Annotated in this window: 53 protein-coding genes and 8 pseudogenes (1 of these 61 running past the window's edge); 26 read left to right on the top strand and 35 right to left on the bottom strand. The window is 57.8% G+C overall.

The annotated features are described in order from the left end of the window. From MXB53_RS14950 to MXB53_RS14970, 5 genes are all read right to left on the bottom strand, one after another. Positions 1-370, bottom strand: a 370-nt coding sequence (locus tag MXB53_RS14950) for an MBL fold metallo-hydrolase (RefSeq protein ID WP_248898372.1), incomplete at its 3' end; no start/stop codon positions are given. Between the two features lie 92 nt (positions 371-462). Continuing rightward, complete coding sequence (locus MXB53_RS14955) at positions 463-996, bottom strand: hypothetical protein (RefSeq protein WP_248898373.1); 534 nt, start codon at positions 994-996, stop codon at positions 463-465. Then, positions 996-1,310, bottom strand: coding sequence for a hypothetical protein (locus MXB53_RS14960; RefSeq protein WP_248898374.1), 315 nt, complete (start codon positions 1,308-1,310; stop codon positions 996-998). The genes MXB53_RS14955 and MXB53_RS14960 overlap by 1 nt, the downstream gene beginning before the upstream one ends. A gap of 262 nt (positions 1,311-1,572) precedes the next feature. Beyond that, positions 1,573-3,351 carry a ribosome biogenesis/translation initiation ATPase RLI gene (locus MXB53_RS14965; RefSeq protein WP_248898375.1) on the bottom strand — a complete coding sequence of 593 codons (1,779 nt, stop codon included), beginning with the start codon at positions 3,349-3,351 and terminating at the stop codon, positions 1,573-1,575. Positions 3,352-3,441: 90 nt separating this feature from the next. Further along, positions 3,442-4,536: a hypothetical protein gene (locus MXB53_RS14970; RefSeq protein WP_248898376.1), complete on the bottom strand. Its 1,095-nt coding sequence runs from the start codon at positions 4,534-4,536 to the stop codon at positions 3,442-3,444. A 116-nt stretch (positions 4,537-4,652) separates the two neighbouring features. On the opposite strand from MXB53_RS14970, the pseudogene MXB53_RS14975 reads away from it, so the two are divergent. Further along, positions 4,653-5,291, top strand: a pseudogene (locus tag MXB53_RS14975) (IS6 family transposase). Positions 5,292-5,312: 21 nt separating this feature from the next. Next, positions 5,313-5,777, top strand: a complete 465-nt coding sequence (locus MXB53_RS14980; protein ID WP_345779744.1) for a class I SAM-dependent methyltransferase — start codon at positions 5,313-5,315, stop codon at positions 5,775-5,777. Here MXB53_RS14980 and MXB53_RS14985 read toward each other — a convergent pair. Both MXB53_RS14985 and MXB53_RS14990 read right to left on the bottom strand, forming a co-directional pair. Then, entirely contained in the window at positions 5,770-6,330 is a 561-nt protein-coding gene (locus MXB53_RS14985; RefSeq protein ID WP_248898377.1) for a class I SAM-dependent methyltransferase, read from the bottom strand. The genes MXB53_RS14980 and MXB53_RS14985 overlap by 8 nt on opposite strands. 1 nt (position 6,331) lies before the next feature. Next, positions 6,332-6,772, bottom strand: a complete 441-nt coding sequence (locus MXB53_RS14990) for a DUF302 domain-containing protein (protein WP_248898378.1) — start codon at positions 6,770-6,772, stop codon at positions 6,332-6,334. 167 nt (positions 6,773-6,939) lie between these two features. Here MXB53_RS14990 and MXB53_RS14995 point away from each other — a divergent pair, with 167 nt between their 5' ends. Together MXB53_RS14995 and MXB53_RS15000 are read left to right on the top strand one after the other, a co-directional pair. After that, entirely contained in the window at positions 6,940-7,278 is a 339-nt protein-coding gene (locus MXB53_RS14995; RefSeq protein WP_248898379.1) for a thioredoxin family protein, read from the top strand. A gap of 15 nt (positions 7,279-7,293) precedes the next feature. Further along, positions 7,294-8,035: pseudogene (locus MXB53_RS15000) on the top strand (aminotransferase class V-fold PLP-dependent enzyme); the annotation flags it as partial. On the opposite strand, the pseudogene MXB53_RS15005 reads toward MXB53_RS15000, so the two are convergent. After that, positions 7,996-8,508: pseudogene (locus MXB53_RS15005) on the bottom strand (hypothetical protein); the annotation flags it as partial. The pseudogenes MXB53_RS15000 and MXB53_RS15005 overlap by 40 nt on opposite strands. 99 nt (positions 8,509-8,607) lie before the next feature. Next, positions 8,608-9,546 carry an ArdC-like ssDNA-binding domain-containing protein gene (locus MXB53_RS15010; RefSeq protein WP_248898380.1) on the bottom strand — a complete coding sequence of 313 codons (939 nt, stop codon included), beginning with the start codon at positions 9,544-9,546 and terminating at the stop codon, positions 8,608-8,610. A gap of 384 nt (positions 9,547-9,930) precedes the next feature. Between MXB53_RS15010 and MXB53_RS15015 the strand changes: the two are divergent. Further along, positions 9,931-10,158 (top strand): annotated as a pseudogene (locus MXB53_RS15015) (ATP-binding protein); the annotation flags it as partial. Between the two features lie 5 nt (positions 10,159-10,163). Here the strand turns inward: MXB53_RS15015 and MXB53_RS15020 are convergent. After that, positions 10,164-10,803, bottom strand: a pseudogene (locus tag MXB53_RS15020) (IS6 family transposase). A gap of 105 nt (positions 10,804-10,908) precedes the next feature. Between MXB53_RS15020 and MXB53_RS15025 the strand changes: the two are divergent. Then, on the top strand, positions 10,909-12,888 hold the full coding sequence (locus MXB53_RS15025; protein ID WP_248898381.1) for a primary-amine oxidase: 1,980 nt from the start codon (positions 10,909-10,911) through the stop codon (positions 12,886-12,888). A 654-nt stretch (positions 12,889-13,542) separates the two neighbouring features. Here the strand turns inward: MXB53_RS15025 and MXB53_RS15030 are convergent. Continuing rightward, entirely contained in the window at positions 13,543-13,716 is a 174-nt protein-coding gene (locus tag MXB53_RS15030) for a hypothetical protein (RefSeq protein WP_248898382.1), read from the bottom strand. Positions 13,717-13,946: 230 nt separating this feature from the next. Here MXB53_RS15030 and MXB53_RS15035 point away from each other — a divergent pair, with 230 nt between their 5' ends. Together MXB53_RS15035 and MXB53_RS15040 are read left to right on the top strand one after the other, a co-directional pair. Beyond that, entirely contained in the window at positions 13,947-14,513 is a 567-nt protein-coding gene (locus tag MXB53_RS15035; protein WP_248898383.1) for a N,N-dimethylformamidase alpha subunit family protein, read from the top strand. Positions 14,514-14,531: 18 nt separating this feature from the next. Then, positions 14,532-16,844, top strand: a complete 2,313-nt coding sequence (locus MXB53_RS15040; RefSeq protein WP_248898384.1) for a N,N-dimethylformamidase beta subunit family domain-containing protein — start codon at positions 14,532-14,534, stop codon at positions 16,842-16,844. Positions 16,845-16,895: 51 nt separating this feature from the next. On the opposite strand, the gene MXB53_RS15045 is transcribed toward MXB53_RS15040, so the two are convergent. Then, positions 16,896-17,627: a hypothetical protein gene (locus tag MXB53_RS15045; protein ID WP_248898385.1), complete on the bottom strand. Its 732-nt coding sequence runs from the start codon at positions 17,625-17,627 to the stop codon at positions 16,896-16,898. A gap of 224 nt (positions 17,628-17,851) precedes the next feature. Here MXB53_RS15045 and MXB53_RS15050 point away from each other — a divergent pair. Beyond that, a pseudogene (locus tag MXB53_RS15050) lies at positions 17,852-17,989 on the top strand (ISH6 family transposase); the annotation flags it as partial. A gap of 518 nt (positions 17,990-18,507) precedes the next feature. On the opposite strand, the gene MXB53_RS15055 reads toward MXB53_RS15050, so the two are convergent. The 9 genes and pseudogenes from MXB53_RS15055 to MXB53_RS15095 form a co-directional block, all read right to left on the bottom strand. Then, a complete protein-coding gene (locus MXB53_RS15055; protein WP_248898386.1) occupies positions 18,508-19,830 on the bottom strand; it encodes an amidase in 1,323 nt (440 codons plus the stop codon). A gap of 38 nt (positions 19,831-19,868) precedes the next feature. Next, positions 19,869-20,360: pseudogene (locus tag MXB53_RS15060) on the bottom strand (IS6 family transposase); the annotation flags it as partial. Between the two features lie 250 nt (positions 20,361-20,610). After that, positions 20,611-20,958, bottom strand: a complete 348-nt coding sequence (locus MXB53_RS15065; RefSeq protein ID WP_248898387.1) for a DUF8013 domain-containing protein — start codon at positions 20,956-20,958, stop codon at positions 20,611-20,613. Between the two features lie 73 nt (positions 20,959-21,031). After that, positions 21,032-22,033 (bottom strand): DUF6610 family protein, encoded by a 1,002-nt coding sequence (locus MXB53_RS15070; protein ID WP_248898388.1) that lies wholly within the window; start codon positions 22,031-22,033, stop codon positions 21,032-21,034. Between the two features lie 269 nt (positions 22,034-22,302). Beyond that, positions 22,303-22,584 carry a DUF7521 family protein gene (locus tag MXB53_RS15075; RefSeq protein ID WP_248898389.1) on the bottom strand — a complete coding sequence of 94 codons (282 nt, stop codon included), beginning with the start codon at positions 22,582-22,584 and terminating at the stop codon, positions 22,303-22,305. Next, positions 22,581-22,958 carry a winged helix-turn-helix domain-containing protein gene (locus MXB53_RS15080; protein ID WP_248898390.1) on the bottom strand — a complete coding sequence of 126 codons (378 nt, stop codon included), beginning with the start codon at positions 22,956-22,958 and terminating at the stop codon, positions 22,581-22,583. The genes MXB53_RS15075 and MXB53_RS15080 overlap by 4 nt, the downstream gene beginning before the upstream one ends. Before the next feature lie 96 nt (positions 22,959-23,054). After that, positions 23,055-23,282 (bottom strand): transcriptional regulator, encoded by a 228-nt coding sequence (locus MXB53_RS15085; RefSeq protein WP_248898391.1) that lies wholly within the window; start codon positions 23,280-23,282, stop codon positions 23,055-23,057. After that, positions 23,275-24,318, bottom strand: a complete 1,044-nt coding sequence (locus tag MXB53_RS15090; protein WP_248898392.1) for a transcription initiation factor IIB — start codon at positions 24,316-24,318, stop codon at positions 23,275-23,277. The genes MXB53_RS15085 and MXB53_RS15090 overlap by 8 nt, the downstream gene beginning before the upstream one ends. A 206-nt stretch (positions 24,319-24,524) precedes the next feature. Further along, positions 24,525-25,064 (bottom strand): plastocyanin/azurin family copper-binding protein, encoded by a 540-nt coding sequence (locus MXB53_RS15095; RefSeq protein ID WP_248898393.1) that lies wholly within the window; start codon positions 25,062-25,064, stop codon positions 24,525-24,527. 105 nt (positions 25,065-25,169) lie between these two features. On the opposite strand from MXB53_RS15095, the gene MXB53_RS15100 reads away from it, so the two are divergent. From MXB53_RS15100 to ddh, 4 genes are all read left to right on the top strand, one after another. Then, complete coding sequence (locus tag MXB53_RS15100; protein ID WP_345779745.1) at positions 25,170-26,993, top strand: multicopper oxidase family protein; 1,824 nt, start codon at positions 25,170-25,172, stop codon at positions 26,991-26,993. A gap of 197 nt (positions 26,994-27,190) precedes the next feature. Next, entirely contained in the window at positions 27,191-28,273 is a 1,083-nt protein-coding gene (locus tag MXB53_RS15105; protein ID WP_248898395.1) for a hypothetical protein, read from the top strand. 147 nt (positions 28,274-28,420) lie between these two features. Further along, positions 28,421-28,816 (top strand): hypothetical protein, encoded by a 396-nt coding sequence (locus MXB53_RS15110; protein ID WP_248898396.1) that lies wholly within the window; start codon positions 28,421-28,423, stop codon positions 28,814-28,816. A 277-nt stretch (positions 28,817-29,093) separates the two neighbouring features. Then, positions 29,094-30,029 carry a D-2-hydroxyacid dehydrogenase gene (gene ddh / locus MXB53_RS15115; RefSeq protein WP_345779746.1) on the top strand — a complete coding sequence of 312 codons (936 nt, stop codon included), beginning with the start codon at positions 29,094-29,096 and terminating at the stop codon, positions 30,027-30,029. Between the two features lie 61 nt (positions 30,030-30,090). Here the strand turns inward: ddh and MXB53_RS15895 are convergent, their stop codons facing one another. After that, a complete protein-coding gene (locus MXB53_RS15895) occupies positions 30,091-30,525 on the bottom strand; it encodes a DUF488 domain-containing protein (RefSeq protein ID WP_248898398.1) in 435 nt (144 codons plus the stop codon). 290 nt (positions 30,526-30,815) lie between these two features. Here MXB53_RS15895 and MXB53_RS15125 point away from each other — a divergent pair, with 290 nt between their 5' ends. Then, positions 30,816-31,139 (top strand): DMT family transporter, encoded by a 324-nt coding sequence (locus MXB53_RS15125; protein ID WP_114579067.1) that lies wholly within the window; start codon positions 30,816-30,818, stop codon positions 31,137-31,139. A 28-nt stretch (positions 31,140-31,167) separates the two neighbouring features. On the opposite strand, the gene MXB53_RS15130 is transcribed toward MXB53_RS15125, so the two are convergent. Further along, positions 31,168-31,632 (bottom strand): nucleoside deaminase, encoded by a 465-nt coding sequence (locus MXB53_RS15130; RefSeq protein WP_248898399.1) that lies wholly within the window; start codon positions 31,630-31,632, stop codon positions 31,168-31,170. A 229-nt stretch (positions 31,633-31,861) separates the two neighbouring features. Here MXB53_RS15130 and MXB53_RS15135 point away from each other — a divergent pair, with 229 nt between their 5' ends. Both MXB53_RS15135 and MXB53_RS15140 read left to right on the top strand, forming a co-directional pair. After that, positions 31,862-32,800, top strand: a complete 939-nt coding sequence (locus MXB53_RS15135; protein ID WP_345779748.1) for an NADP-dependent oxidoreductase — start codon at positions 31,862-31,864, stop codon at positions 32,798-32,800. Positions 32,801-32,970: 170 nt separating this feature from the next. Continuing rightward, on the top strand, positions 32,971-34,137 hold the full coding sequence (locus MXB53_RS15140) for an MFS transporter (RefSeq protein ID WP_283102428.1): 1,167 nt from the start codon (positions 32,971-32,973) through the stop codon (positions 34,135-34,137). Positions 34,138-34,176: 39 nt separating this feature from the next. Here MXB53_RS15140 and MXB53_RS15145 read toward each other — a convergent pair whose 3' ends face one another. Continuing rightward, positions 34,177-34,914: a uroporphyrinogen-III synthase gene (locus MXB53_RS15145; RefSeq protein ID WP_248898402.1), complete on the bottom strand. Its 738-nt coding sequence runs from the start codon at positions 34,912-34,914 to the stop codon at positions 34,177-34,179. Positions 34,915-35,005: 91 nt separating this feature from the next. On the opposite strand from MXB53_RS15145, the gene MXB53_RS15150 reads away from it, so the two are divergent. Continuing rightward, entirely contained in the window at positions 35,006-35,980 is a 975-nt protein-coding gene (locus MXB53_RS15150; RefSeq protein ID WP_248898403.1) for a deoxyhypusine synthase, read from the top strand. A 32-nt stretch (positions 35,981-36,012) separates the two neighbouring features. Here MXB53_RS15150 and MXB53_RS15155 read toward each other — a convergent pair whose 3' ends face one another. From MXB53_RS15155 to MXB53_RS15175, 5 genes and pseudogenes are all read right to left on the bottom strand, one after another. Continuing rightward, on the bottom strand, positions 36,013-38,448 hold the full coding sequence (locus MXB53_RS15155) for a heavy metal translocating P-type ATPase (protein ID WP_248898404.1): 2,436 nt from the start codon (positions 38,446-38,448) through the stop codon (positions 36,013-36,015). A gap of 1 nt (position 38,449) precedes the next feature. Further along, positions 38,450-39,301: a sulfite exporter TauE/SafE family protein gene (locus MXB53_RS15160; protein WP_345779747.1), complete on the bottom strand. Its 852-nt coding sequence runs from the start codon at positions 39,299-39,301 to the stop codon at positions 38,450-38,452. Positions 39,302-39,401: 100 nt separating this feature from the next. Beyond that, on the bottom strand, positions 39,402-39,545 hold the full coding sequence (locus tag MXB53_RS15165; protein ID WP_248898406.1) for a rubrerythrin-like domain-containing protein: 144 nt from the start codon (positions 39,543-39,545) through the stop codon (positions 39,402-39,404). Between the two features lie 112 nt (positions 39,546-39,657). Further along, the gene (locus MXB53_RS15170) at positions 39,658-42,540 is read right to left on the bottom strand and encodes a bacterio-opsin activator domain-containing protein (protein ID WP_248898407.1); all 2,883 of its coding nucleotides are present in this window, start codon (positions 42,538-42,540) and stop codon (positions 39,658-39,660) included. A gap of 871 nt (positions 42,541-43,411) precedes the next feature. Continuing rightward, positions 43,412-44,311, bottom strand: a pseudogene (locus MXB53_RS15175) (SOSS complex subunit B family protein). 375 nt (positions 44,312-44,686) lie between these two features. Here MXB53_RS15175 and MXB53_RS15180 point away from each other — a divergent pair. After that, positions 44,687-45,502, top strand: coding sequence for a hypothetical protein (locus MXB53_RS15180; protein ID WP_248898408.1), 816 nt, complete (start codon positions 44,687-44,689; stop codon positions 45,500-45,502). Positions 45,503-45,634: 132 nt separating this feature from the next. Here the strand turns inward: MXB53_RS15180 and MXB53_RS15185 are convergent, their stop codons facing one another. From MXB53_RS15185 to MXB53_RS15195, 3 genes are all read right to left on the bottom strand, one after another. Then, on the bottom strand, positions 45,635-45,964 hold the full coding sequence (locus tag MXB53_RS15185) for a DUF8158 family protein (RefSeq protein ID WP_248898409.1): 330 nt from the start codon (positions 45,962-45,964) through the stop codon (positions 45,635-45,637). A gap of 5 nt (positions 45,965-45,969) precedes the next feature. After that, positions 45,970-46,356 (bottom strand): RagB/SusD family nutrient uptake outer membrane protein, encoded by a 387-nt coding sequence (locus MXB53_RS15190; protein ID WP_248898410.1) that lies wholly within the window; start codon positions 46,354-46,356, stop codon positions 45,970-45,972. A gap of 758 nt (positions 46,357-47,114) precedes the next feature. After that, a complete protein-coding gene (locus MXB53_RS15195; protein ID WP_248898411.1) occupies positions 47,115-47,930 on the bottom strand; it encodes a uracil-DNA glycosylase family protein in 816 nt (271 codons plus the stop codon). A 401-nt stretch (positions 47,931-48,331) separates the two neighbouring features. Here MXB53_RS15195 and MXB53_RS15200 point away from each other — a divergent pair, with 401 nt between their 5' ends. Further along, complete coding sequence (locus MXB53_RS15200; RefSeq protein WP_248898412.1) at positions 48,332-48,814, top strand: hypothetical protein; 483 nt, start codon at positions 48,332-48,334, stop codon at positions 48,812-48,814. Between the two features lie 45 nt (positions 48,815-48,859). Here the strand turns inward: MXB53_RS15200 and MXB53_RS15205 are convergent, their stop codons facing one another. Beyond that, positions 48,860-50,008 (bottom strand): DUF7964 domain-containing protein, encoded by a 1,149-nt coding sequence (locus MXB53_RS15205; protein WP_248898413.1) that lies wholly within the window; start codon positions 50,006-50,008, stop codon positions 48,860-48,862. Between the two features lie 204 nt (positions 50,009-50,212). On the opposite strand from MXB53_RS15205, the gene MXB53_RS15210 reads away from it, so the two are divergent. After that, a complete protein-coding gene (locus MXB53_RS15210; RefSeq protein ID WP_248898414.1) occupies positions 50,213-51,181 on the top strand; it encodes a hypothetical protein in 969 nt (322 codons plus the stop codon). 414 nt (positions 51,182-51,595) lie between these two features. Next, positions 51,596-51,997 (top strand): hypothetical protein, encoded by a 402-nt coding sequence (locus MXB53_RS15215; protein WP_248898415.1) that lies wholly within the window; start codon positions 51,596-51,598, stop codon positions 51,995-51,997. A gap of 16 nt (positions 51,998-52,013) precedes the next feature. Here MXB53_RS15215 and MXB53_RS15220 read toward each other — a convergent pair whose 3' ends face one another. Beyond that, a complete protein-coding gene (locus MXB53_RS15220; RefSeq protein ID WP_248898416.1) occupies positions 52,014-52,961 on the bottom strand; it encodes a phage NrS-1 polymerase family protein in 948 nt (315 codons plus the stop codon). A gap of 539 nt (positions 52,962-53,500) precedes the next feature. On the opposite strand from MXB53_RS15220, the gene MXB53_RS15225 reads away from it, so the two are divergent. Further along, on the top strand, positions 53,501-54,361 hold the full coding sequence (locus MXB53_RS15225) for a hypothetical protein (protein WP_248898417.1): 861 nt from the start codon (positions 53,501-53,503) through the stop codon (positions 54,359-54,361). A gap of 92 nt (positions 54,362-54,453) precedes the next feature. Here MXB53_RS15225 and MXB53_RS15230 read toward each other — a convergent pair whose 3' ends face one another. Further along, on the bottom strand, positions 54,454-54,786 hold the full coding sequence (locus tag MXB53_RS15230) for a winged helix-turn-helix domain-containing protein (RefSeq protein ID WP_248898418.1): 333 nt from the start codon (positions 54,784-54,786) through the stop codon (positions 54,454-54,456). 381 nt (positions 54,787-55,167) lie between these two features. Here MXB53_RS15230 and MXB53_RS15235 point away from each other — a divergent pair, with 381 nt between their 5' ends. From MXB53_RS15235 to MXB53_RS15250, 4 genes are all read left to right on the top strand, one after another. Further along, entirely contained in the window at positions 55,168-55,443 is a 276-nt protein-coding gene (locus MXB53_RS15235; RefSeq protein WP_248898419.1) for a hypothetical protein, read from the top strand. Positions 55,444-55,470: 27 nt separating this feature from the next. Next, a complete protein-coding gene (locus MXB53_RS15240) occupies positions 55,471-55,923 on the top strand; it encodes a hypothetical protein (RefSeq protein ID WP_248898420.1) in 453 nt (150 codons plus the stop codon). Positions 55,924-56,214: 291 nt separating this feature from the next. Beyond that, positions 56,215-57,111, top strand: coding sequence for a hypothetical protein (locus tag MXB53_RS15245; protein WP_248898421.1), 897 nt, complete (start codon positions 56,215-56,217; stop codon positions 57,109-57,111). Further along, on the top strand, positions 57,108-57,671 hold the start of the coding sequence (locus MXB53_RS15250; protein WP_248898422.1) for an MBL fold metallo-hydrolase. It continues 1,302 nt past the right edge of the window; 564 of the gene's 1,866 nt are visible here — the first part of the coding sequence; it begins with the start codon at positions 57,108-57,110; the stop codon falls past the right edge of the window. Before MXB53_RS15245 ends, MXB53_RS15250 begins: the two co-directional genes overlap by 4 nt.

Consider the following 57,671-nt stretch of genomic DNA (forward strand, 5'->3'; position numbering starts at 1 on the left):
CGATGTTCGAGATGCCATCAGTCGGATAGATGTCTTTGCGGTACTCGATATCCTCCGCGTAGACGTCGTACAGCGCGTCGACGAGCCGGTCGGTGCCGTCGGGTCCGTAGACGGTGAGCGATTCGCGGCCGCCCTCGGTCCAGCTCGTGAACGCGAAGTGGAAGAACGATGCGTTGTGATCTAGGTGGTGGTGAGTGAAGAACATCGTCTCGATCTCTCCAAATGGAATCTGCGCTTCCATGAGGCCGTAGACGGTGTTTGGCCCACAGTCAATCAGAACGCGTTCGTCTGCGATCTCGACGGCGATGCTCGTGCCACCACGCTCGGGAATTGGGATGGGACTTCCCGTACCGACGAGGGTGATTTCCATAGTCCTTCTACGGGACAAAGCCGTTTGTACGTTCGCACGGTCGCTCGGATCACAGGGTTCCTTTGACGGATAGGTACCACTGCTGTAGTGGGTCACGTTTCGCCGGGTCGGCCCCAGAGACTCGCAACCGGGCCCGAGATGACGAGACTGAGGAGTCCGAACGCAACGATGATGGTGAGCACGCCTGGATCGCGGAAACTCGTCGTGGCGATGAGCAACGCGATGGCAACGTTTCGCGCGGCGGTCGTCGTGGCGAGGACTTCTCGCGTGCCTTTACCTGGTCCGCCGAGGGCGTATCCGAGGAGTAACGCAGCGCCGACGACAGCGACCGAGATGAACAGTGTCCCGGTACCGACGAGTTGGCGCATTTCGCCGGCATAGACGAGCGTCAAGAGGATAATCAGGAGAACGAGCAAGACGGTCGAGAGTCGCTGGATCGGTGGATGCAATCGAGTTGCAACTGACTGAAAGCGCGCCTTGACGCCGAGGCCACCGATCAGGGGGATCAACTGCGTCACGACGACGATTCGGGCGATTCCGAGCGGCTCAGCTGAGACATCGCCGGGCATGAGGAGTGCCACCGTAATCGGTATTGTCGCGACGGAGACGACACCCAGTACAGCCATCAGCCCGCTCGCGAACGCGACGTCGCTGTTCGAGATCTCGGCGAGTTTCGGACAAAGGGTGCTCCCGGGGCCATGGCGATCAACAGGAGTCCGACGACGTGACCGGTCTCCATCGGAACAATAAGGACGAATACGAACGCCAGCAGCGGAACGAGGACGAGATTCACGAGCAGTGATTTCGCCAGCAGCCACCGTTGTCCGAGTGATATGAGGATCTCGTCGGTCGTCAACGCAAGCCCCATCGAAAGCATCGTCGCAAGCACGAAGACGCCCGTCACAAAATCGATGACTGCGGTGACTGTTATTGGCCCCATTCGCCTACCACCATATTTCGTGGGTTGGAGAGAAAAGTGGCCCGCACGTCGGTGGGCACAGCTTTTGCATCGATGAACTACGCGGTCGGTCGAGTTCCGAGGGTGTCTGACTCGCTTCTGCTTCGAGGTGGCTCCTCTCTTTCAGGTATAGGACCTTGCCAATCCGACCCAATTTGAAGGAGTTGAATCGATGGCGATCAAACACCCGGTGTTGCTGCTTATGATAAGGGATCGCAGGCGATATGACCGGCATGATGAGCAGTTAGCCGCTGTAGTAGTATTCCCCACTCGATTTCTGTTTACGGTCAAGTTGACTCCCCGGCTTGTTCACCCGTGGTCTACCGGTCCGCTCGTCTCGCCTGAACGTAATTTCGAGCGAGGCGAGGAACGCGTTCATTCCTGACCGCATTGCTTGTGGGGCACTTGCCCGCCCGTGACGACTCGGTTCTCCATCGAATACAATCAGTCGGTCTGCGACACGGTCGATGACGAAAAGGTCGTGATCGACGACTAGTACGGGGTGGTCAGTTTGCTTGCTGAACTGATGAATCTTATCGGCGAGGGACACACGTCGACTGACGTCCAGGAAGGCTGAGGGCTCGTCCAGGAGATAGAGATCTGCGTCGCGTGCAAGACAGAGTGCAATCCCAGTACGCTGTAACTCTCCCCCTGAGAGCGAACCGAGCGAACGATCGTACAACGGCTCGAGCTCGAACGGATCCTGGATTCGCCTCGTGAATGACTGTGAGTGAAGATCGGCGACCGCTGTGAACCGCTCACGAACCGTTTCGTCGCTATCTGGCGTGATGTACTGTGGCTTGTACGATACTGTTACCTCATCCAGAACCGTTCTCTCGTCGGCTTCAACACTCCCAGCAAGTAATTTCACGAATGTCGTTTTCCCGAGCGCGTTCTCCCCAACGATTCCGATTGACTCACCGGTATGTATCTGACCGGACTCGACTGTCAGCGAAAAGTCCTCAAACGATTTTTCCAACCGAGGATAGTCGAGAACCGGGTCACCATACTGGACGCCACGTTCACCGGCCGTGGGGAAGTCGATCGAGTTGCGGCGAATCTGGACGTTTTCCTCTTTCAGTCGGCCATCGAGGAACTGGTTGATGCCTGTTCGAACTGCGAGTTGTTGGGCGACGACACCGAATCCACCTGGTTCACCGTACAGTACGTGGATCGCGTCCGAGAGGAGGTCCAGTGTCGCTAGGTCGTGTTCGACGACAAGGGCCGCTGCATCCGTTTCTTGGACATGGCTGCGGATCGTCTGCGCGACTGACAACCGCTGTTCGATATCTAGAAACGACGACGGTTCGTCGAACAGGTAGAGATCCGCATCGGCTGACAAGGTGGCACCGATCGCGACCCGCTGCCGTTCGCCACCCGAGAGATCAGCCAGCGACCGATCCCGGATCGACCGAAGATCGAGGTCGTCAACGAATCGGTCCGGGTCGTCCGAATGCGCAACAAGCAGGTCTCTCACCGTCTCGGCATTTGCTTCGTGAAGCGAGTCGACTCGCTGCTGCTTGTAACTGATCGTGACGTTGTCGTCTCGAAGCCGCTCAAGATGCGTCTGCAGGGTTGTCCCTCGGAAGGCTTCGATAGCCTGATTCCAATCCAATTCCCCATTCGTGATGCCGAAATTCGGAACCAGCTCGCCGGCTAAGATGCGGAGCACAGTGCTTTTCCCGATTCCGTTGGGACCGAGGAGGCCGACGATTCTACCATCCTCCGGGATGGGGAGGTCGTACATCCGGAATCCGTTCTCGCCATACTGGTGAACAAGCTGGCCGGTTTCGGATGGAAGCGGGACAATCTGGATCGCGTCGTTCGGAATTTTCTTCTCGATGAGTTTGTGCTCGCGCATCACGTTCACGTCGTCGATGTGGAGTTCTGCGTCTTCGGTGACGTGGAACCCCTCGTGGCCGGATCGATTCAGCGGATCGTATTTGACGGCGATGTTCCGCACCTCGTCGGTGACCTTGTCTTGGTCAATAATCGCGATGTATTTCTGGTCTCGAGAATTCATAGAGTTAGTCATGGAGTGCCGTTTCTGCGGTTACTCGTGTCTTCGAACCGTCGCTGGCATCGTATCCCTCGTGGGACAGCGTACTCGAAGTCACCTGGAATACCACCCGATTCCGGTCGGTTGGGCTGGTGGTTCCAGTGGACTCGAGGGATAGGATTTGTCGGCTTGGTAGGTGTGATACGCAGGTGGTGCGAGGTCGTTTGGACCGTTTGGATAGAACAGCGAGGCGAGCGCCTGTGAGTGCGCTCGGCCAGCGTCGAGTTCGAACATTCCGCCTCCATAGAGTTCGACATCGTGTTGCAAGCCATATTCGAGAATACGACAGAGTGATTCGAGCGTCCCAGACCGACACGGCTTGATGTTGAGAGCAGTTGGTTCCCACGGGAGGTTCCGGATACTTTCGACACCTGTTATCGGGGCGTCCCAGGAGACTCTGTCAGCATATTCGTCGAGTACAGGTCGTGTCGTATCCGTGACGGCCGGGTCTTCGATGAGTGCATCCGGGAACGTCTCGAACAGCTGCCGGTAGAGGTCCGGATCAGTGGGACCCCCGACATCCGAACCGTACTGTGCTTTCAAATCCAGAATTCGAACCGCACCGGTATCCGATAGGGCCGAGAGTAACTCGTCGCTCGGCGTATCGGGGACGTCGATCTTGAACTCGATATCCGAATCTGTATCGAGGAACCGGTTCACGGGACGGATGTGTGGTGGATCCCCGAGCTGTAGACTGACGACGAATGCCATCGGTTCGTACGTACGGTCAAGTACCGATGCCAGCGTTCGCCCCGACTGTTTGAGTGCCAGATCGAGAACTGCACTCTCGATCGCCCAGCGCAAATACTCGGGAGCGTCCCTGGACGCAGTCTGTGTCGAGAAATTGGCATCGAGAGCGTCCGAAAACGTTCCGATCGTCCAGTCACCCGTCGGAAGCGCTAGTCCCTCTTCGCGAAGTCGCTCGTGAGCCTCTCTGGAACGGGTGACATCTTCTCCGAATCCAGTCACGCCTTGACCGCGAACACGAATGATGGTTCGCTCGAACGTCCGGTGTTCTGTCTCGATACGCCTTCCGTCGAACGAGACCGCTTCGACGGTGACCGGTAACGAATTGAGCTCTTCATAGAGCTCGGGGAACTCACTGGGTATCGCGTCCTCCCGATCCCTTCCGGGTTTGTGGTCGTCCATACGTTCAGTGAGTGCTCTGTGCTGAAATACCCAGACGACTTTCCACCCAAAGGGAGGAGACACGGTCGTGTCAAGTTAAGCGTGAAGAGTGAGGCGTGATGATTTCGTAGTGCTCTATGCCAGAAATCACACGCCTCAGCGACGATAGCGACTGGATCGAATTAGATTTTGTGGAGCGTCAGTGGACACCCGAGTTCGCGATGCGGCTCGGTATTCAGATGCACGTGGCAGGACTATCACTTTTGGATACCATCTCTATTCTTGAAAGGTTGGGTGTCGAACGCTCTCGAACGGCTGTCCACAACTGGGTGCAGAAGGCCGATCTACAGCCCGAAGGCGGTGCGAGCCCGAATCACGTTGCACTCGACGAAACCGTGATTCGAATCAACGGACAGCAGTATTGGCTGTATGCCGCCGTCGATCCTGAAACGAACAAATTCCTTCATATCCGGATCTTTAGCACGTATACGACCGGCTTAACCGAAATCTTCCTGAGTGAATTACGCGAGAAACACGACGTCGAAACCGCCGTATTTCTCGTCGACGATGCTCAGTGGCTCAAAACTGCCCTCGACCGACACGGCCTCGATTGCAGATACGAACTCCATGGCAATCGGAATGCCGTCGAACGTATCTTTAGAGAAGTAAAACGCTGAACCTCTTCGTTTTCAAATACGTTCAGCCACGTGGAGCCGACGACCGCAGAAACGTGGCTTCAAGCCCTCGCCGTCTGGTGGAATCGATGCCAAAGTTAACGCGACCCTGTCGAGAGCGACGTGACGACGTTTCACGCCATCGAACCTGATCTCTATATGCGGCGACAGGCAGAGGAGAAGGCACGAACTTACTCTTTGGATGTCACCATTGACGACTCACCAGCTGAGTCGCTCCCATATCGTGATGACACGTTTGACGTCGTCATTGCATCGATGGTATTCTGTACGATCCCAGACGTCGAGACAGCGTTGAGTGAGGTGTCACGGGTACTCAAGCCAGGTGGTGAGTTCCGATTCTTCGAACACGTCGCCGATGATGGATGGCGTGGGCGTGTGCAGGGGGTACTCGCGCCACTCTGGAAACGGCTAGCCGGGGGCTGTCATCTAACGCGCCAAACTGCGTTGCGATTCGCAGCTGAACCAACATTCGATATCGTCGAGATCGAACCTCTGCATCTCGGTGTAACACCGATCCGCCCGTTCGTACGAGGTATCCTTCGCAAACGGACGTGGTCTCCTATCTGAGCTCGCCGATAAGGAGGAACGTCTCCGGCCGGACGGCCATATGCTCGATGTGAAATCCAGCTTCGCGGAGGTCGTTCGCCGTTTCCGCACCACTGAATCGTTCATCAAGTGGAGGTCCGTGGTCTCCACTCCCCGTTGCCGCCCAATCGACGATAACCAACCGACCAGCGTCCGCCAACACGCGAGTGATCTCGGCCAGCGCCTCTTCCCCAGCGAACTCATGGTACGTCATCGTTGAGAATGCAGCGTCGAGGCTGTTCGTATCGAGCGGGAGATCATCGACGCCACTCATCACGAGTTCGACGTTCTCGGGGACGCCTTTCTCCCGATAGTAATCGTGCATCGCTTCTTGGATGTCGACGGCGTACACGTGGTCGACAGCCGGCGCGATATCGTCGGTGTAGAACCCGGTCCCGCTGCCGAAGTCCGCTACGGTCTCGTCGCCATCCGGTGACAGTGCCCAGAGCAACCCTTCCGCGGAGAGGAAGCGGTACCGTCGCTGTGCGTCCTCGAGTTTGTCGGCGCGGTCGGCGTCGAACGTGTGATATCCCATGTTAGAAGTTCGCGAACGCCTCGTCAACGAGTTCTCCGGTGTCCGCGACGATGCCCGCCATTTCCTCGTTGTCGGGCGCCATCCCGACGAGGCGGGCGATGCGCATAATGGAGACATGATAGACGACCTGCTTTCCGGGTTCCTCTTCCCAGATGACGACGTTACAGGCCATGAGCGCACCGAGTTTGTTGTCGGTCGCGTCCAGCGCGCGGTCGGCCACCTCTGGGTTGCACGCGCCTAACACGTAGTAGGGGTTGCGGCCCGCGTCGACTTTTTCGTTGAGCATCTCGGAGGGCGAGAACTCGACGGGAACGCCGAAGCCGGCATCTGTGAACACGTCCCGGACGTGTTCGACCGCTTCCTCGTGGCTCATCTCGAGGGTTGCCTGTTGTTCGCCGATGTCTTCCGGGTCGATCTGGCTTGGGTCGATTGGGAGCGTCATTCGTGTGTTATATTGGGGTGATAGAACAAAATCTCTTCGGATATTTTTCGCGAGTCTGGGTTTTTGGGTAGATAGAACCAAATACCTGACGCTATGGGCAAGATCAGGCTAGTTATATTGTGTGATTAGAACAAGACTATTAAGCACGCGGTGCGTAGAGGCTAGTAATGGCAACCCAGGCAGCAGAGACAGACAATGTGGTTTCGCTTGATGACGACGACATCAAAACGGTCGTCGAAGACAGCAGCGTCGCGCTCGTGGAGTTCTACACGGAGTGGTGTGGAACCTGCGAGCGGATGAAGCCGGTTCTCGAAGAACTAGCGAAAGATACTGACGCGACGATCCTGACGATCGATATTGAGTCGAACCTTGAAACGGCAATCGAGTTCGGTGCCCAGAGCACGCCCACGTTCGTCCTGTTCGCCGACGGGCAACCGGTGAAACAGCTTCGCGGCGGCCAGACCGAACAGACACTCCGCGACCTAATCGTCCAGTACCACGACTAACTCACCGACAACGAAATGACCTCCAGAGAACTCCGCGCCGACACGCCCGCCTTACACGAGGACGTCTACCTGAACTTCGGCGCCCACGGACCGAGTCCACGGTACGTCGTCGAGGCTGCTGACGAGTTCGCATGGTCACACGAGTACGAAACGAGCACGCAAACGACCCTACGTGGCGGCGTTCGCCGCCTATGACCGCGTGCGGGAGCGCGTCGCCACCTTCGTCGGTGCAGATGACGACGAGATCGCGCTCACGGAGAGCACGACCGCGGGCATCAACGCCGTCGCGACCGCCATCGACTGGGAGCCCGGCGATACCGTCGTTCGAACTGACCTCGAACACCCGGACGGGACGCTTCCGTGGCAACGTTTAGAACAGGAGGGCGTTGAGGTTTGCGTCGTCGAGACGGAGAACGGTCCCGTCGATCTCGACGCCTTCGCCGAGGCCGTCGCCGACGCACGCCTGACCTGTTTCAGCGCGGTGATGTGGACGCACGGTACCCAGTTGCCGGTCGCCGACCTCGTCGACCTCGCTCACGAAGCTAGCGCGCTCACGCTCGTCGACGCTGTGCAAGTGCCGGGACAGCTTCCCATCCATATCGGCGAATGGGGGGCCGATGCCGTCGCGGCGGCCGGTCACAAGTGGCTGCTGGGGCTGTGGGGCGGCGGCTTCCTCTATGTCGACCGGACAGATGTTGATTCCCTGCTGCCCAGTACAGTTCGGCCACCGTCGGGAGCGACGGCTTCCGCAGGGCCACTGAGCCGCTCGTGGAGCAGTTCCTCCACCGGATGGCCTTCCGGCCACAGGTAGTGGACCTCGCGGCGCTCGCGATGGTCGTAGGAGCCGCACGCCGCTGCGCACCCAGTCCAGACGCGCCAAGCACCGAGCGCGCCAATCACGTCGACGATGGCACGGGGACCCGTCTGGTGGTCGTCCGGGAAGAACACCCGGAAGCGGGTACACCCTTCTTGCGGCGGCACGGTCTCCCACCAGTCTTCGCTGGAGCCCCAGCTGTCGTACATCGCCTCGTCGCTCCCGTAGCCGACTGTCACGCCATCGATCGGCGTCCAGTCTGCTGGGAGGTGGCCCGACTCGCCTTCGAGCACCCGGAGGACGGCGTATCGGAGGTACTCGTGGGCTTGGTTGTCTGTCGTTCGAGCGATCTGGTCGTGTTGCTTGGCGACGTGCTCGGCTTCCTCGAGGAGCGTCGTGAGATAGGGTTCAGTCATTATTTGACGGAGGTCAGAACGCGCCTCCGCCCCTCCGCGGGCGCTGAAAAACTTAACCAACACAACGGAAGGAACCCATCACTCTGTTGGTTAACTGTGTTAGGACGAGGATTCGCTTTCGAGCACGTCGATGAGCTCTTCTGCTGTGGAACTGATCCGTCCGAGCCGCTCGCGAACGACCTCGGGATCGTCCGACTCCCACGCAGCGAGGTAGAACGCCGACCCGCTGGTGTCCAACCCACAGTAGCGCCCGACGACGTACGCGACGGCTTCGGCCTCGACTTCGCGTTTTGCCCGCTCGGTGTCGTCGTCGACGTCGAAGTGGAGCAGAGCGTGCGCGTACTCGTGAATCAGCGTCCGCGCGAGGTCGGCCTCGTTCTCCCGATCACGCACCTCGACGAGCGGCTGAACGTCGACGAGGCTCAGCTGCTCGCAGATGCCCTTCGCCTCGCCGTGGGTCCACTCATCGGCTGGAACGATCCGCACCGTCACGCCGAGGTCGTCAGCGGCGGCAGTCAACTGCTCGACGAGGTCGCCGGCGTCCCCGGTTGCTTCTGTGTCCAGGTCGGGAAGCGGCTCGCCCTCGGTCTGGGAGACGTCGAACACCGGCGCGGGCTTGAACCCGACCAGGCCCTCGGACCACTCCTCGGGTGGCGTCTCGTCGTACTCACAGTCACTGTCCTCGTGGTAGCTCGGCGAATTCTCGCACTCCGGGCACTGCTTGGAGATGATCGGCGCCCAGATCCAGATGGCCGACTCACCCTCCTTGACGTGGCGGTCGAACTCCTCCTGCCACGTCCGGTAGCCCGCCACCCGGCTCGCCTCGGGACACTGCCGCTTGATGAGGAGCGTGTTCCGGTAGGAGTAGTCGTGGAAGCGACTCTGGACGTCCAGCCACTCCTGGAACTCCGCGCTGGCCTGCGCGTCGTCGACGCCGGCGACGAGGTCGTCGATCCACTGTTCGATCGTACTGTTCATCTCGTCGGATCGCGTGTCGGTCTGGTCGAAGGAGACCGACGAGTCTCTGGTCGTAGCCATTGTGTTCACCGAATCGGATGAATACGATTTCACCAGTTCAGAACGCGCCGCACCCCTCAGAGGCGGATGAACAACCCCCGAGGAATGCTACCGAAGCTCGGCTGTATCGTCGGTGCGACCGACCGTCGTAACTACTATAACAATTTCGTCATATCATAGTCGATATCGAAAACAGGAGATTAACGGCCAGCAGCACTGAAATTTGGCTGACTTCTTGTTGGATGCGTCCGTATTCTCACTGACAACCCCGACATTTAACATTTCCCGGAGTGGAAACGCACTATAGATATCAGGTGAAATCGTGTCCTCCGACCCTCCTATTGGGAGCGATTCTCTCAACCCACTATCCGATTTAGACACATCTGACGCAGGTCCCCGCCTACCATCGCCGAGTTCTTCGAAAAGAACAAACACATGCTCGGCTTCGACTCGGGCGCTAGAGGACTTGTAACGGCCGTGAAGGAGACGGTCAATAACGCGCTTGAAGCGGCCGAGGAGGCTGATATACTCCCGGAAATCTACATTGAGATCGCGGAGGCCGGGGACTACTACCGCCTAGTGGTCGAAAATAATGGCCCCGGTGTCACCAAAGAACAGGTTCCCAAGATCTGGTCGTGTTAACTTTGGCATCGATTCCACCAGACAGCGACGGCTTGGAGCCACGTTTCTGCTGTCGTCGGCTCCACATGGCTGAACGTATTTGAAAACGAAGAGGTTCGTCGTTTTACTTCTCTAAAGATACATTCGACGGCATTCCGATTGCCATGGCGTTCGTATCTGCAATCAAGGCCGTGTCGATCGAGGGCTGTTTGAAGCCATTGGGTGCCATCGACGAGAAACACAGCGGTTTCAACATCGTGTTTCTCGCGTAATTCACTCAGGAAAATTTCGGTAAAACCGGCCGTACACGTGCTAAAGAGCCGAATATGAAGGAACATGTTCGTTTCAGGATCGATGGCGGCGTATAGCCAGTATTGCTGATCGTTGATTCGAATCACAGTTTTCGTCGAGCGCGACGTGATTCGGGCTCGCACCGCCTTCGGGCTGTAGATCGGCCTTCTGCACCCAGTTGTGGACGGCCGTTCGAGAGCGTTCGACACCCAACCTCTCAAGAATAGAGATGGTGTTCGAAAGTGATAGTCCAGCCAAATGGAGTCGGATACCAAGCCGCATCGCGAACTCGGGTGTCCGCTGACGCTCCACAAAATCTAATTCGATCCAGTCGCTACCGTCGCTGAGGCGTGTGATTTCTGGCATAGAGCACTACGAAATCACCACGCCTCACTCTTCACGCTTAACTTGACACGACCCAAAATAGTTGCACAAAATATAATAACATTGAAGATGATATTCTAACGGACCATGGCACAAGTTAGCACCCCTGAAGTCGAGCATCCACTTGACCCCCTGACGGCATCCGAAATCGAACTGACGACCGATATCTTGGAGGGTCATGACCAGGTGACCGACGACGTCGGCTTCTACAGCTACCAGCCGGTCGAACCTCCAAAGGGCGAACTCGACGGGTGGGACGAGGGCGAGCCGTTCGACCGGAAGGTCAAGGCGGTCCTCCGGAACTTTGAGAAGAGAGAGACGTATGAGGCTGTGATCTCGCTCGACGACGACGAGATCATCTCCTGGGAACGCCTCCCCAACGCCATCCCCCACATCCCGGACATGGACGTCCGCGAGGCCGAGGAGACGATCATCGAAAACGAAGAGTTCCGTGACGCCGCCCGCAAGCGAGGTGTCGAGGAGTTCGATCACGTCATCGTCGACCCGTGGCCGGTCAACGCCAGCGAGTTCGTCCCCGACGACATCGAGGACCGACGGCTCGCGCGGGGCATCTCCTGGGTCGGGCGCGACGAGAAGGACAACGCCTACTCCCGCCCGCTCGAGGGTATCCACGTGTTCATCGACCTCGACGACATGGAGGTCCTGGAGGTCGTCGACAACGGGGTCGTCGACGAGGACAGCCCGCTCCCGCCCGAGCGGGCGGACTTCCGAGCCGACCAGGTTGACACCCGCGACACCCGCGAACACCTCGATGTCGTCCAGCCCGACGGCGTCAGCTGGGAGGTCGATGGTCGCGAGGTCGAATGGGAGAAATGGTCGTTCCGCGTCGGCTGGACCGACCGCGAGGGGCTGGTGCTCCACGACATCTCCTACGACGACGACGGCGAGGAGCGTCAGATCCTCCATCGACTGTCTGCGACGGCGATGGCCGTTCCCTACGGCGATACCGATCCTAACCACAGCTGGAAGAACGCCCTCGACATCGGCGAGTTCAACGTCGGCCGCATGGTCAACTCGCTGGACGAGGGCTGTGACTGCCTGGGTGTGATGCACTACTTCGACGCCGTCACCAACGACCGGGACGGCAACGTTCTGCATTTCCCCAACGCCATCTGTATGCACGAGGAGGACGACGGCCTCCTCTGGAAGCACACGGAGGTCCGCAAGGGCAACACCGAAGTCCGCCGCCGTCGCCGGCTTGTCATCTCCCAGATCGCCACGGTGTACAACTACGACTACGCGTTTTACTACTACTTCTACCAGGACGGCCGCATCGAGGCGGAGATGCGCCTGACCGGCATCGACTCCAACGGCGTCGTGCCCGAAGGGACGACCGCCGACGACACGGGCGGGTTCTACGAGATCTCCGCTCCGCAAATCAAGACCTCCCTCCACCAACACTGCTTCAACTTCCGGATGGATTTCGACATCGACGGCGAGGACAACTCCGTCTACGAAGTCCACAACGAACCGGTCGACGAGGTAGCCTGGACCCACGAGGAGTCCGAGAACCCCGCCGGCCAGGGTTGGTACATGGACGAGACGCTGCTGGAGACCGAACAGGACGCCCGCATGGACATCGATCCCAACCGGGGTCGGTACTGGCAGGTCGTCAACCCGAACAAGGAAAGCGCCTACGGCTACAATCCGGGTTACAAACTCCACCCCAAGACGAACGTCGAGACGCCAATCCAGAGCGGGGCTCCCGCACGGCGGCGGGCAGGCTTCCTCGACAACGACTTCTGGGTGACGCCGTACGACCCCGACGAAATGTACGCGGACGGCGAGTACCCGACCCAGAATGACAATCCCTCGGGTCTGCGCGAGTGGACCGCTCAGGACCGCAACATCGTCAACGAGGACGTGGTCCTGTGGTACACGCTGGGCGTCAACCACCGCACCCGGCCCGAGGACTGGCCGGTGCTGCCCGTCGAGGTGGCCAGCTTCGAACTCGCACCTGAAGGGTTCTTCGACGAAAACCCGGCAGTCGACGTGGCACCCGAACCCGCTGCCTGCGAACACGACGTCACCGCCGACGACGATTGACGACAGGCTCACTCCCCGGTCGCTCCGTATCCCACACCGGTTGCGACATGCCGCCGGAACCCGACTGGTGACGGTCGTGGTGATGCACACCTCCCTTCGCGGCCGGATCGATTCAACGGGTCGTACTCGGCTACGATATTCCGTACTTGGTCGGTGACCTCATTCTAGTCAATGATTGCGACGTGCTTTTCGATCTGTAGGAGTGATCATATATGGGAATCTCGATGAGCGCCATCTCACCGCTGAGGCCACCAACCCGCGCCTGAATCATACTCTCGAGGTCCTCAAAGGTGGATAGCGGTCGACGTCGTTGGGAATGATCCCGGTTCACGCTTCATCACTACGGTCACCAGCGGCCAATTCGACGAACTGATTGAACTCGCGGACTGCGTTGCGTCGGTAGTCGAACGTTGAACGGATCGTCCTTCTGCATTGATATCAAAAGTTGTGCACATAGTAACATGGTCGTGGCTGCGCGCGCAGCGACCCGCGGGAGCGAGCACGGAGTGGTGGGAGGGGCGGTGGGGCTTGGGCTGGTCTGGCGTCCAATAAAAAACGGGGAGACTACGTCAACCTACGACTCCCACCACCGCTCACGATCCAGGAACACGATCGGCTCGTCGACGTCAATGCGATCGACCACCGGCCACGATACTAGCTCACCTTCGCCGCCCGGATCCGCATGCGTTCGCCTTTTCGCACCGTCGGTTGATCGCTCTTCGTCCACACCGTGAACTTCGTGCGCGCCGTCTCGTCACCGATCAGCCCGGCCTGCTGTACCGACCCGTCTGTCTCGAACAGCGTCTTTACTTCGCGCTTAAGGCTCACCTCGCCGCGATCCACTTCGAGTACCTGCTCAATCTTCCGAGGAGCAACTCCACGCTGACCAACTGATTCTCAAAGACTGCTAGCCACCTTGACCCCGATACTACTGGAAATTGGCTGTGAGTCTTCACAGAAATTCACATATTAGATAACTAAAATTAACTGAACTACATTATTTCTAATGGGTAATAATTATGTTCTTGAATGATAATTTCAGTGAGTGGTACACTGGCATGACAGAACTCAGCCAAATAACCGACGAAGACGTACCGAGACGAATTGTCGATGAAGATGAGTACTACGAGATCATCGGGAGCACGTTCGCTAATCGTGCAGAAGTTGATGTGAGCAAATACGAGGCGAGTCTTTCAGAGATAGGTCGACAGATCATGTCTACTGCTGGTGGGCCACTCTCTGCACCAGCACAACAGGCCTTTGAGGAGCTTGACGAAAATATCGCTGAAGAGCAGATACTGCCGTTGATCGATGAAGAATTGATCCAAGAACACCGTGACAATCCTATCGGAGCTCATAGCGATGATCTAGAGCGTGTTCTGAATTACTTCAGACGGCAACCGATGAGCGGCAAGTATGTGATCCTTGAAACTGAGAAGTTCGAGACCTTCTATATCGGCCAGCTCACTGGTAACAGGGGAGATAAGCCAGAAAAACTGGAGGATCCGCTCTCGTCGATCGACGAAGCGGACCATCTCCCCTATCCGCTGACATCGGTCGAACAGGCCGAACATGCTGTCTTCTTGAAGCGTGTGGATGACCTGCGATCCCAGTTTTCCGATTAAAACACACTCAAAATAACAATGACAACCGACGACCTTCCCACGAAAGAGATCACTGGCTACACTGACCAGTGGAGTTTCCAGCCAGGCGATACCGTACCGTTCAGAATCAACTGCGTTCCAGATGAGTATGAAGCGGAGATCGTCCGCGTCTATTGCGGGGACCTCAACCCTGAGGGGCCAGGCGTGAAAGAGGAAGTGATTGATGCCCCGGTGAACGACACGTATGATGGGCGAGTACAACAGATCCATGCTGGCTCCTATGCAAAAATTCCGGATGACCCGCATCTCAATCCAGAGGATGGGCTGACCCTGCAGGCGATGGTGCAACCCACCCTCCCAGAGAGAGGCACGCAAGCGATACTCAGCAAATTTTCTGACGGGGCGGGATACGGCCTCTACGTCGGAGAGGATGGTGACCTCTGTCTGCGACTCGCCGGTTCCGATGGCGACGTTGAAGAGGTAGCGACTGGTCTCTCGTTCGAGGGCGGCAAGCGGCAAGGAGCGACGTGGTACTTCGTTGGTGCAACATTCGACTCGGAATCGGGCGAGGTCATGCTCTATCAGGAGCCCCACCATGAGAGCCAACGTAAGCTCCTTCATCCGCTTGACGAGTACGAGGCTGTGGTCGAAGAAACGGTGAGTATCGACGGGATCGCAGCGAACGAATCTCCCTTCATGATCGGCGGAGAACCGATGGAACTCGACGACGGGACGTTCGTCGCTGAGAGCTGTTTCAACGGAAAAATAGAACGCCCGCGAGTGTTCAGTGAGTTGCTCGACCTCGCGGACATGCGCTCTGCCATTACCGGAACTGCACCCGCCGATGTGGCCAGTTCGCTGGCGGGCGCATGGGACTTCTCCGAAGAGATCTCCTCCAATGGCATCCCGGAATACACAGACGTCTCCGATGCCTCACCACACGAGAACCATGGCGAATTGATCAACACTCCTGCGCGGGGGATGACTGGATACAACTGGAGTGAAGACGAATACAACTTCACTAATGCGCCGGAGGAGTACGGTGCGATACACTTCCACCACGATGACCTGACGGACGCAGATTGGGAGTTGGACTTTGAGTACACCCTCCCGGACGGTTTGGAGAGTGGGGTGTACGCTGCCAGACTGCGCACTGACGATGATGAATTTTATATTCCCTTCTTTGTGCGTCCGGCGAGTCCGGAAGACACTGCACCAATCGCGTTCCTTGCGCCGACCGCCAGCTATCTAGCCTACACAAACGATCACTTGACGACAGATGGAGTGATCACTGAACCGCTGTCGGCACAGGTATCGGTTATGCGGGAGGAGGACATCTTCCTGAGCGAGCACCGTGAATATGGGCTTTCTCTGTACGATAGTCATGCCGATGGCAGCGGCATCATGTACTCTTCGCGGAAGCGACCGGTAATGAATATGGTGCCGAAGTATAAACATTGGCTCTCCTCGGTCCCGAGCACCCTGTGGCAATTCAACGCCGATCTTCACATCGTCGACTGGTTGGAAGAAATGGGATACGAGTATGATGTCGTGACCGACGAAGATCTCTATGAGGAAGGGTCTGATCTACTAGAACCGTACAACGTTGTGTTGACCGGAAGCCATCCGGAGTATTACTCCTCGGAAATGTGGGATGGCGTAGAAGCCTACCAACGGCAGGGCGGCCGATTCATGTACATGGGCGCAAACGGCTTCTACTGGTCAATTGCGTTCCATCCCCAAGATTCCCAGATCATTGAGGTCCGACGGGGAATCACGGGTTCAGGGGCGTGGTTCAACAACCCCGGAGAAATGCGGCACAGTTTCACCGGCGAGATGGGCGGTATCTGGCGGGACCGCAACAAACCCCCACAGAAGATCGCCGGAGTCGGCTGGATTGCTGAAGGATTCGACAAGTCTTCATATTACATGCGGAAGCCGGATAGTTACGAGCCGGAAACGGAGTTCATTTTCGAGGGAATCGAAGATGAACAGCTCGGTGATTTCGGCCTGATCGGACACGGGGCTGCTGGCCTCGAACTCGATATCTACAACGAGGATCTCGGCACCCCTGAAAACACGTACTTATTAGCTTCTTCGGAAGATCACACGCCAAACTACCTGCGGGTCGTCGAAGAAATTTTCTTCAATCTCCCGTACTATGGGGGCCCCGACGATCCTGAAGCGCGTGGTGATATCGTCTACTATAAACTGCCGAACGATGGGGCCGTCTTCTCGACTAGCTCCATTGGGTTCCACGGAAGCCTCTCACATAACGACTATGACAATAACATCTCTCAGATGATAGAAAATGTGCTGGATGAATTCGTGAAGGACGAACCACTCCCGTAGTAGATATTTCCATCTTCTTTTCAGTCCGGTGGTAAAACACTTCTCGGCCGATCAGCTGCTTACTTGAATATTCTCAAGGAGCCCCCAAGTGCCCACCACGAGTAGTATACCACCAATCACTGACACGATGCCCGACTGTGCTACGTCGGGTAGTCCTCCAGTCGCCATGCCGAGTGCCCCCGTCACGATGAGAAGGGCTTGGATGCCGGTCGCACGGGCGAGTGCCCCCCGTGGCGACGATTCAAACCGGTCGGCGTAGACGACCGCAATTTCGACGGCGGCGTGGGCCGTTATAACGACGGATGTCATGACCCCGACGCCGGTTCCGGAGAGGTACGCGGCCCCCAGAGCGAACCCCTCAATTGCCCTGTGAACGCTAACACTTCCAGTCGCCACGGTTCCCCTCAGACCAATGGGGTTCCTTGATTTCAATATCACCGTCGTTCCAATGAGTGTCATTCCGACTGTCGTCCCCACTAGGCCGACTATTGATACGTTATGGATGAAAGGAAGCACGAGGCTCACCCCGATCAGCGCAACCAATATGTGGATTCCACGATCCAAGAGTTGGCCCCACTGAGACAGGAATCGCCAGCCTACTCGAGCCAGCGTAACACCGCCGACGAGACCGCCGATCCCAGAGACAAAAAGGAGCGGCCAGAATGGAACGGCGGCGGCGTCCCCAAGGCTCCCATGAGCGACCGCTGGCCGGGTACACATCAGGATCAGCAACCACGGGGGTAATACCCGAAGCAGGCAATTGAACCCGGTGATCCGTGTCATGAACTATAATCTAATTCAAGTTGGTCTAAATATATTTCTATCCTAAGGGTAGTGCTCCAATTAGCTAATCCCATGCGAAGACAATACCTGCAACCAACTTTTGGTAGTGCTCGATTTGGCGCGATTAAATATATTGGTCGTGTCGCAAAGTCCTCTAGAGTTCAGTAGCAACTGACTCCCGTGAGGACGGAGTCACCTCTGGTGTCCATCCCACGAGGTGTCCCATGCACGCCACAATCGACGTGCGGTTCACGATTAGCATCGACGAGGCCAAAACGATTCCGCTCGCCACGGTCGCCGAATTCGTCACCGAGCAGAACGTCGAGTCGGTCTTGGTGGAAGCCGTGGTCGAGAGCCTCGACGATCTCGTCGGTCTCGTGGCGGATCGACGCGACGGTCCCGATGTCCTCGTGGTCGCCACGCGCGAACTGTACGCGCTCGGTGACGAACGACCGCGCGTCGTCCTCTCCCGGCTCAACGTCCTCGATCGTCGGCACTGCGTCGGTCGCATCCGACCGGGCGAGCAGGCGCTCGACCACGTGGCGGCGCTCGATGACCACATCGCCGATCGGATAATGAACAACGCTCTTGTGTCGAGGATTGTTGGTCGCGGCGGGAAGGGTTGGTTCGGGACGGTTGACTGCTCGGTTAAGCCCATAGTAACCGGAATCTGGCTCATTAATCTTCGAACGGCACTCGGCACGAAATCACCAGACAGCTCTCCACCAACAATCGCTTACCCAAGAGCGAGAGCAGTATGTGGATATCGCCGAGGCGCGGATCAAGCAAGAACGTGGGACGCTGACGAACTACGAATCGCTCAACGTAGAAGTTATTCGATAAATTATCCCGATTCCGGGTCTTTGAGCCCGCTGAGTCCCTACACCCCCAACTCGCCCTCGGGCAGCGCCGCCGCGAGGTCGGGCGCCGCGGCGAGCAGCGCCTCGTCGGCGGCGTAGGGGGTGACGAACTGGACGGCGACGGGGAGCCCGTCGACCCGGCCGGCCGGGAGGCCCACGACGGGCGTGCCCGCGTGGGTCCAGGGCAGGTTCATCACGGGGTCGCCCGTGGTGTCGAGGCTCTCGGGGGCGGGGCCGGGCGCGGCGGGGCAGGCGAGGACGTCGACGCCGGCCTCGGCCATCCACTCAGCGACGTGGGTCCGGAACGCCTCTCGGTTCCGACGGGCGTCGACTAGCGTCGAGACGTCCGTGTCCCGGCCGCTCTCGATCAGCTTCACCGTCTCCTCGGCGTAGCGGTCGCCGTACGCCTCGAACCACTCCTCGTGGGAGAGGGCGAACTCCGCGGCGACGAGCGAGCGGTGGTGCTCGTAGGCGCTCGTCGTGTCGAGTTCGAACCGGCGCACGTCGAGGCTCTCGTCGAGCGCCTCGACGGCGGCCTCGAACGCCGCCTGCCCCGTCTCGGAGGCCCGGTCGAGGTAGCTCCCCTCGGGGACGCCGACGGTCGGTCGCTCCCCCGTCGGCTCGGCGGCGACCGCGTCCCATTCGTCACAGAGAACCCCGGCGGCGAGCTGCGCGCCCGCCACGTCGACGGTGAACGCCCCCATCTGGTCGACCGAGGGGGCACAGGGAACCACGCCATTGACGGAGATGCGTCCGTAACTCGGCTTGAAGCCGACGATTCCACAGAAAGCCGCGGGGCGGATCACCGAACCGATGGTCTGGCTGCCCAGCGCGAGGGGGAGCGCGCCGGCCGCGACCGCGGCCGCGCTCCCGGAGGACGACCCGCCGGGGGTGTGGTCGAGGTCGTGCGGGTTCCGGGTCGGGCCGGGCTCGAAGTGGGCGAACTCGGTGGTGACGGTCTTTCCGGCGACGTAGGCGCCGGCCCCCCGGAGCGCCGTCACCGCGGCGGACTCGGGGCCGGTGAGGGCCACCGGCGGGACGGCGGACCCGGCGCGGGTCGGGAACCCGTCGACGTGGTAGATGTCCTTCACTCCGACCGGGACGCCGTACAGCGGCGGCCGGGACCAGGCGTCGTGCTCGCGGGCGACGCGTGCCGCCGTCGTAGTCACGCGGTCGCGGTCGAACTGCACGAACGCCCGGACGTCCGGCTCGACCGCCTCGATGCGGTCGCACAGGGTCTCGGCGTACGTCACGGGGTTGCGGGCGCCGCTCGCGGGGGCGCCGACGGCCTCTCCCAGGGGCTCCTCACCGACGGTGTCGGTTATGTCACCCCTTGACGACACGGGGGGTGTTATATCTGTGCCCTGTGTCGACTTCGTGTTTAGTTTGGAGCATTGTGCCAGCAAGCGAAACTCTGCAACCAGTTTTCAGCTGTTGTTGGTTCGACGTGGCTGAAATAATTTGAAAACGAAGAAGTTCGTCGTTTTACTTCTCTAAAGATACGTTCGATGGCATTCCGATTTCCGTGGCGTTCTGTCTGAAATCAGAGCCCTGATCGGTCGAGTGCAGTTTGGAGATGTTTGGCGCCATCGACGAGAAACAGGGCGGATTCGACATTGTGTTTCTCCCGCAGTTCGTTGAGAAAGAGTTCGGTGAGACCGATTGTAGTGGTCGAAAACAGCCGTAGATGGAGTAATTCGTTCGTCTAAGGATTCGCGGCGGCATACAGCCAGAACTGCTGGTCGTTGATGCGAATCACCGTTTCGTCAACCGCAACCTGATTCGGAGCCTTTCCGCTGACCGGCTGTAGATCGGCCTTCTGGACCCAATCGTGAACCGCTTTCCGAGAACGTTTGACACCCAAACTATCAAGAGCAGAGGGAGCGTGGTCGCGACGATTCTGCTCGTTGTCGGACTCCTCGTCATCGGCGGCATCATCTGAGCGGGTTAGGTGTTCACGCCGGCTCAGCGACCATCTCGTCGGATCGCGTGTCGGTCTGGTCGAAGGAGACCGACGAATCACTGGTCGTAGCCATTGGGTTCACCGAATCAAGTTCACGGCAACTGCGTCTGCTCAGACCGCGCCGCACCCCTCAGGGGCGTTCAAAAAACCGCTCTGTCGGTCAGCGGAGCTCGTGGCGTTCGTTCGCAAAGCCAACCGAGACGAGGTACTCGAGGAACTCGTCGAACCGCTCGACGTCACTGGGCGTGTCGGTCGCAAGATGACGCGCCCACTCGATGGCCCACTGGAAGGCAGGATCCGTGCCACCCTTGCCGTGAATGTACCACCAGCGCGCCGCCTTGAGAACCACTATGGGATTCGTCGGCGGCTGCTCACCGGCGAGCCCACGGGTGATGGATTCGATTTCGTCGGGCACGTCGGCGGAATCGACCTCCCCTGATTGCGTGTTGTCGATATCGACGGGAATATCGTCGACCGAGACGTTGTCGGGACTCTGTTGTTGACTCACTGGAAGTCACCTCTGAGAGCTTTCGAAGGAGCCCTCGCCCTCTCTGGGGGGGCACGAAAAACAGGTCGCGAAGTCACGCCGGCGGGAGGTAGACGCTCTGTTCGCCGGCGATCTCCTCCAGGTTGTTTCGATGACGGTGGCTGAAGTAGCACTCGTAGCTGCAGTATCCACAGATAGCGCCGGTATCGTATTCGGCCACGTACGGGCCGCGGCGAGTTCGCCAGACGTTCGTCCCGCACTCGGTACAGACAGCGTCCTCGAGATCGGCAGGATTCGGACCCTCGTACTCGATGTCGAGCCCCTCGTCTTGTGGAGTCGTTTCGGGCCAGATTCCGTGGTTCCTCCAAAACTTACGGACGCGAGCGAGGCTGTGGCGCACCGTCTTTCGCACGGTGACGTGGTCGGCGTCGCGACCGCTGTCGTCCCAGCCGTCGGCCGTCCAGAACTCACCGAACTGCGCGCCGCGATGCAGCCCGTTCCAGTCGACGCCGACGATGTCGGCTGGTGGCTCGTCCGTGAGTGTCGGCCTGGTCAGCTGTCGAATGGCGTCGAGCTGCTTGGGCGGACTCCCGCCGAGGATGTGGACGCGCCGCCCTCTCCAATCGGCAGGGTCGGAGAACTCGTGGGCCAGGCGGTCGGCGTATCCTCGTGAATACCCGAGGACGAGGGTCTCCGGGATCGCGTCGATCACCGCTTGACACTTCGGGACGATGATGAGCTCGGCTTCGGGGTAGCTGCCCTGAATCTCGCGCGCAGCAGTGACGTGGTCGTCGATGTCGGCAGGTTCGCAGACGTCGCCGACGATGCCGACCTGTGGCTCGTGCTCGAAGAAGCGATCGACGAATCGATTCAGGTCGGGATTCCGGAAGTCGTTGTCGAGCATTCCGACGGGGATGTCCAGACCCTGATACTGGGTCTGCTGGTACCCGCAGTCCTCCCGGAACCCTGGTAGGAATCCGAGCTTGTATGCATCCAGAGCAAATGGCGCTCGATGGAGGAACGCCACGCTGTCGGCTTGTCTAGCGGCGTCAATTTCACGCGCAGTGCTGCAGCTCGTACTGATTTCGAGCGACATGAGTAGTGGCTGCGAGGGCGATCTGGCCGCCCTGCACTCTCTCAGGGGGACGAAAAACAGAGCTGCAGTCGGACATTAACCAACACAATCCTCCGAAACCAGCATGGTGTTGGTTAATCCGGAGGATCTTTACCGCCGACACTCGCTACGAGGCTGTTCACGATAGATCTGTACTCACGGTCCCGTTCAGCGATGAGTCAGATACTCAGTCAAATCGGCGGGATGCACAGGATGAAACAGGAATCCGAACCGTGTCTTGCATCATGGATTCAACCACGTTCGAGGTAGAGCGAGTACAAGACGATCGCCAGGCCAATTGCCACGAGGATGCTATTGATCAGGATCCCCATCTCCAGGGAGACCGAGAGAATTTGATGGGCGATCCCTGCGAGAAATACGCCGAACGTGATGACACCAAACCCGATGCCGAGAACGCGGAGCGATGGCGTTCCCGTGTTCCGATAGGCTCTGAACGCGATATACGTGATCCCGCTTCCCAGGAGTAGAATCACCGTCTTGACGACGACGATGGCTGTTTCCACCCAAATCATAGTTCATCCCCCATCTTCGACCAGATGTCCGCAAGCCGTTCGTCAGCGTTCCGTGGCGGCCGCTCGACGGTCACCGAGAAGTCGTCGTCCTCGTCCATGGAGATCGTCACGTCGTCGAAGTCGCGTTCGTATTTCGTAGTTCGCCCCCCGCCAGGATTGATCGTGTCCTGTTCGTGGACGAGTGAGGCATCGCTAAGGAGTTCGAGTTTCCGATACAACGTCGATTTTGGGATGTCGCAGGTGTCAATAAGTTCGGTTGCGGTCATGGGTTCAGCTGTTTCACGGAGGATGGCCCGACAGTCGGCGTCGTCCAGCGCATCAAGGACAGCCTGCAACGATGGCGAGTCCTCAGATGACGCTGAATCACGCACCATTGTCTGAATTTGGCAGGTACTCGGGATATGCTATGCGATTACGATTTCCCAGGTAGGGAATGGGACTAGCCTGCGAACGCTGGTATCTTCCAGGGATTACGACTCGGAGTCGTCTCCGGGCTGCCGTTTTCCATCGTCGATAATCTTGTAGAGGCCTCGACCGACCGGATGGATCTGTCCGTGCTCATGGAGTCGGGCACACGTTTGGTCGACCGTGATCGGATGCTGATCTGCAGTGCGGGCGATGTCCATGACATGGAGCGGCGACTCATCCCCGAGTATAGCCAGGACTTCCCGGTCGAGTTCGCGACCAATGTCACTCATCACATCCGTTGCTCGGCCAGCGGTCGCTTCCTTCTCCTGACGCGATTCTGCATGCTTGGTCATCACGCGTAGCCCCACTCTCTGCGTAGACCTCCAGCAGTTCCTGGTAGCGATTCCGAATCGTAACCCGGCTCACGTGGGCCGCGTTGCTCACCGTCTCCTGTGTCAGTTGTTCGTTCGTGAGGTGCGTCGCCGCGTAGAGTGCGGCTGCGGCGAGTCCGGCAGGACTTTTCCCACTATGTGCGCCCGCTGCCTTTGCCGTGGTGAGGAGATCGCGCGCTTGACGCACGGCCTCGTCGCTCACATCGAGTGCTGACGCGAACTGAGGGACGTATTCCAGGGGATCCGCTGGTTCAATCTCTAGTCCGAGTTCCCTGGAGATATATCGATAGGCTCGCTGAATTCGGATTTCTGCGACACGACTGACCTCAGCGAATTCAGCCAGCTGTCGGGGCGTCCCGTGTTGTCTGGCTGCGGCGTATAGTGCGGCTGTTGCCATGCCTTCGATGGACCGGCCCGGCAGGAGATCTTCTTCGACTGCCCGTCGATAGATCGCTCCTGCCGTCTCTCGAACTGGGTCCGGAACATCGAGGGCGGATGCCATCCGACTGATCTCGCCGAGTGCCTGTTTGAGATTCCGCTCGTGGGCGTCTTTCGTTCGGAACCGTTCGTCCCACGTGCGAAGCCGCTGGAGGCGGGCTCGCTTCCGGCCGGATACCGATTGGCCGTACGCATCCTTGTCTTGCCAGCTGATCGTCGTACTGAGCCCCTTATCGTGCATGAGCTGGGTGGTCGGCGCGCCGACACGGCTTTTCTCGTCGTTTTCGTCGCTATGGAACGCCCGCCACTCCGGCCCACGGTCGATGGAATCCTCGTCGAGGACCAAACCGCAGTCGTCGCAGGTCGTCTCTCCGTGCTCATGGTCCTGCACGATCTGCCCGTCGCACTCCGGACACGATGAGAGCGACTGAGATTCGGTGACCGACTGCCCGTCATCTGTGCGGTCGTCTTCGATATCGAGTTGTGTTTTAGTCATGGATGCTGGGGTTCAGTACTGACGTTCGCTCACTCTGAATGGGTCTCTCTAACAATGGTGGGGGTCGGTAGTCGAAGAGCATGCGGCGGAATCCCAGGCTTTGGGAATCTGCCAATATGATTTACCATCACCAAATGAAAAATGCTAGCTCAGAAAAGTGGCCACGTCTCCTCGCAAAGTTTCAGCCAGTATATGGTGTGCTGTCGTCACCCAGAGAAGTCGCTGTACGACACCGCACCCTGGTCGACGATTGTCTGGCTCTCGGGGACCTCTCCGTCTGGCGGCATACTCCCTTCAGCTGGGCCGCCGGGTTCACCCACGACGATGCGGCCGATCATGCCGAGACCCTTGTGCGGGGTACAGAAGTAGTCGTACGTCCCTTCGGTCTCGAATGTATGTTCAAACGTTGCGCCCTGTTCGCTGATGATCCCACTGTCGAAGGTTTCAGCCCCGTCTGGGATACGTGTAACTGACGCCTGTCCTGTCCCCTTCTTGTACGCTGTCGCAGAGTGGCTTCCGCTGTCGATCTCGAACGTGATCGTCTCGCCGGATTCGACGAGGAGCCCGATCGGATCGAAGTAATAGTCGCTTCCCTCGGTGACCATCAGAACGGTGTTCGTTCCCCCGTTCGTCGGTGAATCCGTCTCACCGCTTGCGTCGGGGTTCGAACTACTACAGCCAGCCAGCCCGGTGAGACCGGCGGTTGCAGCGATTCCACCTGCTTTCAGGACCTGTCGACGCTCCATACCTGATTATCGGAACGCCACTGATAGACCACTTGGGCGGATTCCCACCCCTCGGGATTCCGCCATCGGTTGACTATCGCTGCTCTCGAAATTCTACCCATAGCAATGAGTGATCGCCTCGGAACGTCCGGAACTGGCATCTCACGGCGAGAATTCATCGCAACGGCGGGCAGTGCTGGCGCGGTGAGTCTCGCGGGGTGTGCAGCCTCGACCGGTAGCACAGAGACTCCGGTCCCAGCCACCCCCACTGCCCATTCGTCGCCCGACCTGGAAAAGTGGGTCGAGGAAGTCCCTCGGCCAGGTGTCGTGGAACCGGTCGGGACGAAGGACGGGAGCCCGTATTACGAGGTGGAAATGCGCGAGGTTGAGCAGGAAATCCATCCTGATATTCCCCCGACGACCGTCTGGGGATACGATGGCCAGTACCCAGGGCCGACGATCGAGGTTCGGCAGGGTGACCCAGTATACGTGCGCTGGAAGAACAAGCTGCCGGACGAGCATCTCCTGCCGGTCGATACGACCATACACAGCAGCACGATTCCCTACGACAGTACCGGCGTGCGGGTCGTGACTCACCTCCACGGCGGGAACGTCGAGCACACGAGCGACGGCAAGCCGAAGGCGTGGTTCACGCGGAACTTCGAGCACACCGGCCCGAAGTTCGAGAAGAAGGACTACTACTACGTCAACGACCAGCCCCCGGCCACGCTCTGGTATCACGACCACTCGCTCGGCATCACTCGACTGAACGTCTACGCCGGTCTCGCCGGACTCTACCTCCTCCGGAACGATCACGAGGAGTCTCTCGGTCTGCCGTCGGGCGAGTACGAGATTTCACTGGTGCTCCAGGACCGCAGCTTCAACGAGGACGGTTCGTTGTTCTACCCGACCGCCGTCTCCGGCACGGACGGCGACTCGCCGAATCCCGACCCGAGCATCGTTCCGCAGTTCTTCGGCGACACGTCCGTCGTCAACGGGAAGGCCTGGCCGCGGCTTTCGGTCGACCCCCGGAAGTACCGATTCCGGATCCTCAACGGTTCGAACTGCCGGTTCTATAACCTCAAGCTGTTCGAGTACGACGAGTCGGACGGAACGACCGGCACGGGCGGGCCACCGTTCACCCTCGTCGGCAACGACGGTGGCCTCCTGGCCTCACCGGTCACGATCGAGGAGCGACTGGAGATCGGCACGGGCAAGCGTGCCGACGTCGTCGTTGACTTCTCGGACTACGCCGGACAGACGCTCCTGTTGCACAACGACGCCGCGGCGCCCTACCGTGGACCGAACATCAATACCGGGGGTCAACAGCCGCTGCCGGAAGTGATGCTCATCGACGTCGCAGCCGGTGATATCGACGACCCTAGCCAGGTTCCGAATACGCTGACGGACGTGCCCGACATCCCCGTCGACTCGGTTACCGAGGAACGGTATCTCCCATTGACCATGAGTACCGACGACTACGGACGACGATTGCACCTCCTGGGTTCGGATGCGGAGTCCTTGCCCCACAGGCTGTACGACCCAGCTACCGAGGAGCCCATCCTTAACGACACGGAAATCTGGAGCTTCGCGAATCAGACAGGCACGTCCCACCCGATGCATCTGCACCTCGTGCACTTCCAGGTGCTCGGGCGACAGCCGTTCAGTGAGTACGACCCCGAAGCGGAGACGATCGATGTCGAGGCCCTCGAATCCCCCGCATCGGAAGAAACTGGCTGGAATGATGTCGTCACGGCGAACCCGGGAGAGGTAACCCACGTGCTCGTGCACTTCGGCGAGTTTGAGGGCCTATTCAACGACCAGATCGGCTGGTATATGTGGCATTGCCATATGCTCGAACACGAGGACCACGACATGATGCGGCCCTTTAGAGTACTGCCGAGTGCTGACGAGGATATACGTGAACGACCTCATCATTCGGTGGACTAGGTACGAACCGAGTCGGACAGCAGTCCCAGTTGAGGCACCCCTATGTGGATTATCAGGGCAATACAATTCCGACTGAATCAGTCAGGTAGAAGTTGCTCCTCGGCCAAGATTCGATAATGGTTCCGGAACGGTCCCGGCTTCGTGGTTCACGTCGGCCATTTTCAGTTCTGTTCTGCGCTCTCGTCGGACTTACGCAGGTGCCCATCGTATCCGCCCATGGGTCGACGGCGACTGGTGGGCTCTCTCAGGGGCATGGCATCGTTCTCGCCATCGTGGGCGTCGGTTTGCTCGGCGGAGCCAGCGTGCTCAAACGAACGAACCGCATCTCGCCAACAGTCGCCCTCTATGGTGTATTCTTGGGCATCACCGCGACTGCCCTCGGTGCCGTCCTCTTCGAGGGGTTGTCACCGGATCCCACGTACACGGCGCGTTCGATGCCGTTTCCGCGATCGTGGTATCCCCTCATATCGGTCACAACTGGGTTCCTGATCATGCTGGTGAGTGTAGTCGTCGGCTGGCTTCGCTGGCCGACCCGGCCACGGTACACCTACCTCGGCATCCTCATGGGGTTGTGGATCACGTACCCCTACCTCATCCCAGGGCCAGCAAGCGACTCGCATCCACTCGGCTATGCGATCGTCTTGGGAACGCCAGTCCTCGTCGGCTACGTCGTCTGGACGGACGCTGGAAGCGTCCTACGCAGGATTCTGCAAGATCCGGTTGTCCGGCGGTTCGGTATCGGTGTGGGAGTCGTCATGGCGTTGTTCTTCGTCTCCGTCACCGGCTATCTCTCGTTCTTCCCGGAAGAGGGGCTCCCCCACGAGCGGGTGGTCGTCGTCATTCCTACGATTTACCAGCTCGTGACGTGGCCCGTTCTCGAAGTCTATCTCCCACATATCCCCCTGTTCGTCGCGATATCACCCGCGCAACTCATCGTCGTCGGAATGCTGAGCACGCTCATCGGATTGAATGCGGCGCTCATCGCCCGCCACTGGCGGGTCGAAGAACGGGCCGGGCTGACGGAGGGCACTGCGGGAAGTGCTGCGATTGTGGGGTCGTGTACCTGTGGCTGCTGTGGGCCACTCGTCGCTAAAATCGCGGTACTGGCGGCGGGGCCATCGATTGCCGCGCCGCTGTACTGGGTGTTTGTCGACTCCGCCTCCCCGGTCAGTACCCTATTCGTCATCGGGAGTGTCGTTCTGTTCGCAGGGAGCCTGATTTATTCCGTCGAATCCGCACAAGAGGCCGGACAATCCGCGTCGATCGCTCCAGCCGATTAACTCCGGCACCAACTGAATCCCCTCTCCGACGGTCGACAACGAGGATCTGTGAACTGCCGCTGACGTCCGTCCCGAAACAGCGGCGAGTCGTGAAGCGGGATGGTACGAGTGGAAACCTATACGCCTCTCCCCCACAGGAGTTCGTATATGGCGAATTCCGGTCCGTCCACGTTCATGCTGGGCATCGTGCTCGGAATCGTACTCGTCGTCTTGGGTGTCGGTGCCTACGTGCTTTCTGACTTTGCGAGTATTACGGCGCTCATTCCTGCCATCTTCGGGGTTGTCATCGCTATCTTGGGCGTCGTGGGTCGCCAGCAGCCGGCTCGGCAACGGCTGGCTGCCTACGGGATTGGTGTCCTGGCGGTGCTCGGCGTGCTGGGGTCGATGCGGGGGATTCCAGCGATTCTTGCGTTGCTGACCGGCGAGGCAGTCGACTCCGTTATCGCGACCGTTTCACAGGGCGCGATGATCGTCATCTGCCTCGTCCTCCTCGCCGCTGTGATCCAGTTCGTCCGCGAGACGCGTGCATCGACGAATCCGTGACCAATCATCTCATCGGCGACATTCTTCCAGGAGATGCGAATCCATTCCAAGCATTCCGGCGGAGATGTAGTGCTGCCTGAGTTGGGCCTGCTGTTACCTCGAGTACTTTGAGAAACCCCCTATTCGATAGTCAATGCCTCGATAGAGGCTGAAGACACGTATTGATGAATCTCGCTAATAGGCAGAGACAGAGACCGTCACGACTCTGAACTGGGCTGTAGTACCCGTCCTGGTCCGGGACGCTTCGGACCCTTGAATACCCGTTCGACCGAACACGATGAGTATGGAAGTCTCGAGTATCGCAGTCGATGAGTCCGTCTCGACCGTCTTCCCCCCCGAACAGCTGCGGGATGCCCTCACGGACATCGTCGACGTAGCGATCCTCGATGCTGGTGCCGACTCGCTCGAACCGTACGACGGTGTCGTCACGATGGCCTATCACGAGAGCTACCTCGAGGGGGTCGACTGGATACACTCGATTCAGGCTGGTGTCGACCGATTTTCTTTCGAGGAATTGCGCGAGCACGGAGTGCTCCTCACGAACAGCAGCGGCATCCACGGTCCGGCGGTCGGCGAGACCGTCGCGGGATACATGCTTTCGTTCGCACGTCGACTGCTGCCAGCCGTGAAATCGCAGACTCAGCGGGAGTGGTCGCCTCCCGCATGGGACGACGCCTATACGCTGGCAGACGAGCGATGTTGCATCGTCGGGTTAGGGACGCTCGGACGGGGAATCGTGGACCGGGCGACCGCGCTCGGACTCGACGTCGTCGGCGTCCGTCGCTCGGGTGACTTGCTCGACGGGGTTCGAACAGTCTACACACCGGACGACCTCCATACGGCGATCCGGGATGCGAAGTTTGTCGTGCTCGCGATACCGCTCGTCGACGAGACTCGCCATCTCATGTCCACCGAGGAATTCGCCGCGATGCGTGACGATGCGATTCTGATCAACGTCGCGCGTGGCCCTGTCGTCGACCAGGCGGCTCTCGTCGACGCCCTCGAAGCTGGGGCGCTCGGTGGGGCTGCACTCGACGTCTTCGAGGCGGAACCGCTGCCCGAGGAGTCCCCCCTTTGGGAGTTCGAGGAGGTTCTCATCACTCCCCACTGCGCAGGATTCACTGAGGACTACTATCGGAACGTCGCGGATCTCGTCCGGGAGAACATCGCCCACATCGACGCCGGCGAGGAACTCGTCAATCGGATCGTGTAGCCGAGTGGCTTGGGATTACGCGGATCGCATAGATCGAACAGAGGCACACGATAGACTTCCACTATAGCTGTTCAGTGATATGCTCCTTGAGCAGCGTCCGGTGACAGCGTTTCTTGTCGGTGTTCTCGAAACAGACGAAGACAAGGTGTTCGTCGTCACGAAGCCGATCCGTGAGCTCAGCAACTGCCTCCTGAGCATCCGGTGCTTCGGTGAGATGTGTTCGGTACCGGTCCTCGAATCCGACCTCGTCCCAGGCAGCATTATGGGCGCCTTCGTCACACATCCCCTGCATTTTGAAATCCTCGTGGCGCTGTTTGAACTCGTCCAGGAGGTCTGGCGGTGGACCGAGTGCCGGGTAGTTCTCGTCGATCGTCGTTCTGAACCAGCCAGTAGGCCGTCGTACCACACCCACGAGCGTAGCCTCCGGGGAGATGTCTACGAGATCATGCTGTAGCGCTGCGACGTACGTGTCCTCGAGGAGGTCAGAGGTGGTCACGATCTCTGTCTTTGCCGTTCGGCGCCCAGCGTAGTCAACCTCCCGGTGGATGTCTATGGCCCCTGCCCGCTGGGGGGTTTTGTGATCGTTCGCAGAGCGAGAATATGGCTGGGCTATGCTGTCGAGACTGTCCAGCGGGTAGGACGACCGACATCGATTCGGTTAGCGGATTGACGCATTACTGCCGGAGTACGGTCCAAATAGAAACTGCACGTCCAACAGGTATCGAATCAACGGCTGTTTGTCGATATCGAAAGCTATAGTCCGATTTGTGAGCAAGAGCTAGGGGAATGTCGTGGATCTTGCTCTTTGTAGCTGGCCTGTTCGAGATCGCTTGGGCAATTGGCTTAGAGTATTCTGACGGCCTCTCAGAACCAATCCCGACAGCGGGTACAGTCATCGCGCTCATCATCAGCATGGTGTTACTCGCGAAAGCGATACAAAACCTGCCGATCGGAACCGCGTATGCTGTCTGGACGGGGATCGGCGCAGTTGGCACTGCCACGCTCGGCATCGTCTTATTCGACGAACCGGCGACGAGTGCCCGTCTCCTCTTCATCTCCGTGATCGTCTTCGGGATCGTTGGCCTCCACTTCGTCTCTGGAGGCCATTAACGACGACTCACCGAACGGAGTCCGGCGGTTACCAGCCGTACTCCTGGTGGACCTGGCGACCTTCTTCGTTCAACAGTGGTCCGACCACATCGCTGACGCCATCCAGAATTTCCGCGCACCGAACTGTTGGCTCGCTCCCGGTGAACGCCGCGATTTCATCACTCCCGACACTGTAGACGACGCGGCCGAACCCAGCTGTCGCCATCCCACCAGCACACATCGGACACGGCTCGGTGCTCGTATACATGACCATTGCAGCGCGCTCATCAGCGTCGTACTCTCGGCACGCACGGTACGCGAGATGGAGTTCGGGATGGCGTCGGATATCATCCTCCGTAATCTCGCGGTTCGAATCGTTCATGATGACAGTATCGTCGCGGACGAGCACGGAGCCAAACGGTTTGTCGCCACGAACGGTAGCCTCGCGCGCTAGCTCGAAGGTCTCGCGCATATGTGCGTCGTGATCAAAATCGTCGAAATTGGGAGTTGCCATAGCTGTATGGTAGTCTCTCTGGGTGAAGTACTTGGTTGGAACGGCGACTCAGGCTTCGTTTGGCCTGTGACGGTCCCTGTCGGTTGGTCTATCCTTCGGGAGGTGATGACGGTGATTTTTCACCCCGCTGCCAGCCTCCCCTCTGACCTCCAGTATTCCAGATGTAGAGTGGTTAAGAGTCTGCAACGCGGACTTACCTACCGAGGAATGATTCTAAGTGACGGATAGAATGAAGGCTGTTCGCATGCACGAGTTCGGCTCACCGGATGTCCTCAGATACGAGGATGCGCCCCGCCCGGATCCGGTTGATGATGACGTTCTCGTTCGGGTTCACGCAGCGGGTGTCAACCCAGTCGATTGGCGGATTCGTCAGGGAATGCAGATGGTGTCGATGCTGCCCGAGAATCCGTTCCCCATTATTCTCGGGATGGATGTTTCAGGCGTCGTTGAGGAGGTTGGCGCGTCAGTTACCGAATTTGAGTCGGGCGATGCAGTGTTCGGTGTCAATGGGTTCCCGGAGTTAGGCTCCTATGCGGAGTATTCGACTACACCTGCCGAACAACTTGCCCCGAAGCCAAAATCTCTCGATCACGAGGGGGCAGCTGGCGTGCCGGTCGTCACGCAGACCGCCTGGCAAGCGTTGTTCGAGTATGCTGATTGCACGGCCGACCAGCGAGTTCTCATCCACGGCGCAGCCGGTGGTGTCGGACACATGGCCGTTCAGCTGGCGAAATGGAAGGGGGCCGACGTAATCGTCACGGCATCGGGATACAGCGAAGACTATCTCCGGGAGTTAGGCGTCGACGAGTTCGTGAACTACCGCGAGGAGCGCTTCGAGTCAGTGATTGACGAGGTCGATATCGTGGTAGATACAGTCGGGGGTGAAGTCCCAGCACGCTCAGTCGACGTGCTCAAGGAAAATGGGGTGCTCGTTTCAGTCGTTGGACAACCATCGGGAGCGCTCACCAACAACCACGACATCGATGTACAGGTGGTAAGTGGGCGGTCGAATTCCCCGTCGCTGCTAACCACCATTAGCGAACTGATTGACGCCGGGGAAGTACGCCCCACGATCAGTGCCGAATTCCCACTCGAAAATGCAGCTCAGGCACACGAAGTAGGTGAGACAGAACACGTACGAGGGAAACTGGTTCTCAGCGTAGCGTGATTCGACGTGTCATACATTGAATTGGGATCTACAGCCAATATCGAGAGGATCTACCACTTCAATTTTTGTGACAATAATATTAGAACTAATCCTCCAACACCGATCAACGTGACCATCGCCCTGTAGCGGATGACTTACGGGATGCACTTACCGAGAGAGTAATAGAACGGATGGAATGGATACGGAAACTCCGGAACTCACCAGCAGCAGCCGTGATTTTCGCGAGTACGCTCGTCGCTGTCATGGGTGTCTCACTCATCAGCCCAGTACTCCCAGCGGTACAGGAGGCGTGGAACATTTCGGAGGCACAGGCCAGCCTCTTGCTGTCGGCGTTCACGCTCCCCGGAATCTTTCTCACTCTCCCGATTGGACTGCTAACCGACCGCATCGGTCGGAAACCGATTTTGATCCCGGCGCTCGTCATCTTCGGACTCAGTGGCGGCGGCATCATCTTCATTTCCGATTTCACCCTGATCTTGGTCCTGCGAGCCATCCAAGGGGCGGCGAGTAGTGCGATTGCGATGCTCACGGTCACACTCCTCGGCGACCTCTATTCCGGTGAACAACGACGAGTGCTGATTGGGACCAACGCGGCGATTCTCGCGGTGGGTGCTGCTGGCTATCCGTTACTCGGCGGTGCGCTCGCGACAGTCGCTTGGTCGGCTCCCTTCGCGTGTTTCTTCCTCGCGTTACTCGTCGCTGTTCCCGGTATAACTCTGCTTGAGGAGCCACAACGTGAGGAGAACGGTGGGAATTCGAGCATCCGTGCATTCCTCACCGGGCCCACATCGATGACCCCCTTCGTCGTGCTCTATCTCGCAATCTTCGGTATCTTCGTCATCCTCTATGGCGCGCAACTCACTGCCGTTCCGTTCCTGCTCGCCAACGAATATCAGCTCTCTTCAGCGGGTATCGGCCTTCTCGTGGGATTACCCGCGGTTACGATGGGAGCGACAGCCATGCAGGGTGATCGCGTGCTTCGGTCGCTTACCAGTTTTCAATCGATCGCACTGGGATTCATGAGTTACGGGGCCGGACTCGTCATCGTCGCCGCCGCGGACTCCATCCACGTGGTTGCTGTCGCACTCTTACTGTTCGGTCTTGGCCAGGGACTCGCTGAACCGATTACGGATACTGCACTCAACGAACGAGCACCAGAGGAATTTCGCGGAAGCATCATGAGTGTGCGAACTAGTGTACTCCGACTTGGCACGACAGTCGGCCCGCCGCTTAGTGTCGGGGCTGCAGCACTGTTCGGCTATCGTCAAACCCTGTTAGTGTCTGGTGCCGCTGCCTTCTTGATCGGCGTAACGTGGTTTACGGTGAGACGTCAGTGAACACTCAAAGTCAGCTAACAGATTGGAGATGGAATGTGTTCATTGGTGGGTATCCAGAATTCGACGTACGGTGACCTCGGCAAGCTGTGTGAAACCCACTGTATCCGGCATAACATCGACAGCGATCCCATGCTTGTCGACAGCACGTTTTGTTGGTGCTCCTATCGCTCCAACAATCGTCTCCTCTAGCTCGCGTTGGAGTGCAGCGACAGCGTCACGTTCAGTCGCAATTTGAACGAAGTGCTCTACCGTCTTTGGCGAGGTGAACAGTATACCGTCCAGCTTACCGTCTACCGCAAGTGAGACCGACTGTCCCGCAGTCTCCGGTCGTTCCAAGCGATATAAGGCTGTTTCGCTGACAATTGCACCAGCTGCTTCCAGTCCTTCAACAAGTACTTCGCTGCCGTGTGCACTTCGAGCAAGTTCAACGGTTTGGCCCTCGACATCAGTAAATAACTCGTCGACGAGTCCTGTGGAAGTGAACGTCGATGGAACGATATCGACTGAATAGCCCCGATTGCATAATGCGGTTGCAGTCTGATCCCCGACAGCACAAACAGTGGCTCCTCGTTGTTTCCATCCCGCTGTCGCAGCTAGATCGACACCGGTCTCGCTTGTGAAGATACAGTAATCCGCATGTTGGGGAACCTGACCGGTCGGTGTGATTGCCAGCATCGGATCTGGAATCGGGGATACATCGAGTGACTGGAGATACTCGACCGCCTCAACGATACGGCTGTCGTCGGGTCGGAGAACAGCCACCGTCGGCTGGGACATATTGAACAGTTAGCCGATGCTGGACTTGTGTGTATCGAGAATCGGCGACCAGTCTCGAACGATTCAAACCGGCATCCTGCTAATTGCCGGTATGGACGACGAGTCTCACGACCACGTTGTTCCGGGAAGTGATGAAGAGTTGGCCACGCCAGACGTGCAGGGCTACGACTTCAGTGGCGAATTCGATTTTCAGGAGATGCTGGAAGCGTATGCAACGACGGGCTTTCAGGCGACGCAACTCGCAGAGGCCATCGACATCGCCGAGCAAATGCAAGACGCCGATGCCACGATCTATCTCACATGCACGTCGAATATCATCTCGTCGGGATTGCGTGAAGTCGTCGCCTACCTCGTTCGTGAAGGGTACGTCGACGTGCTTATCACGACCGCGGGATCGCTGGCGGAGGATGTTATCAAAACGGCGAAGCCGTTCAAAATGGGAGAGTGGGATGTGGACGAGGCCGCGCTCCGGGAACAAGGAATCAACCGTCTTGGGAATCTCTTTGTTCCTTCCGACCGATACGTCTGGTTGGAAGAGTACCTGTACGACTTCTTCGAGGAGTTCTTTGCCGAGGAAAAGGTTCGGACGCCGACGGCGTTTGCCCGCGAGTTAGGGGAGACACTCGACGATCCGGATTCAGTTCTGAAACAAGCAGCGGACCACGACGTTCCCGTGTACTGTCCGGCACTGACAGACGCCGAGGTTGGGAACTTCCTCTATTATTACCGACAAGGATACGATTCGGAGGTTGGCATCGAGATTCTCGACGACTACGACTCGCTCATCGAGGACGGGATGCTCGCCGACACGACGGGTCTGATCGCAGTCGGAGGGGGCGTCCCGAAACACCATGCGATCATGACGAATCTGTTCCGCGGCGGGGCGGATTATGTCGTCTACATCTCGACTGGTATGGAAGGGGATGGCTCACTCTCTGGAGCGCCCCCGAACGAGGCAGTATCATGGGGGAAAATCAAAGACGATGAGCAGACGAATTACACGCAGGTCGAAGCAGAGGCGACGCTCGTCTTCCCACTGCTCGTGGCGGGTGCTTTCAGCGAGTGAGCGTGATCTGCTGATACTTGGCGGTCGACCGTTTACTCCGAGTGAGCGGGAGATCCAAGTTGATCGTTGCCTTCTCTGGAGGCGGTCGCAGCCACCTGATCTCCGTTCGCCGGGAGCAGGCGGCGCTTCGAGTTGAAGACGACAATGAGACTGCTGATAGCCATCATAACGGCGGCGATCAACGGCGTGATTACGCCAACTATTGCCAGTGGGAGTGCGATCGCGTTGTAGCCAGCCGCCCAGAGGAGGTTCTGTTTGATTCGGCTCCGAGTGTCACTCGCCAGTCCGAAGAGTTCGGGAACAGCGCCGAGACGGTCGTCCAGCACCACCGCATCGGCCGCCTCAATCGCAAGTTCGGTGCCGCTTGAGACCGCAATCCCGAGGTCTGCGCTGGCGAGTGCGGGCGCGTCGTTCGTCCCATCACCGATCATCGTTGTTGTTCCGCGCTCGCGGAGTCCCTGGACGATTGCTTCCTTGGACTCGGGGCGCACACCTGCAAATACGTGATCGATCGCTGGATGGTTCGCGAACGTCTCGGTCATCCGCTCGTCGTCGCCGGTCAGTACGACGATTTCTCGACCCCCATCCGCGAGATCGGAAACCACGCGGTCCCAGTTCTCACGGGGCGTATCTCGGACCGTGACGATCCCGTGGACGACGCCTTCCCATGCGACCGCCGTGGGATGCGTGCCCGACTCGTAGGCGTCCGTGACGGCGGCCTCGATATCCGCAGAGATCGTCCACTCGTCGTCGGTGAAGGAGTCGGGATGGCCAACTATCACGCGGGTATCGTCGACGAGCGCCGATACGGTACGGTCGGAACGCTCGAAGCTCGATACCGAGCGTGTGGTTGGCGGGGCGGCGTCGTCGATCGCAGCGGCGATAGGGTGGCTCGATCGGCGCTCAACGGCAGCCGCCATTGCAAGCACTTCGTCGGGGGTGTCGCCAACGACGTCTGCGAGTTTCATTTCCCCCGTTGTGAGTGTCCCTGTCTTGTCGAATACGACGATTGAGGAGTCGTCGATCCGTTCGAGTACCGTCTCGTTGAGAACGAGCATCCGATTGTCGGTGGCATCGCGAGTGGCCGCCGCGAGGGCAAGCGGGGTCGCGATCCCGAGCGAGCACGGACACGAGACCACTAACACGGAGACACCGACTAGTATGGCTGTATTCAAGTCGTTGCCAAGGGCGAACCAGCCAGCGGCAGTCAGCGCGGCGAGTCCGAGTACGAGCGGGACGAACAGCACTGCAAAGCGGTTGACAATACGCTGGACGCCCGTTGCCGAACTCTTGACGTTCCAGAGGAGTTCGACGAGACGATCCATCGTGCTGGTGGCATCTGGGCCAACTTCGACGACAATCGCGCTGTCAGTGAGAATCGATCCCCCGAGTACGCTGTCCCCGACGGATTTGCGTTGCGGGAGCGATTCGCCTGTGACGAGCGCTTCGTCGATCGCGGCAGTCCCGTCGACGATCTGGCCGTCGACTGGGATCCGTTCGCCAGGTTTGACTAACAGCCGATCGCCGGGCTCACACTCTTCTATTTCGATGGTTTCGGTGGCCTCGCTGCCGTTGTCGAGCCGGCGGGCCTCATCAACGCGTGAATCAGTGAGGTCAGCGCGATTGCCGAGCGCAGCACGTTTGACTTGTGACTCGAGATGGTTGCCGATAGTGACGATCGCGAGCACCATCACTGCGACGTCGAAGTACGGGTCGCGCCCGCCCGTGAGATAGGTGGCCATCGAGTAGAGATACGCGGCGAGCACCGCGATGGCGATCAATACGTCCATATTCGGGCGACCGACTTTTAAGCTCACGTAGGCACCGCGGAAGATCGGGTATCCAAGCCCGATGACAATGAGCGTGCTCCAGACCGCTAGCGGCCCGAACACCATCGCCTCAACGGTACTCCCGTAGAGGAAGCTCTCAGGATAGATGCCGAGATACACTGGATAGATGAATAGGACGTAGAGAATCAACACAGGCATCATCAGTAACGCCGCGAGCACCGCACGGTATTTGCCGAACTCGACGCGCGAGCGCAGCGAGTCGTTTTCCTCGTCGGGACCGTGGGCCTGATAGCCCAGTCGACTTAGTGCAGCGGCGATCGTGTTGCGATCGATACGGTCTGGATCGTACACCACCTGCGCCATTTCAGTCGCGTAGCTCGCACGCGCCTCATGAACGCCCTCCTCTTCCTCAGCAAGGAGTTCGATGAAGCCTTCGCAGGTCTGACAGTGCATGCCGTCGATCGAGAGATACGCCGTTTCGGCATCCTCAGGGACATCGGATTGAGAATCCCCGGCCTCGACACGGTCACGGACGGCCGCAATCGAGAGGTCGACATCCTCACCGTTGTCAACCAAGCGTGCAACCTCTAGACAGCCCCGACAGCAGAATTTGCTGTCGGTGTTCTCGTCGGTGATTGGGTCTTCGACAGGGAGCTCACAGAGTGTGCAGGTGGACATGTTACGCAACCGCCTCCGATTCGGCGATCGGTTGATAGTACGGAATGTCGGGCAACGGGAGCATGACGCCAAACCGCATGAGTCCCATCGCTAACAGGACGTATCCGAGCCCGATGAACAACACACCGATTCCATAGTGGACCACCTGTCGCTGGCGGGCGCTCACGGACTGGATTACCGTTCCGTAGAGGAACACGCTGGGGATCGTCCCAAGCCCGAGCGCGCCGAGCGAGAGGAGGCCATATACAGGCGAGCCCTGTGCGAATGCGTACAGGAATGCGGGATAGAGAAGCATACACGGCAACAGTCCATGAAGCGCGCCGAGACCAACGATACCGACGCCGTTGACCCAGCGGTCGATCCGCGTTGAGATGACTGTGTAGGTTCGCGCGAATACGGATCCGATGCCAGTACCGGCAATCACACCTTCAACGGCTCCTTGTTGATAGCCGGCTAACCGTGTAAATCCCATACCGAGGATTGCCACGCCGATGCAGATGCCGACGATACCCTGGACTGGCCCGAGAATTCCGGCGAGCCCGATGGTTCCGTAGAGCAGCGCGCCGGCAGTCCCGAAGACAGCTCCGATAAGAGCGTAGCTCATCGTCCGGCCGAGGTTGAACAGCGTGTGCTGACGCACTTCATAGAGGGTGAGTGCGCCCGACCAGCGGTCATCGGTTTCCATTCTCTCGGCGTAGGTTGTAACGAGCGGACCGCACATTCCAATACAGTGTGCACCGCCGAAGAGGCCAATCAGGAAAAACACTACCAGTCCGTAGCCGCTTGTGACACCAATCTCACTCAGTTGTACTAGGACTGCCGATCTCATACTCGAGGCTGGCAGAGCCAGCATAGATTAGAGTGTACAAATTGTCCTGTGTAGTGGGTTTTAGCGGAACCGGCTACCTCGTCGCCTGACTCGTCGCAAGTACTCTCGGATTTCGACGCCACAGTTATTCGAGCGGTATACCTCGGTTTCGTATCGGCCCACTACAGTCGGGACATTGGCCGGGGCTGGTTTCTGCGATAATGACCTTTCCACACTCGAAGCACTCGTATATGTCTTCTTTGTCTGGTTCAGGGGCGATATCTTTCATTGTGAGTTCACGAGTGCCAGCATGCAGACCGGGCACTCTGGATACGAATAATAAGTGTATACGGGAATATTTGGGTGTTGATCACCGAACGCTCTCGAAAATTCGCTGTTTGTTATCTAGCTGTTTTAGTGGAAGCAGCGATGGGATGACTGTTCTCTTCGAAGAGCGTCGCGAACAGTTTGCGCTGGACGGTCCGAGCGTGCGTATAGAAGGCCGGTGGAGAAATCCCCAATGTTGCTGCAACGTCTTCACCGGTGCTCTCGCGTGGTGACTCGAAGTACCCGCTGTAGTATGCGGTTTGAATCACCTCAAGCTGTCGCTCGGTTAGCTTGTCGAGGAATCTCGTATAGAGGTCGTGTGTCGCCGTCTGATCGAGCGTCTGTTTGGCGCGGAGTTCAACAGTGGAGACTGTCTCGCGGACGAGCTGTGAGATCGTCCGGACGTCGATACTGTCTGGGATATCGATAACGAGCGTCGTCGTGGTCGGATCAGCGGTGGCTTCGCGGAACACAGCACCATGATCGGCCAGCTCCAAGGCGAGAAACGGCTGCGTGAGCCGGAGTCGCAGAACGCCGCCCACATCCTCGGCACTGATCGTCTGGACCTCATCGATAGCAACAAGCTGCGAGGCGGCTTCTACGACGTCCTCTAGAGATACGCCTTCGACGGTGACGAACACGTAACTTCCTTCCGTAGATTGCTGGACTCCACCCTGGTACGAGAGAGTGCACCCTGCGTCCTGCGCGAGCCGTGAGAGGACGAATGTCGGATCATCGATTGCGAACTCGACACGCGTCATCGATGTCGTGAGGAGTGCATTCTTTCGTTCGATCGCACTGAGGGCAGAGGCGATGGTTTCGCCGAGTTCGGCTAGAACGGCGTTCGTCGTGTCGTCGAACGCGTCCCGAGTCGGTGCGTAGACCGTCAGTACCCCGTGTGTGAGGTCATTGTATATGAGGGGAATGCTCAGTACAGAGAGGTAGTCGCGAGCGAGTGCGTCTTTACGCCACTGGTCGTCACGGAGACCGGCAGCGACGTTTGTTACCATCGTCACGTCGCCAGTGGTCGCGGTTTGTGCGGCTGGCTCTCCATTTGCCCCGTTGACTGCAAACGATTGGCTATCCAGATAGCCCTGTTCGAAGCCTGCCCAGGCCCGTAGCTCAATGGTGTCGGTCGCCGGGTTAACCGTACCTATCCAAGCGAATCTGAATCGATCATCGGCGGTCAATAGCTCACAGACCGTATGATCAATCTCCTCTTGTGTTTCGGCTTGCACGATCGCCTGATCGATCTCTCGAATCGTCTCATTTATGCGGTTTAGAGCGGTGAGCTGTTCGTTTTTCCGTTGGAGTGTTCGGTCCTGTTCGCGGAGTTGAGACTCTCGTGTGACGCGGTCGAGGGCTGCCTCGGCGGTTGCGGCGAGAAGATCTGCTAGTTCCCGAGTCACGTTGTCGAAGTCGCCAACGTGGTCTGAGCCAGCGACGAACACACCGTGGCTGCCGAGGGGAATGTAGGCTGCACTACGAAGATCAGTCGCTCGGTTTTCGAGTCGGTCTGCTTCGTGAACATCGTCGAAAAATAGCGCCTCGTCCTCAACGAAACTATAACTCGGAAGCGTTTCGCCGTCGGCGCGAACGGCGGGAAGCGGTCCGTTGAGCTCTTTCATCGTCGCGGAGTGTCCTGCGGGCCGAAGTTCGTTGGCATCGGCATCGAAGAGATAGACTGCACTCGCATCCAGATTGAGGACACCCGGTGTGTCGTCGACGACGTGCTGGGCGATTTCTCGGTGCGTTTCGGCGTATAGGAAGTCTCGGGCGGTCTCCTGGAGGGTGGCGAGCGCTTCCTCGCGTTGTTTGCGTTTCGTGATATCCCGGCAGCTGAAGAGGTGTTTCCCGTCCTGAATCGAGACTTCGCGAACGTTAACCAAAAGCGTGTGTTCGCGACCAGCCTTGTCCGTTGCCGTAGTTTCAATGTTCTTGAGCACACCGTCTTCCGCGAGTTCGTCACGGTCGAAGAGATCCTCTCCCAGAAGGTCGTCGATCGTCCCTTGATCGTGAATTTCGTCAGCCGTGTAGCCGAATATGAAGTGGACGTTCGGACAGACGTACGTGTACTCACCGTCCTCGTCTGTGATGAGGACGGTATCGGTCATATTGTTAAGGGTGATTCGATGAAGTTCCTCTGATTTACGGAGATCGCGTTCGAGGGCGACACGATCGGTTATATCGACGCCTTCAACGACGATCGAGACGAGCTCCCCGCGTTCGTTCTCAACTGGACGCACGGAGAGGTCGATAACACGTGGATCCTCAACGTGTGGCGGCTGTTTGACGACCACATTATCGAACTCTCCATCCCGTGCATTCTCCACAATCTGTTGGATGTCGGCGTTCGCTGCATCAGTTTGTGACCACCACGGAAGCGTCCAGAAGGGGTTACCGACAATTGCTTCGATGTCTGTATCGATCATCTCTCGTGCTGTTTCGTTCACCCGGGCGAGTGAACCGTCCGGGTCAAGTACCCACGTCGCAGTCCGTGAATCATTGAATATTGCGTCGAATTGTCTGGCACGCTCCCGTTGCGTGGTTGAGCGCTGTGCGGACCGGACGGCTCGCTCAGTTCGTTTAATGAGTTCGTCGGTCATCTGTTCGACTGACTCCGTGAGCGCGATGTAATCAGTGACACCAGCCTCGATAGCCTCGCTAGCGATTGCTTCGCTCCCGTCCGAAGTACCTAGTAGTACTGGAAGCGTCGTAGTCTCGTTACGGATCTCTCTAAGCAGTTCGAGTCCAACTGTCTCTTCCAGCGCGTATTCGGTGATGAGACAATCCGTATCTTGGTTCCGGACGACATCGATTGCCTTTGCCTTCGTTTGAACCCGGTTTACAGTCGCATCAGTCCGTGTCTGGAGCGTCTCGTCGAGTTGTATGATCCAGTCACTTGCCCCGACCAGCAACACTACCGATGAATCGAGGACTATCGTGGAGGCGGTCATTAGTCGAACAGAGAGAGAAAACTGCTCTCATCCTCGATACTGATTTGCGCTTGAGTCCTGCTTTGCAGATGGAGTTGCTCAGAATGAATGTACATGTCTTATTTACTATCAAACTCCCATCTGATAAAGAAGTTTTTTATCTAACCCCTGAAGGTATGAGGAGCGACACGTAACCTGGAGATACGCTCATCGGGACTCGTCTCACCCGATCTCTGCGGGCCACATTCCGACCACACTCTCGAGTAATGCCTACCCGACCTACTACACCCACTCCGAAGACTCCAGAAGCAACGACCCGAAACAGAAGACTCAGTCGGTATGGGGGATCGTCATTGGAGCGAGTCTCGTTTCGACAGGATTGGCTGCCTATCTTGATACGTCGACAACAATCGAAGCAGGCATACGAGCCCACGAACAGTCCCAATTTGACGCAGCACGCTCTACATTAACTGAAGCCCGTGAGTCACTATCTACAGGGATTCCACGAACGGAATTCTCCTACCGGTTGTACAACGCCGGGTTCTCGCTTGAACAATATGCGGCAGTGTTGAGCCTTCGTCGTGAAGGCGTATCGAAACTCCTCAGTGTCTGTGATGAGTCTGTCCCTGAACAACAGAGACAGACTGTAACTGATACGGCTCTCGATCACTTCTTCGAAGCACGTCGAATCGTGAGTTGACGAATCCTTCAAGGAATAGGTAGACACTCTCGAGTTGCACACTGATTCTCCGGTCTCCAACAGAATAACAGAGAAGTTCTTGAGGTTGTGGCTGCGCGCGCAGCGACGTAGGAGCGAGCACGGAGCGGAGGGTGGGGCGGCGGGGTCTGGGTCGGTCCGGCACGTAGCAAAAAAGAAGGCTGCGGCGACTGGCTATTCCCACCACCGACCGCGCTCTGGGAAGTGGATTGTCGTCCACCCGGTCACGGCTAGGGAGACACGCCCCTCGTACCAGTTCCGAGCCGCCTTGTGAATGCGAATCCGCTCCCCTTCCTTAATCCACGGTGCGTCCGATGCCTCCCAGATCGTCACGCGCGTTTTTCCACTGTCGTCCGCGATGAGCCCCACTTGGGCGATACTCGGATGCGAGGGATCCCATAACGTTTCGACACGCCCTTCGATGCTCACTTCCTTGCGGTCGACGTCTTCAAGTTTCTCGATTGGAACGATCCGCCCAGGCGCCGTCTGCAACGCTTCGAACGTCCCGACAACTGCCGCCATCAGGCTCTTCCCACTGGCCACGGCTTCGCCCAATCGTCGCCCGATCATTGCTCGCGACCAGCCGTCCAACTGCGCCGCTAAGCGCTTCGCGTGTTTGTTCACCGCTGCCAACTCGTCTTGGTCGAGCCCCGCTCGGGGATCCGCCCGCTCCGGGTCTGCCATCATCGGATTCGCACTCGCAGCCCGTTTCTGAAACTCTGCACGCCGATTCGCACTTCACTTCACGGCCATCGTTCGCGACCGCTTTTCCCTACCCTCCTGCGTTCCCAGTTCGGCCTGGGCACTGATACGCTCCAGTTCGGCTTCCCGCGCCCGAATGCGCTCCTCCTGTTCGAGAGTGACACCGTGAATCCGGTTCTCGCTCGTGTCTGCGATTCCGTCCGGGTGGTTGGCATCCACCTTCGCCTGTATTTCCTGCTCAACTGTCGCCTCGAACTCCGCCGTCTCGTCGACAACCGGGAAGCCGTCTTCATCGACCGCCTGACCGCCCGCTTTCTCGAATGCCTGTTCATCCACCGTAACGACCTTGCGACTCGAGTTGGTACTAGACATTGGAATCACTCACAAGGTGATTTCCGACGAAGGCGCTCACGCGCCGACACCGCGATGCTACCACATCGCGGTTTTCCGACGACAACGACCGACAGAACCATCTGCGCGCTCTCGCTCGCGCCTTCGCGAGCGCCCTCCCGGGCGCGAGCGAGAGCGCGCCTGCATGTGGTGGCCCCATCCAGCACCGCGCGCCGTCCTGCCGAGCGCAGCGAGGCAGGGCTTGGAAGACGAACGGAGTGAGTCTTCCAGCGACCCGCCCAGAGCGAGCGACCAGCGGAGAAAGCGTGGGGGGTGAGCAGCCACGCCGCGCAACCCCCCGCGCTTTCCCGCTGGCGTCGAGGGCACATTCACTTTAGCCCGGAACGGGCGCGGGCGGTGCGGAGAGCGCCCGCATGCCCGGAATGGTCGGTCGCGAGCGACGCGGAGGGCGGCAGCGGCGAGCGGCGCGAGCGGCGCGAGCCGTTCGAGACACACCGGACAGCCGATATCGTCGATGGAGAACCAGGCCACTACCTGGCGGACTCAGAAAGGGCGAGACCGCCTCGACCGTCGCTCGACCCCGCAAGCACCGATTCCGACGAGGCGCGCAGCGTGGGTCGCGGGGCGTCGAGCGGCCGAGGGCTTTCGACGATGATGCTTTACAATTGCGGGCTGGCTATCGGCACCCGAATGTCTGGCCTGTATGATGCGATTATGTCGTGGGCTGCGGACAGTGAGTACATTGACCCCGAACACGTCTGGCCGCTCGGGATTGGCTCCATCGTCGTCATCGTTGCGCTCGTCGATGTCCGGGCCCTGGACCAACTTCTGGCGTCGCTTGACGGATTCACGCAGCTACGACAGTTGCTGGTGATGGCACTGAAGGGGGTTGCCGCCGGGATGATTACGCACTTCGCCTACAGTACGAGCGACATCTCGTTTCGAAGCCGGCAGACACTCCAAAGCAAGGAACGGGCACTCCTGATCATTCTCAGCGTCGGTGTCGGCGCTGGCCTCCTGATTGACGTCGTCATTCCCCAGCTAGTGGAGCCCTTCCCGTTCGTCGTTGTCCAGACGACCGGCCTCCTGCTCGTGGTCGGTATGTGGTACCTGCATCTGCTGATCGAGAATTGGAAACTGTCGAACGAGTGGCCCCACGTACTAAGTGGGCTGCTCATCGCCTTCGGTCCCTATGTCCCATACCTGCTGTAGGACGAAGACAGGGTATATCGCGGTGAATGGCCGTATTCGGGGCTATAGGAATCACTACAGGATTTGCTAACAACCACCGCTCCCGTCGGCACTGTCAGAAGCATCCCCCGGACGCTGCGGCAGGAATCAATCTCAATCGTCCTGTCGCGCATTTAGCCCTGCAAGGAATTGGCCGGCCGCCGTCCCGATTCGGACGCAGTCGACGTTGTCGACGTCAAGGTCCGCCGTCGCAGTTCGAAACGGATACTCCTCAACGAGAATCCGATGGATAACGGTCCGAATAGTCTCCGAACCATATCTGTCGACGACAGTCGCCATCGCTTCGTCCAGGTGGGCGTCTTGATGGTCCACTCGTGGGTTCTCCGCCCGCTCGAAGACGAGGTCGATGACGTCATCAACCGATGGATGCTCGGGGTTCCCGGTGCGCTCACGAACGTCATAGAGGGGCTCAGCGTCGGTCATCATACTTACTCCGTCACGTCCTCGTTCGTGTCTTCCGCCGCTAGCTCCAGCCGTCGCTGTCGACGAATCTCTGCGAGCGTGTCCTCCAGCGTCCCGAGAGCCTCGATGGCTTCGAGTTCATCGGTAATCTCTTCCAGAAGGCGGGCTCGCTCGATTGCGTCTGCATCGCCGGCGGTCGTCTCGATTGCCTCCACGCGGAGCCGGCGCTCCTCTTGCCACCCACAGTCCCAGCACGTCCGGACGACGTCGAGACGCTCGTCTTCAGCAGCTTCGAGAACCGCGTCGGACAGTGACGTCGACGGCGGTCGGTCCGGCCCGACCTCGAGCGTGACCGGGCCACCGCACGCAGGACAGTCCATATCCGACAGGATGCGCGCCGCGGTCATCAACATCAGGGGCCCATGAGATGGACTCACAGACAGAGCTGTCGAGGACCCGATCCCGATACCCCAGGCAGTTGGGAGGACGATCGCCCCGGTGACCCAGGAGACGAGACTGTGCTCTCAAACTGATACATTTCGGAGATCAGGACCCCAGAGATGGCCCCTCGGCCTGAGAGAGCCGGCGGCCTTCGCACATTGCATATCGCCTCTTTCTTTGGACGAAAACCGCGATATGCAAACCGGAATAACGGTCTCAAATCGCAGAAGAACCCCGTCGGGCCAATTTGAGGCGGTAGAAAATGTCTCGACGAGCTGTCGGTTCACCACTATTTCGCTAAAATTGCTCGACCACGGGGTAAGCGGGGGGAATTCGGAGAGTACCAATGAGGAATACGACTGGCCCTGTGTCAAGAACGCCTCGCTGGATGACCGCGCTCTCCCGGGAGATGGCGAAAGAAATCCCGATTCCAGCGAATTCGGGACGCTTAACCCACTCAAAATTGCCCGACTGGGTTTCAATACAAGATCGACAGTACTACAGCCAATTCTCTCGATATCCTGAGAGGTCGGCCCGTTCACAGCCCGTGCTCGACAGTGGACATATTCGGAGTGTTAACCAACAATCCGAATCGAAAGGAGAGCTTGTTGGTTAATGATTACCCCCTCCACTGTTTCCGAAGCTTTCGTTTCATCGACCATCCGAGCAGATCGTTTCCAGTGACTCCAAGAAATTACGAGGAAGCATCGACACAGAAGCAGGAAGGATACTATCTGTGCTGCTGGAGGACCTGGAGTGCAGTACTGAGCCGGCCGATGTATTCGTCGGGTGGGAACCGCCACCAGACTTGCCCACTCATATGCGCTAAGGGAAGCACGTAGGTATCGACGGGGTCACTGATCCGATGCAGCGTGCCGTGAATGTCCATCACACTAGCTGGATCGGCATCCGTCTCTACAACGGGTTCCGGTGACGTGTGCCGGCGAAGTGCCGGCCACGCGTTGCCACCAAAGGTGAACACCACCTCGGGATCGAGCGCTTGGAGTTCCCGCTCGAGCAGTGCGTGATACGATACACGTTCCTCGCTCGTTCCAAACCCGTCGACACGGTATTTCACTACGTCTCCGAGGTAGAAGTCGTGGTAGAACTGCCCAGAGGCGACGTACTGGTGCCAGCCATTAGGGAGCGAGATGAGATCGTGGTGCGCAAGCGTCTCGAAGAATCGTTCGGTGAAATCGGCGTTGCGACCGGTCAGCCAGCTCTGTCCGAACGCCCGGTAGACACCAATCTGATCGCGGGCAGCACAGTCGCCTGCAAGCGGATTGTGGGGCCGCAACTCCGAGAGATGTCGCTCGTGGAGGTTCCCCGGATCCTGGACCAGCAACACGTAATCCGGATCGTCAGTTTCCCAGTCGTAGTAGAATGTGTACGAGAGACGCCTGCAAACCTCTGCTTGAACGGGGAAGCCTGCCTGTGACAGGACCGACTCGATATCGTCGATGGCTGACTCCTGTAACGTTTGTAACCCGGGCTGCGGTGGTTGGTCAATCAGAGAAAGAAGATCGCGAGCCGTCGTCTCGTCCATTTGTGGATGAATGATCTCGTGCCCTCCAATTGAGACTTTGGGCGTGGGCGATACAAAATACGACGGCGACAAGCGGTCGGAAACCGTCACTACCCACAGCCCACTGAGTTCTATAGAGGAATAGCTATAGGATATTTTATAGAGATTACTATAGCAATTACGAGAGTAGATCGTATCGCGACGATAACCAACAGAACGGGTCGGATCGGGGGGTGTTGGTTAATCAGAGGAAGCCCCTCCATCGTTTCCGGAGCTTTGACTAACTCCGATAATCCGAGATCACCTTCCTGTACGCTGGACAAAAACAACTCACAGGCTCGACCAAGCCCGTGAAGGTGACCTGAATAGGCCTATTCTACCGGTATCTTTATTTAACAGATGCGACTTCGTTGCAGTCCGACATGTACGGGGAACTCGGTCGAGGCGATTGGCGGAACGGGATTACCCAACTCAATATCGTGGATGGCAATACCGTCGAGCCAGTTCAAGACTATGCAAAAGCGGAAGTCGGCTACGAATTCCGATCCAAATTCAAAGATGAGACCCGAAACCCACCAGCCGTCCGATTCACACCGGCAGAACTCCGGGCAATGATTGAGCAAATCAAATCTGAGGTTGACGATCCCTTTGCTGCGCCGGACTTCGAACCGCTTCGTGGCTGGCTCGAGACACACGGTGACGATGTTATCGCTGAGGTCGGTCACGAGGACAGTCTTCGCAAACAGTTCCGGATGAAATGGAATGACGACACTGGAACCCCGTATCTCAAAGTTCAACGCCGTCGCCAGGACAGCAAGACTGGGGACGATTCTTGGCTGATCTCGTCACCGACACTTGGGCCGGGCGAGTTTGAGGGAGTCTTCGAGGACGTTTTCGTACCATAACAGCTCCAAAATCACCTATGTACAGTGTCGACAATAACGCCGCATCTAACGGCCGAATCGTTGCCGCATTTGCCTGTGGAAGTCCTCGGAATACTTCTCCCAAGCTGCTCGGCCGAATTCTTCTGGTTCCACTTCTTCAGGATGTTCTCGTTCTTCACCGACAATCCAGCCGTGGTCAACGTAGAACTGTAGAATACGTGTAGAATCCTCTGTTGAGATCACCAACACGTCCGTGATGTTCGTCGGAATTTCATCCACCACCTCGTCCGGATTCGGGAACGTTCCCCGGACAAACGGAAGCTGCTCGTCTAGTTTCTCAACAGCGGACTTCGTCAACGGCTGGTTTGGCAAGCTATCGACTATCCTGTGATTTGTGAAACAAACAGGACACTCCTCTTCATCCAAATAATCTAGGAGGTCGTGCTCGGCGTACTGACGCCGCATCTCTGCGAGTTGCGCTTCGAAATAGTCCGACTCGAAAAATCGCTCCGGGTCCTCTAGAATACGGTCTTGTACCTTCTCGCGTTCCGATTCAGACATCGATACCTGTCCGAATAACTCAGCCCGACTGTATAGGAAACTCCCCCATAGCTCACCCAGTTCCTGCGGTTGCTCGATAATCCCCTCGTCGTCGATACGAGTCCCTGTGAATCCACCCGGATCCTGAGAGACAATCGTCGAGAAAAACAGGATTCTGGGGAATTTGAAATAGGCGTGGGTTTGATCGTCACCGTAGACACTAGTGCCGTCGAGGTTCCGCTGTATGTACACCTCAAACCCCTCGGGTGCCTCCGGATCCGACTTGACGAGGTCGATCTCGTCGGCAAAGAAGATGTGGTGCTGAGAGGGATCCTTCGAGATCGGTTTCTCGCCCAGCAAAATCGCTTCCCACGTCTCCAACCGCTCTTCGACGACCGTATTCTGCGGATGCTCTTCTTCGTGCCAGACAGCCATTTCTGAGACAAGAAGCCGCCAAGACACGGATAGAACAAACTTGTACAACCACTCTTCGTACTCGAACTCCTCCTTCTCGCCACGGATATGCGGGTAGAACACTTGAGAGGCGAATTTGCCCTCCCAGTCGGAGAATATCTGTTCGCAATCTTCGCAGAGTAGCTTTTCGTGATGGTCTTGAATCCGAGTATTCGGATCAACCGCTTTTCTGAGAAATGGCGTCGGACCAGACTTCTTCATCCACCGAATCACAAATCGAGGGATGATGTGGCTGTTCTGTAGCTCGCGTGTTTCTCCACAGAGCCTACATTCATCCATAGTATATCGAATTGCCTGGCATCGTACAATTTTCTGGTGGTGAGCGGAGTTCGCTATGTGAGTCGCGCTGGAACGGAGTTTCAAGGCCACGGCACCATTAGAACAACATAATCGAGAATACGACCAATGGCACGCGTACCGCCTGAAGCACAAACCCGAGCTGACGACGTCCTCGAGGACTGGTCCCCGCCAGCGCTCGATATTCTCTGGGCGATCGCGCAGTGGTACAACGGCGCCGTGCTGGAGCGAGACAACCAGCGCTATCACATCGGGTGGCACCGTCCACCGGACCTCCAGACGCTCCTCGGCTGTTCCGACGCGGAGTGGGAGCAACGATACGAAGCTGCGTTCACCGATCTCCAGGCCCCCGCGACCTCGCCGACGCTCGTCGACGACCGACACCACGGCCAGAGCGAGGAGTCACAGCCGTGGCTCACGGAGCAGTACATCCTCCGGCGTAAGGTTCGGTGGACACCGACCCGGAGGGCGCGAACCGCGATGGACACGCTCTTCGCCGGCCTGTTCGACGCCGACGACCTCCCACAGCACCAGCTCGAGGCCGACACCGGCCTCGTCGGCGACTGGGACGAGTCGCTCCTCCACCGCACCGGCGTCGCCGTCGTCGCCGCGGTCTGGCGCCAGCAGGGACGCTCCGTCGAGCTGTATCCCGGCGAACAGGGGCAGGCTCAGCCAGACGTTCGGAGTACCGCACTCGACGGAACTACCTGGGAAGCCGAGGTGCTGACTGACCACCACGACCGGGCGATGCCCCGGTCGAAGTTTGCCACCTTCGCCGAACAGCCGGAGGGACAGCATCTCTGGATCTTCGAGAACCGAGAAACTGCTTTCAAGACACTGAACCGCCTCCACGAGGCCGGCGACATCGACTGCCAGATCGCAAACGCACCGTTCGACACGCCGGAGAACTACAGCCTCCAGGTCGGCAACCGCTACCTCGACCAGAGCCACACCGACGCCGATTACCACTGTCCCGGCATCGACCGGATCGACACGATCACCGGCCTCTACGAACGCTTCTATGACGATGCTATGCGCGCCCGCCTTGCGGAACCTTCGACCACCACTCACTCCTGATATATCTCACCAATCAAACATACCTCACCTAGACACCTCTCTTGCAGTATAACCCACTCTCACTTCCCTTAATAATCGCGGAGATTTACGCAGGTGGGGACCATCTATTCAAGGGCGGCTCAATGCGCTGAATCTACAGAATCAACCTGAAACACCTGCGTAAACACCGTACTACTGAGAATGACGAATTTACAGACCTCTACATCGGAAATAGTCATAATACTAGAACACATTCAGCTCGAACACACAGATTTCTCGGGGTGGGCTTGAACGTAGGAATGATTTGAACCATTCCAACAGTAGTAGATAGAGCAGTAAGCCCCATTAACACAGCTTTCAGGCCCATTCGACGAAATTCTGAAAAACTGAAAGTGAGCCAAAACCCACATATAGTTTCGAAATAGATGTATGGGTATGGCGCGAGAGATACGCTTCGAGCTTGATGATGACCAGCACAAAGAAATGAAAGAAATAAAAGATGAACAAGGTAGGACGTGGGCAGGCTTGTTCGTTGCAGGTGTTAGAGAGTTAGAAGGGACTAGCAGCGGCGATCGGCTTGATGGACTAAAACACGACTGGGATAAGGACCAACGAGTCTTTCCTGAACCTGGGAATGATCGACTTGGATCCTTCAAGGCTGGTTGGACAAAAGCAGAAAATGGCGAAGAATTCGGCCCAAGAGCACTAGAGGGCCTTTCGTGGCATAACCTTGGATGGCGATTAGGAATGATATTCGACGACACGCCCACAGAGCTGAAAGAGGAACTCTACCGATGGTGTGTTGAGCAACAAAAGGAGACGCAGGAAGAAGAATAATCGACGGAACAGTATTTTATAATGCGTCTCGAGGGTGGTAGTAATCGTCGGTCAGCTCGAGTGCCTGTTCGATAGTTCGCTCATCATACAGCGTGCCCTCCGAAACAAGACTCACCCACTCAGCTCGATTTCGATCCGATTGTCGAACCAGCCGTTCTATTTGCTCGCCATCACCGCCGGTCCAATACGCGAGCTGGCTACAGAACGCGACGTCAGCCTCCGTTTGATTCGCATACCCCGCACTACTGCCAGTCCATAACCGCCGGAAGACGTCACCAGCGGGCCCGTACTGTGCCCGTTCGATGACTGCGGTATCACTCAAATCAACGTCGACACCGGGCTCTGATGGCAGTCCACCGAATTCCTGCACATCGACGGCAGACAGCGTGGCCGCAGCTTCGGCTGGGTCAGTAGCTCCTTTCCACGCCTTGTAGACACCCCGGAGTTCCGTCGTTCGCTCGGTGACCGTCGCCGGCGTCGACGACAGCCGATCACCCGTAACCGGTATGTAGAACTCCGCATCACAGATGTCGATCGGGCCGGAGGTCCAACTCGGTGGCTGCCCCGCAACGATAATTCGAATGCTCTGACCGTCGTATGCAGCTTCAGTATAGGAATCAAGCGTCTCGATCACCGTCCGGGCCCAGTCATCAAGGGCGCCGGTCTCAGGATCACGACAGGCGGAAAGTTCGACAGCAGTAAATGGGCCATCGTGTGTGGGATAGAAGGCGAGTCCGTCGACATCGAGTTCGGACGCCGTCGCCGTGGCGTATGCATCCTCAAAACCACTCCACGTATCTTCGTCATCGAAGGTTGCGTACTCGCCGGTCGTCGGATCGATCGGTGTGAGTGAAATCCCGTCTACCGAGTCGTCAGTATCAGCTGCTCGCCAACAGATCCACTGCTCGCGCTTGCGAAGCGCCTCGGGAACGGTCTCCCAGCCGGGGATGCGCTCACTGAGCATCGGTATGACCTCCCTCATGGTGGCCGGAACGCCTCCTCTTGTCCGAACTATGCCACAGTTCTGTAGAGGATCGATACCTGGAGGGCGACATTAGTGAGTGACAGAACCGCATGGAACTTGTACTCTCTGGGGGCGGTGAAGTCTCACACTCGATCATAATCGGAATAACCCCGTCTACTAGCGGAGAGAATTCCGATTGTGAAATCCTGTTTTAGCGCCTTATCCGCAGAATATCCCCGAAATCAGAGGGTGAATCGGAGCTAGGAAAGCTGACGAGGAGCTGACTGAATTGATTATCCGAGAGCAACCGTTACAATATCTTGATACAATACGTTTGATTCTAAGAGATCTGTATCCAGAAATCTCGGGGCAAAATCCCTTATTCGGACTTATTTCGATGTTTCAGGATATGCCTGTTGCGTATAAGACAATAGTAACACGGAGAACAAGGTGGAAAACCATTAAGTTCAGACAGTACCTCTGTTAGAGTAGGCCGTTGGGAATGCGACGTCGTCCGGTGAGAGCCCGCTCAGAGTGCCGTGGACGCCTACTTCTCGAACAGAACCCGGACCCACGCCGAGGAACTGCCACCCGTAGTGATCGAGAACCCACCACACTACACAATGAGTACCAGCGATTCCGACGACACTGACCGACTCGAACAGTATATCCGCGACGAGAAAGGGGACCTGCCCAGTAGCGAGAGCATAGTCGCGCTCGCGAACTGGCTCTACGCGAACGAGTATTTCGAAACCAACGATCGCGTCGCTCCTACAAGTACTCTCAAGGACACCCTCGGCGACCGGCTCGAATATGGGATCAACACAGTCCTTGACCATCTTGAAGAGATTGACGTTGTCGCTGAGGTTTCGCGTGGTAGTGGACAACTGATCCTACACGAACGGAAGAACGAGGGCTTCTTCGACCCGAGCAACCGGGATATGATCCCACTTCTCGAAGAAGAAGTCTCACGCTTCCTTGAGGACCTCCAAGAGCAGGAAAGCCGGACACTGGAGTCCGAAGACGCCAGTGACGACGAGACGCCGTCGGTCGCTGATGGTGGTGAGCCTGAAACAGATGCAGAGAACGCTGAGGGGGAGGACATCGACGAGAGCGAAGCCAGCGATGAAGAGGACACAGACGATGTGCCGACGACGCTCCGCGCAGTTGCCGCGGCTGCGCTAGACGTCGACGTGCCTATCGAGGATGCGCTCACGAATCCTACGGACCACATCGAGAGAATTGAGCGGTTTGATGATGTAGTCTCAGCGATTATCGAGAGTGACGAAGTAAGTCGCCGGCGTGAGTACGAGCCGATGGGTTGGCGCAATACTTCCAATAAGTGGGTGCTGACGAGGACAGCGAAAGCTCGGAAGGAGAACGAATCACTACCGGGCTGAATGGCCCAGTGTTACGAAGTAGTCGTTGGATTTGAGGAAAACGGCTCTCACTGTGTGGGAGAAACACTCCGCTGAGCTACTCGTCCGACCATTCACTCACTGGCAACGGAATCGATCAGCGTCCACTCAAGCTTGTGTAGCTGTTCAGCGACATCGCTGTCCTTGTTGATCTGGTACAGCGGGCTCCCACTGATCTTTCGAGTCTGTTCTACGACCTCCAGCGCCTGGAGATCCTCAATATGGTCGTACACGGTGCTACGACTCATCCCAGCCTGCTCGGCGATCTGACTGACGTTGATGTCACGGCCTTCGCTCAGGAGGACAGCAAGGATCTTCACTTTCGGATGATTTCCGAGGAGTTCCGTTAGCGCGGTCTGTTCTGCGAACGATCCGCCCCCGGGTTGTACGTCTGGGTTGGTCGCCATGGGTGTGGATATGGATGCGGATAGACACACCATCACCCCCGGACATCGAGTTGATACAGGTGGTGGGTTTAGCGGTGGCCGGTGGGATTACCGGTGTGAATCTATCCGAGCTTGGGTGTTGTTTGATCTGAGCTCACGAATACTGGTGTAACAGTATTCGTGAGTCGGGCTTTGTCTACACAGTACTGTAGTGTGCTGGATGGTATAAGTGTTTCGCAAAATAGCCAGATATTGGAGTATAGAAATACAAAATCGTCTGTTTGAAACATCAGAAGTAGATATCAGATACTCAACTCTGTTTGCCGAAAATAGAAGAGTGTTGTTTCAACAAAACACTTATGTGCGTGCGCGTTCTAGATAAAGCACTGAGTTGATACAGGTATGAGCGACTGGAAAACTGTTCATCTGACCGTGGTAGCGAAGATGGTACGGGTGCCTGTGGTGGGGTCTCACCACAAGCAGAAAGACACCATCAAGGGATGGTGCGGGGGTTTCGACGGCGACGTCGTCGACGGCGCGATCGACGATCTCGTCACCGATCCGACTGGGCCGCTTCAGGAGAAGGGGCGGGGGACGATTCAACTTACGAGCGTCGCTGACGCCAAGCAGTTCCTCGAACAGCACGACGATGACGATAAGTTCACGTGGTTCACCTGATACGGTGACAAGATCGAGCTTACGGAGATGCAGCTGACTAGTCAGCGTGGCTACTATGCAGATGCAGATTCTACATCTACCCTGATGACTGAAGAGAGAACCCGAGTCGGTTTCAACGCCCCGAAGCTCCTCATCGAACGTGCTGATAGCGTCGGTGAAATCCTCGGGATCTCTCGGACTCGCCTTCTGATTGACGCTCTGGAGGACAAACTCGCCGCCCTCGCCGACGACGAGGAGTTCCGCCAGCGCCTGAACAGGGCCTATTACGACGGTCGTGTCGACGGCGACACCGTCGAAGCAATTCTCGGTCGTGAAGAAGCGATGCGGCTGAAACTCCTTCGAGAGTCGATCGACCAGACTCTAATTATCCCCCAGATCGAGGGCGATCTCCCGAGTGACGATACTTTCTACGATGGAGGGGTTTCCGAATGGAAGGACTCGAGTTCGCCTAATGCATCGGATGGCGAGTCACACTCCTAACGACATCGAAGCCCACCGTTGACTCCAGTAGCATCGAGGAGAGCGTCACCAAAATCTTCACCATACAATAGTGACATCCGTACAAGCAGTTTAGCTACTATTGAAATACTATAGGAATTCCTAAATGTGAGCAAATAGGTATTCATATAGAATAAGCAAGGGCTGTTCTAGGGGAAGACCCTCAGCGAGCCATCAAGAACTCGGAGAATCCCGGTGAGCTACCCTAAATCGTGTGACCACTTTCACCTTGCTATGCGGACATTTAGTTTATCTCGGACCCTTGACCGATTTATGAGCGACAGTGGAGCCGAGACAGGTTCTGTAGAAACAAGCAGCCGGGGGGCAGTTATTTTGGATGAGTCAGATCCACGAACGGTGATAGAACGCTTACCAAATACCGTCTTCCCGATCATGATTCGATTTGCTCTCCAGAAATCGACGAGTGGTGACCGGGCACACGAGTCGCTAAGGACACCAGATTACCCTGTAGACGTGCGAATTCCACAGGGAGCATACATCCCGCAATCTACAGTCTATTTCGATAATCCTGCAGAGCGGCCGCCACGAAATGCAGCGGCCTGGCGGCCACGCGAATTCGTTGATTCGCTCTCTGAGCTGTTAGATGAAATCGAGGACTCACCACATGTCGATCCAGATCGATTGCAATTCACCGACCTTTGTGTGGCCGAGATAGCCCCCCGGTATACTACCAGCGACCCACAAACAGGTGACACCGTCGCCACACCAGAATTGTACGGCGACCAGGGGGACATCACCCTCGGGTATTTCCGTCGTGAGGGGAGTCTCTCTGCAACCGAAGTTCGGGATTCCCTCGATACTGCAATGCCTGGTGAAACGCGATCTCCCCCACAGCTCATCCAGATCACTGAAGCAACGGCTAAACCGGCTCGGTCAAGTCGAGAGACACAGCAACCAGCGGGACGACACAAATACTTCACAGAGGGTGAAGCTGAGCGGGTAGACAAACTTGATGCAACTCCTGACGCCTGGATGCTGGACCAAGTTGCTGCGGCATCTGAGAGTCACCGGCCGCTTGATCCGGTACTCTCCGAAATTGAACGATTTTTCCCACAGCTCGCAGAGACTGATCTCCTCAAGTTCATTCAGCTACAGGGACGCACTGAGACGAGTGAGCGATTTTACGCAAACGAAGTACTGTCACGATGAGTGAAGCAGTTCAAGAATCTGATGACGAGGGGTCGCAAAATGAGTACATCCCACGAGTCGGTGGGGAGATCGATCTCGATATTTCGGTTGACAGCGAATCCCCGTTCGTGGTTATCCCCCGTGGGGGAGCAAAGGAGATCGGCCGGAGTTGCTATCAGGTTGAGACGCGTAATGGAACGTATCTCGTCGACGTCGGACTGAATCAAGGTGACGGGGGATTATTCCCTGATCTAAGGGGACTCGATGAGGGACAGATAGACGCGGTTTTTCTCACCCATGCTCATATCGACCACGTCGGCTCGCTCCCCCTGTTGGAGAGTCACGACTTCCTCTCTGATCAGGCACCAGTGATTACAACGAGGCCAACAGCTGCGCTTGCAGACACATTACTCCGAGATTCACTGAAGCTTCACCGACGAGCGACGCAAAAACCAGGGAGAGAACAACAATACTCGGAAACCGATCTGAGGAAAGTCATCGACCGATTCCGTCCCTGCGGATACCAGGCGGCAGACCTCAGTGATCACGTCGCACATATTGAGGATACCGAAACGCTCCAT

This window comes from Haloplanus sp. XH21, from assembly GCF_023276355.1.
Lineage (GTDB): Archaea > Halobacteriota > Halobacteria > Halobacteriales > Haloferacaceae > Haloplanus > Haloplanus halobius.

Coding starts and splice junctions, on each gene's coding strand:
- MXB53_RS15195 (WP_248898411.1), bottom strand. CDS start 47,930: ATGGACGAGACGACGGCTCGCGATCTTCTTTCTCTGATTGACCAACCA.
- MXB53_RS15190 (WP_248898410.1), bottom strand. CDS start 46,356: ATGTTGATGACCGCGGCGCGCATCCTGTCGGATATGGACTGTCCTGCG.
- MXB53_RS15240 (WP_248898420.1), top strand. CDS start 55,471: ATGCAGCTGACTAGTCAGCGTGGCTACTATGCAGATGCAGATTCTACA.
- MXB53_RS15215 (WP_248898415.1), top strand. CDS start 51,596: ATGGCGCGAGAGATACGCTTCGAGCTTGATGATGACCAGCACAAAGAA.
- MXB53_RS15235 (WP_248898419.1), top strand. CDS start 55,168: ATGAGCGACTGGAAAACTGTTCATCTGACCGTGGTAGCGAAGATGGTA.
- MXB53_RS15145 (WP_248898402.1), bottom strand. CDS start 34,914: ATGTCCCAGCCGACGGTGGCTGTTCTCCGACCCGACGACAGCCGTATC.
- MXB53_RS15170 (WP_248898407.1), bottom strand. CDS start 42,540: ATGACCGCCTCCACGATAGTCCTCGATTCATCGGTAGTGTTGCTGGTC.
- MXB53_RS15025 (WP_248898381.1), top strand. CDS start 10,909: ATGGCACAAGTTAGCACCCCTGAAGTCGAGCATCCACTTGACCCCCTG.
- MXB53_RS15040 (WP_248898384.1), top strand. CDS start 14,532: ATGACAACCGACGACCTTCCCACGAAAGAGATCACTGGCTACACTGAC.
- MXB53_RS15210 (WP_248898414.1), top strand. CDS start 50,213: ATGGCACGCGTACCGCCTGAAGCACAAACCCGAGCTGACGACGTCCTC.
- MXB53_RS14965 (WP_248898375.1), bottom strand. CDS start 3,351: ATGAATTCTCGAGACCAGAAATACATCGCGATTATTGACCAAGACAAG.
- MXB53_RS15245 (WP_248898421.1), top strand. CDS start 56,215: ATGAGCGACAGTGGAGCCGAGACAGGTTCTGTAGAAACAAGCAGCCGG.
- MXB53_RS15010 (WP_248898380.1), bottom strand. CDS start 9,546: ATGGCTACGACCAGAGACTCGTCGGTCTCCTTCGACCAGACCGACACG.
- MXB53_RS15095 (WP_248898393.1), bottom strand. CDS start 25,064: ATGGAGCGTCGACAGGTCCTGAAAGCAGGTGGAATCGCTGCAACCGCC.
- MXB53_RS15185 (WP_248898409.1), bottom strand. CDS start 45,964: ATGACCGACGCTGAGCCCCTCTATGACGTTCGTGAGCGCACCGGGAAC.
- ddh (WP_345779746.1), top strand. CDS start 29,094: ATGAGTATGGAAGTCTCGAGTATCGCAGTCGATGAGTCCGTCTCGACC.
- MXB53_RS15130 (WP_248898399.1), bottom strand. CDS start 31,632: ATGGCAACTCCCAATTTCGACGATTTTGATCACGACGCACATATGCGC.
- MXB53_RS15070 (WP_248898388.1), bottom strand. CDS start 22,033: ATGTCGCTCGAAATCAGTACGAGCTGCAGCACTGCGCGTGAAATTGAC.
- MXB53_RS15045 (WP_248898385.1), bottom strand. CDS start 17,627: ATGACACGGATCACCGGGTTCAATTGCCTGCTTCGGGTATTACCCCCG.
- MXB53_RS14970 (WP_248898376.1), bottom strand. CDS start 4,536: ATGGACGACCACAAACCCGGAAGGGATCGGGAGGACGCGATACCCAGT.
- MXB53_RS15035 (WP_248898383.1), top strand. CDS start 13,947: ATGACAGAACTCAGCCAAATAACCGACGAAGACGTACCGAGACGAATT.
- MXB53_RS15080 (WP_248898390.1), bottom strand. CDS start 22,958: ATGGTGCGTGATTCAGCGTCATCTGAGGACTCGCCATCGTTGCAGGCT.
- MXB53_RS15085 (WP_248898391.1), bottom strand. CDS start 23,282: ATGAGTGACATTGGTCGCGAACTCGACCGGGAAGTCCTGGCTATACTC.
- MXB53_RS14985 (WP_248898377.1), bottom strand. CDS start 6,330: ATGGGATATCACACGTTCGACGCCGACCGCGCCGACAAACTCGAGGAC.
- MXB53_RS15155 (WP_248898404.1), bottom strand. CDS start 38,448: ATGTCCACCTGCACACTCTGTGAGCTCCCTGTCGAAGACCCAATCACC.
- MXB53_RS15125 (WP_114579067.1), top strand. CDS start 30,816: ATGTCGTGGATCTTGCTCTTTGTAGCTGGCCTGTTCGAGATCGCTTGG.
- MXB53_RS15160 (WP_345779747.1), bottom strand. CDS start 39,301: ATGCTGGCTCTGCCAGCCTCGAGTATGAGATCGGCAGTCCTAGTACAA.
- MXB53_RS15165 (WP_248898406.1), bottom strand. CDS start 39,545: ATGAAAGATATCGCCCCTGAACCAGACAAAGAAGACATATACGAGTGC.
- MXB53_RS15100 (WP_345779745.1), top strand. CDS start 25,170: ATGAGTGATCGCCTCGGAACGTCCGGAACTGGCATCTCACGGCGAGAA.
- MXB53_RS14995 (WP_248898379.1), top strand. CDS start 6,940: ATGGCAACCCAGGCAGCAGAGACAGACAATGTGGTTTCGCTTGATGAC.
- MXB53_RS15090 (WP_248898392.1), bottom strand. CDS start 24,318: ATGACTAAAACACAACTCGATATCGAAGACGACCGCACAGATGACGGG.
- MXB53_RS15135 (WP_345779748.1), top strand. CDS start 31,862: ATGAAGGCTGTTCGCATGCACGAGTTCGGCTCACCGGATGTCCTCAGA.
- MXB53_RS15150 (WP_248898403.1), top strand. CDS start 35,006: ATGGACGACGAGTCTCACGACCACGTTGTTCCGGGAAGTGATGAAGAG.
- MXB53_RS14955 (WP_248898373.1), bottom strand. CDS start 996: ATGGCTGTACTGGGTGTCGTCTCCGTCGCGACAATACCGATTACGGTG.
- MXB53_RS15075 (WP_248898389.1), bottom strand. CDS start 22,584: ATGATTTGGGTGGAAACAGCCATCGTCGTCGTCAAGACGGTGATTCTA.
- MXB53_RS15200 (WP_248898412.1), top strand. CDS start 48,332: ATGTACGGGGAACTCGGTCGAGGCGATTGGCGGAACGGGATTACCCAA.
- MXB53_RS14990 (WP_248898378.1), bottom strand. CDS start 6,772: ATGACGCTCCCAATCGACCCAAGCCAGATCGACCCGGAAGACATCGGC.
- MXB53_RS15205 (WP_248898413.1), bottom strand. CDS start 50,008: ATGAAGAAGTCTGGTCCGACGCCATTTCTCAGAAAAGCGGTTGATCCG.
- MXB53_RS15110 (WP_248898396.1), top strand. CDS start 28,421: ATGGCGAATTCCGGTCCGTCCACGTTCATGCTGGGCATCGTGCTCGGA.
- MXB53_RS15140 (WP_283102428.1), top strand. CDS start 32,971: ATGGAATGGATACGGAAACTCCGGAACTCACCAGCAGCAGCCGTGATT.
- MXB53_RS15220 (WP_248898416.1), bottom strand. CDS start 52,961: ATGCTCAGTGAGCGCATCCCCGGCTGGGAGACCGTTCCCGAGGCGCTT.
- MXB53_RS14960 (WP_248898374.1), bottom strand. CDS start 1,310: ATGGGGCCAATAACAGTCACCGCAGTCATCGATTTTGTGACGGGCGTC.
- MXB53_RS15230 (WP_248898418.1), bottom strand. CDS start 54,786: ATGGCGACCAACCCAGACGTACAACCCGGGGGCGGATCGTTCGCAGAA.